Here is a 57,671-nt window from a genome sequence, read left to right as displayed (position 1 = left end):
TATTGCCATCACCCAGACGCTGGTGGAAAAAGGTCATGCCTATGTGGCGCCAAGCGGTGATGTACTGTTTGATGTCAGTACCTTTAAGGAATATGGCAAACTCAGTCGTCAGGATCTGGAACAGCTTCAGGCTGGCGCCAGGGTTGAAGTCAACGAAGACAAAGACGACCCACTGGACTTTGTGTTGTGGAAGTCAGCCAAGCCGGGTGAGGTGAGCTGGCAGAGTCCCTGGGGCGCTGGCCGTCCAGGCTGGCATATTGAATGCTCGGCCATGAGCGAAAAACACCTGGGCAGCCACTTTGATATTCATGGTGGCGGTTCGGATCTGATTTTCCCTCACCATGAAAACGAAATTGCACAGTCCTGCTGTGCCTCCAGCCAGCCATTTGCCAACTATTGGGTTCACTCCGGCATGGTGCAGGTGAATCAGGAGAAAATGAGTAAGTCTCTGGGCAATTTCTTTACCCTGCGCGATGTTCTTAAAGAATATGATGCCCAAACCCTGCGTTATTTCCTGTTAAGTGCCCATTACCGCAGTCAGCTTAATTACTCAGAGGACAATATTAAGCAAGCCAGGGCGGCCTTGGAGCGTTTGTATACGGCGCTTAGAGATGTTGAGGCAGACCAAAGTGTTGATATTGCCTATGGCGGTTATATGGCGCGCTTTAACGCGGCTATGGACGATGACTTTAATACCCCGGAGGCGTTCTCCGTGCTGTTTGAGTTAGCCCGTGATATCAACAAACATAAAGGCGAGCCTGTGGAAGCTGCAAAACTGGCCGGTGTGCTGCTGAAGCTGGCTGGCGTATTAGGTTTGCTGCAGGGCGATGCCAATGCTTTCCTGCAATCCGGCATGGAAGAAGGTGTTGATGTGGCTGAGATTGAGCGTTTGATCCAGGCTCGCACCGACGCCAGAGCGGCCAAAGACTGGGCGGCGGCGGATGTGGCACGTAATGCTTTGACCGACATGGGCGTAGTGCTCGAAGATGGCCCGCAAGGTACCACTTGGCGTAAGGCTTAATCACCAATGCTTATGTAGAAGGCCCGCTTTATGCGGGCCTTCTATTTATGTAACAGGAGCCATCTAAGGACTAAACGACCTGAAGTGTTTAGATGCCGCTGTCAGCCATCAGAGCCCAAAACTGAATTTGAGCATGATTAATACGATGCTCGAATAGAGTATCGAGATGGGCAAACCAAATTTGGCAAAGTGGCTGAATTTATAATTAGCGGCACTAAATACTAACAAGTTGGTTTGATAGCCCCAGGGCGAGATAAAGCTGGCACTGGCGGCAAAGGCGACCGCCAGGGCAAAAGGCAATACCGGTGCATCCAACAGTTGCACCAGGCCCCAGGCAAATGGAAACATCAGTGCCGCCGCGGCATTATTCGTAACCAGCTCGGTCAGGAGCAGGGTGAGCAGATAGATCACCACCAGCGCCACAAAGGGGCTACTGCCCTGCAGATAGGGCAGTAACCATTGGTTTAGGCTGTCAATGACGCCAGATTGTTGTAAGGCGGTAGCCATGGCCAGTGACCCAACAATCACCATCATCAGATTCAGCGGTATATTACGTTTAATCTCATTGCCTGAACTTATCCCAGAGAAAACCAGCAGCGCCAGGAAGAACACTAGCCCCACCGCCAGTGGCAGGACCGAGGTGGCACTGAGCAAGACGGTTAGCAGGAAGCCGCCTAATGTGAGCTTTTCCTGCAGCGGCGTGAGCTTACGGGCCAGCGTATGTTCGGTAAGGATAAAGAAGTTTTTGGACAGGTTATTACGACTGGCGAAATCTGGTCCTGTGGCCAGCAGCAGGTTATCACCGGCTTGTAATTTAATTTCCCCTAACTTGCCCGACAGGTTTTCACCGTCACGACGTATGGCCACCACGGCCGCATCAAACATGGCGCGAAAACCAATTTGTTTAAGGGTTTTATCGATCAGCTGGGCACGGTTGGAGATCACCACTTCGGTGAGGTTTTCGCGCAGCAAACCGTTAGACTCAGCAAACAAGTTTAAGCCATCAATATGACTAAGGCTGTCTACCCGTTTTACATTACCTGAGAAGATCAACTTATCGTTAGCTTCAATCAGCATTTCCGGTGTAACCGGGCTTATCAGATGGCCGCTTCTGACGATTTCCACCAAAAACAGCTCGGGTAGGTTACGCAGGTGGTTTTCTTCAACGGTTTTCCCTACCAATGAGGAGCTGGCATCTACCTTGGCTTCGATAAAGTACTGTTTGTAATCGGCTTCTGTTACTGCAATGGCCGGCAGTAAGGGCGATATAAAAAACATCAATAAACCACAGGCAAGCCCGGCCGTCAGGCCATATAAGGTGAAGTCCAAAAAGGCAAAACCGCTGTGGCCTTGCTCAATCAGAAAACTGTCCACTATCAGGTTGGTGGAGGTGCCAATTAAGGTCACCGTACCGCCTAAAATAGCGGCGTAGGACAGGGGAATTAACAAACGCGACGGTGGATGAAACTGGTTTTGTTTTACCGGGCCAATCAGGCTGGCGACAATGGCCGTGTTGTTCAGCAAGGCTGATGACGCAAAGGTAACGCCAAATAGCCGCCAGTAGCTTTGCGCATAGCGGCTGGTGACCAGTTTTCTCCCCAGCCGTTTAATCAACGAGGTTTTGTCGATGGCATTACTGACCAAAAGCAGCAGCACTAAGGTCAGTAGCCCCTGGTTAGTCAGGCCATGGCTGACCTGCGCCAGGCTAAGCTGGCCGGTTGCCAGCAAGACCAGCACCGCCATGGCGAAGATGGCCGACGGGCGTTTGTCGGTCAGGGCCAAAGCGGCGATGGTGGCAAAAAATGTTCCGCCAACCAGTAGCTGGTTTATGTCCATCTTTGTCTACTCAGAGTTTGCTGATGTCCAGCGCCTGCCAGTGGGGGAAGTGTTTGCGTACCAGGGCATTGAACTCCAGTTCAAATTCCGAGTATGTGTTCGACTCCTGAGCTTTACCCTGCAAGGCCTCGATAATCATACCAGCCCCCACTGTACCATTGGTCAGGCGGTCGATAATGATAAAGGCCCCGGTTTTACGGTTTTGCTGATAGGGGTCGCACGCAACCGGTTGAGTCAGCTTAATCTCACCGACGGCAATTTCATTCAGATGCAAATGCACCGCATCTTTGTGGGCCATGCTGTTTACATCAATCTGATAATCCAGCTCTTTAACCGAGCCACTGACAGATTTAGTCGCAAACTTAAACTCGTATTGCTTGTTGGGCATCAACGGCTCTTCCGCCATCCATACCAAATGAGTACGAAATGCCGTGGATTGCAGTGGCAGATTGTCGGACTTGACGATCATATCGCCACGAGAGATGTCGATTTCGTCTTCCAGTGTCAGAGTCACGGCCAACGGGGCATAGGCCTCGGCTAAGTTACCTTCAAAGGTCACTATGTCTTTAACCCTGGAGGTTTTGCCCGAGGGCAGGGCAGTGATCTCATCACCGGGTTTGATCTGGCCTGATACCACTGTGCCGGCAAAACCGCGGAAATTCAGATCCGGACGGTTAACGTATTGCACGGGGAAACGGAAATCGGTCTGGTTAACATCCTTGGCAATCTCAATGTTTTCCAGCAATTGCATCAGGGTTTGGCCCTGATACCAGGGCATTTTGTCCGAGCGGTTGACCACGTTGTCGCCTTTTAAAGCGGACATAGGCACAAAGTGAATATCCGGAATGGCTAACTGTTTGGCCAGTTGCAGATAGTCTTCACGAATCTTGTTGAACACATCCTGGTCAAAGTCCATCAGATCCATTTTGTTGATGGCCACCACCACATGCTTGATGCCAAGCAATGACACCAAAAAGGAGTGACGACGGGTCTGGGTTTTAACCCCACCACGGGCATCGATAAGGATAATCGCCAGGTCACAAGTAGACGCGCCGGTTACCATGTTACGGGTGTATTGTTCATGCCCGGGGGTATCGGCAATGATGAACTTACGCTTATCGGTGGAGAAATACCGGTACGCCACATCAATAGTAATGCCTTGCTCACGCTCGGATTGCAGACCATCAACCAATAAGGCCAGGTCCACTTCGTCACCTGTGGTGCCGACTTTTTTGCTGTCTTTGCTGATGGCGGCCAGTTGATCTTCATAGATCATTTTGGAGTCATGCAGTAAACGACCAATCAGGGTGCTTTTACCGTCATCCACACTGCCACAGGTTAAAAAACGTAATAGGTCCTTACGCTCGTGTTGTTCCAGATACTGAAGAATATCCTGCTGAAGAAGTTCGTTTTGATTGTTCATGGCTGACTGTACTCATTGACCAGACGCGTGTGCGCTGACCAGAAAAAACGGGTTTAACAAGGATTCTTTTTGGTTGTAGACCAGCGGCTGAGTTGCCTCATCAATGCGCTGGCCTGCGGCCAATTCGGTAACATTGCCACCGGCGGCCAGCACCACAGCATGGGCCGCGGCGGTATCCCACTCGCTGGTAGGCCCAAGCCTTGGATATAAATGGGCAAGGCCCTCTGCGACCAGACACAGCTTAAGTGAACTGCCCATGGCCACCAGCTCTTTATCGCCTTCCAGTTTTGCCAGAAAGGCTTCAATCTCAGGGCTTTGGTGCGAGCGACTGCCAACAATTTTCCATATGTCACCTGGCTGGTGCAAAGCCGGCTTGAGTGCTGTACGCTGTCCTTGGTTCTCTTTATAGGCCCGCTCGCCGACGACACCCACATATAAGCTATCTAGCACCGGCGCGAATACCACGCCCAGCACCGGATGGCCGTTTTCAATCAGCGCGATATTGACGGTGAATTCGCCATTTTTTTTGATAAATTCCTTGGTGCCATCCAGCGGATCAACCAGCCAGTAGCGTTTCCAACTGCGGCGTTCATCCCAGCTAATAGCGGCTGACTCTTCCGACAAAATGGGTAAATCACTTATCTCTTGAAGACCCGCCACTATGATGTGGTGAGCAGCGAGATCGGCTTCGGTCAACGGACTTTTATCTGCTTTATCGTAGATAGCAAAATCCTGCTGGTAGATAGTTAGGATGGCGTTACCGGCAGCGCGGGCAATGCGACTGACCTGTTCAGTAAGCGCTAAGGTGTCACTCATGCCAGGTATCCTTTCGCCTTAAGGGCGGCAATCAGTTGTTCAGCGGATTGCTCGGCAGTCTGCCCGTCCTGATATTCCAGATGGATCTCAGGGGCCTGCGGCGCCTCGTAGGCAGAGTCTATACCGGTAAAATCTTTAATATCACCGGCTCTGGCTTTCTGATACAGGCCTTTAGGATCGCGCTGTTCACAGACACTAAGCGGCGTGTCGATATAGACTTCAACAAATTCCTGCTCATCTAATAAATGACGGCAAAAGTCGCGGTCGGCACGAAAAGGGGAAATAAAGGCGGTGATAACAATCAGCCCGGCATCCACAAACAACTTCGCTACTTCGCTGATACGACGAATATTTTCCACCCGATCTTTGTCGGAAAAGCCCAAGTCACCACAGAGGCCGTGACGGATATTATCGCCATCCAGCAGGTAAGTGTGCTTTCCCGCTGCGCCCAGTTTTTGCTCAAGCAGATTGGCAATGGTGGATTTGCCAGAGCCAGACAGACCGGTTAACCAGATCACCAGCGGCTTTTGCTGTTTTTGCTCGCTACGCTCGGCTTTACCCACCTTATGTTGGTGCCAGACAATATTGCTTGCCATCAGAAGTAACCCTCCATCTTTTTCTTTTCCATGGAGCCAGCACTGTCATGGTCAATGACCCGACCCTGACGTTCAGAGGTTTTGGTTAACAGCATTTCCTGAATCACATCCGGCAGGCTGGCAGCTTGCGAGCGCACTGCGCCTGTTAGGGGGTAGCAGCCCAATGTACGAAAACGCACCCATTCCTGCTGCGGGACTTCGCCTTCTTTAAGGGGCATACGCTCATCGTCCACCATGATCAGCACGCCATCGCGCTCTACCACAGGGCGCTGCTTGGCCAGATAGAGTTCGGGGATTTGAATGTTTTCCAGATAGATATATTGCCAGATATCCAATTCGGTCCAGTTGGACAGCGGGAATACCCGGATGCTTTCACCCTTATTGACCTTGGAGTTATAGATGTTCCACAGCTCGGGGCGCTGGTTTTTTGGATCCCAGCGGTGATTCTGGTCACGGAAAGAGTAAACCCGTTCCTTGGCGCGTGATTTTTCCTCATCGCGACGAGCACCGCCAAAAGCGGCATCAAACTGGTACTTGTCCAGGGCCTTTTTCAGCGCCTGGGTTTTCATAATGTCGGTATGTTTGGCGCTGCCATGTACAAAGGGACTGATATTCATATCCAGCCCTTCCTGATTCTTATACACGATAAGATCCAGTTTGTGCTCGGCAGCCATACGATCGCGAAACTCAATCATTTCACGAAACTTCCAGGTGGTATCCACATGCAATAAAGGAAAGGGAATACGACCGGGGGCAAAGGCCTTACGGGCCAGGTGTAACAGCACGGAGGAATCTTTACCTATGCTGTATAGCATCACCGGGTTTTCAAACTCGGCGGCAACTTCACGGAAAATATGGATGCTCTCGGCTTCCAGCTGCTTTAAATGGGTAATGTTGGGAATGGCGACCATGTCGTGTCCAGTATAATTTGGCAAAGATAAGTATCTGCTTAGAACATTATCATAAAGAAATGCCAGCAGCCTATGCGAGATAGCTATAAGTAATGCTGATTGAGCAGAGCTAATTACGCAGATATCAGGTTAATAATACAAATTAGAGGTGGTATGTTCGTTAAGTCTGACTTAGCTGTCAAATTTGCTTGGTATTATCCCATATTCTCTCTGACGGTTGCCCAGCGTACCGAATCCACATATAGGCGGGTGACCTTATCTATGCCCATATCCAATTGCTTGCCCAGGCTTTGGGCGCGTCCCCAGTCTGCAGCTTCAAAAGCTTTGGCCATTTCCAGATATTCTGCCAGTCTGCCTTCACCCGCTATCAATGCCGCTTTGATTGATAGGCTAAGGGGGAGTTTTTCCAGTAACTCAGGCAAGGATGCATCCAGCAGACCGTCTAATAACGACAGCATGCCGGTTAAAAATGCACCGGCCTCACTGCTGTTTTGGCCGGGTTGGGCGGACAGATGTTCACAAAATCTGGCACGTACCAGAGACATCACGGTCAGGGCCGCTGGTTTACGATCTGAGAATTGGGCAGTAAAGAGCAGCGAGACAAAGCGTCTTAATTCCTGCAATCCCAGGGTAATAATGGCCTGTTTGATATTAACGATATCGTTTCGCCGTTTGAACAGCGGCGATTGGGCGTAGCGCAGCAGTTTAAATGACAGATTGACGTCGGTTTCAAACACCTTACTGATGGCTTCCATATCGGGTTCATCGCTGGAAAGCTCTGTCATTAACCGTGCAATAGTGAGCTGCGAAGGATCCAATGTGCGGCTACGCATGACTTCAGGTTTGCTGAAAAAATAGCCCTGAAAGTAGCTAAAGCCCATTTCGATAGCCTGGTGAAACTCTTCGTGGGTTTCAACTTTTTCGGCCAAGAGTTTAATGTTCGGGAAGGCGGCGGCAGCCTTTCTTATCTGGTCAATTTGCACCACTGTGCTGTCGCGCAAGTCAACTTTGATAATATCGACGTAAGGGAAAAAGTGCAGCCAGACATTTTTATGCACGTAATCATCCAGCGCTATTTTATACCCTTTTGCTTTGAACTCTTTGCAGGCTTCCAACAGTTGGCGGGTTGGGGGGACGGACTCGAGAATTTCCACCACCAACTGCTCTTTTGGCAGCATCAAGGGGTAACGCTGCAACAGGGTTTCCTGGGTGAAGTTGATAAAGGCTAATTTATTCTCGGTAAGGGTATCCAAACCCAGGTTAAATTGCAGACCTTCGATGATCTTCGATGTGGCAATATCTTCGCCGATATCTGGAAACACATTTTTCAGACTTTCCCTGAACAACAACTCATAAGCAATCAGCTTTTTTTCTTTATCCAGAATGGGTTGCCGTGCCGCAAAAAACGCCATGTTAGCTTTACTGTCCTGTTAAACCTATCTGCATTAAGTTACCACATAAGATGTTAATTGTGAGTAATAAAAAATTAACCCGGCAGTCGCCGGGTCAATTGTCAGGCTTGTTCCGCCTGGAGTTTATTTTCCATCCTGGTAAAGGTGTCCTGCATGGCCTGGCTGGGGGGGCGAGTAAAGAGGCTGACTAGCACCACGGCAACCGTGCAAAGAATAAAGCCCGGTACGATTTCATACATCCAGCTACTTAGTGACTGACCGTCTATCGTGACCGGCGAGTATATCCAGAACAACACGGTACCGGCACCTACCAGCATGCCGGCAAGGGCGCCCGCCCGAGTCATGCGTTTCCAGAACAAACTGATGATAATCACAGGTCCGAAGGCAGCGCCAAAACCTGCCCAGGCGTTACTGACCAGATTCAAAATGGTATTTTGCGGATCCCAGGCCAGGGCAATGGCTACAATGGAAACCACTAATACCGAAATGCGACCAACCAGTACCAGCTCACTCTGGCTGGCATCCTTACGCAAGAAGGCTTGGTAGAAGTCGCCGGTAAGGGAGCTGGATGTCACCAACAATTGCGAGGAGATGGTGCTCATGATGGCAGCCAAAATGGCCGCTAGCAGGAAACCGCCGATTAATGGATGAAACAGAAATTGTGAAAACACCACAAAAATGGTTTCCGGATCGTCCAGTGTCATCTTGGTTTGGGCCACATAAGCCACGCCGACAAACCCGGTGGCCAGTGCGCCAATAATGGATACTATCATCCAGCTCATACCAATGCGCCGTGCGGTGGGAATGGCTTTCACCGAGCTAATAGCCATAAAGCGCACAATAATATGTGGCTGACCAAAGTAACCCAATCCCCAGGCTAATAGTGAAATCACCCCCAAGGCACTTAATGCTTCGCCGGTTTTGGCATTAGTAAAGAGATCCAGCATGGCACTGTTAATCTGGCTTACATCGGTACTGACTTGTTCAATGCCGCCTAAATGGGTGAAGGCCACCACAGGTACTAACACCAGTGACAGAAACATAATGCAGCCTTGCACGAAGTCGGTCATGCTGACCGCCAGAAAACCACCAAACAGGGTGTAGGCTGCGACTACTCCGGCGGTAACAAACAATCCGGTGCTGTAATCCATGCCAAAGGAACTATCGAATAATTTACCGCCTGCCACCAGGCTGGCCGAGGTATAGAGGGTAAAAAATACAATGATCACTAATGACGACAGGATACGGAGAACCTTAGATTTGTCTTCAAAACGATTGGCAAAATAATCGGGAATGGTAATGGAGTCATTGGCTACTTCGGTGTAAACCCGCAAGCGAGGTGCCAGAATCAGATAATTTAAAAAGGCGCCAATCACTAAGCCTACGGCAATCCAAATTTGCGAAATACCCGCCACATACATGGCGCCAGGCAAACCCATCAGCATCCAACCGCTCATATCTGAAGCGCCTGCCGACAGGGCGGTAATGCCTGGCCCTAAGCGCCTGCCTCCCAACATATAACCTGATACGTCGTCGGTTGATGTGCGAAAGGCGTAAAGGCCAATGCCAAGCATGGCAATAAAATAAAGGGCGAGTGATATTAAGGTGCCGGTTTCCACTAAGGTCTCCTGTGTTGTTTTTCTCACTGCAAGCAAACGAATTGCTGATAGCAATTCCAGTCGCCGGTTCTAAACCAGCTATCCGCTAAACCTCCTTTTTAATGGAGGAGCGAGCAAAAAATAGTCCGACTAAAGCCGGACGAGAAAATGAGATAATTCAGTTAATTGCATTATCATGCTAACAAGTCGTTAATCTTTTCTCCAGAGGAGCGTATGAAAGTTGAATGGCGCTGGTGTAAATTCCAGCAATTACAGTTGTTGGAGTTACAAGCGGTGTTTGCCCTGCGCCAACAGGTTTTTATTGTTGAGCAGCAGAGTATTTATACCGACATTGATGGCCTTGATGCGGAGAGTTGGCATTTGCTCGGTGAAAGTGAAAACGGAGAATTACTGGCTTATGCGCGGCTAAGAGGGGATAAAAAGCAGGGGTGCTACAAGTTTGAGCGTATTGTGCTAGCTCCTCCAGCCAGAGGCTGTGGGGCCGGGGCCACGCTGATGCAACAGTTGCTGGATAAGGCCGCTGAGCTTGCCGAATTTCCGCAGCTTAAGCTCAGTGCGCAAAGCCATTTACAGAGTTTCTATTCTAAGTGGCAATTTGTTGGCGAAGGTGCCGAGTACGATGATGGCGGTATACTGCATAGGGACATGCAAAGGCCATTGTTCTCTTCTTAAACGAAGAAAAACGCCACCCTAAGGTGGCGTTTGGTTTTAGTTCAGCAGTTTAAAACGAATTGAGCTTGGGTACTCTTTGCTGTGATAGAGCTTGTGCTCGGCTTTAACAAAGTCGGATTCTGTGGCCTCAAAGATATTCTCCACGTATTTTTGCGGGTTCATATCAATAAAGGGGAACATGCTGCTTTGCACCTGAATTTGCAGCTTATGACCACGTTTAATGGTGTGTAAAACATCTTCCAGTTTGAACGCGACCTGAGTGGGTTTGCCGGCTTCAAACGGCTTTGGCTCGCTCATGCTGTCGCGAAAACGGCCGCGTATCACGCCCCAGCGTACCAGTTCATGGCGATTACCTGTGGCGCTGTCGACCTTATCATCATCCGCCAATTTAGCGGGAAATACATCAACCAGTTTCACCACAAAATCAGCATCGCCCTGGGAGGTGGATACCCATAAGTTCAGGTCAATGGGGCCGGCCAGGGTCATATCCTGCTCGGCGATCTCGGTTTCAAACACCAGTACATCGGTACGCCGCGCAGCAAAACGCTGGTCTTCTGTCATATAGGGACGATCCCAGCCGCGACTAATTTTGGCTGAATGAGGGACGGGCTTCTTCGGGTCACTGATGTAATCCGCATAGCCGCCTTGGGCTTCTGGTTGGGTCAGCAAACGCTGGTTGGCGCCAAAGTACAAGGTGGTGTCTTGGCCTTCTTTGGGGGGCCACTGAGCAAACTCACGCCAGCGGTTTGCGCCGGTTTCAAACATGGTGGCGCGGGCTAAGCCTGCTGATTTTCCATCTTTAAGATGCTGTTTGAAAAACGGCAGCAATACCTGCTGCTGAAACCACAAGCTGGTATCAAAGCCAAACTGGGCTTCACCCATGCTGTCGCCCTTGCCGCGGTTCCATTGGCCATGAAACCAGGGGCCCATAATCAGTTTCACATTGTCCTTGGCGTTGCCCTTTGACATGGTTTGATAAGTGGCCAGAGGACCATAAAGGTCTTCGGTGTCATACCAGCCGCCAACCACTAAAGTGGCAGGTTTGACCTTATTTAAATGTTGCAGCACATCACGGGCCTGCCAGTATTCATCGTAGTTCGGGTGCTGAATGACTTCATTCCAGAACGGCCGCTCACCTTTGAAATAGTCTTTGTTTACATTACTCAATGGGCCGAGCTTTAAGAAGAAATCATAACCATCTGGGGTTTGTTCTTTCATTTTTTCGGGCCAGGCGTAGTGCAGGCCGTCACGGGGTTTATCAAAGCTGTCGAAGAACAAAAACGCCATGGGCGTGACAAAGGCACCATTGCGATGAAAATCATCAAAGAACCAGTCTGCAATTGGCGCCTGAGGGGAAATGGCTTTCAATGCCTTGTGGCTGTTTATCGCGCTTACTGACGTATAGTAGCCGGGGTAGGATACGCCCCACATACCGACATTGCCGTTGTTGTTTGGCACATTCTTCACCAGCCAGTCTACGGTATCGTAGGTGTCGGTGGCATCGTCGGTGGCTTTACTGCCGCGCTTATAGGCATCTTGCGGGCGCATGTTAACGTAGTCGCCCTCGGACATAAATTTGCCGCGCACATCCTGAAAAACGAAGATAAAGCCTTCTTTTTCAAAAATTTCACTGGGGCCCAGGGCCTTTTTGTAATTGCTGGCACCATAAGGTGCGACCCGATACGGGGTGCGCTGCATCAAAATGGGGTACTTTTGTGATTTGTCGTAAGGCACATAGACGGAAGTAAACAATTTCGTGCCGTCGCGCATGGGGATCTGATATTCATATTTGGCATAGTGTGAGCGAATATAATCCGCCCGTGCTTGTTCGGCCTTTTTGTCATCGGCATAGACGCTACTGCTAATACTCGTCCATACCACCAGGCCAACCAGCCATAGGAGTGAGATTTTTTTCATTTTTTTGTTCCATTGGATTGGGAAGAATGTTGCCTTTTTGACCATACACCTGCGCGTCGCTAAATCGTACCATCGAGGCGAACCGTTAGGGTTAATGGGGGATATTTGGCGACCAATGACGTTTGTCTGTTGTCATAAAAAAGCCCTGAATATCAGGGCTTTCTGGTTTATACCGTCTGAGTTTTCCATTGTCCGCGGCGGAAATACCAGATGCCGACAACGGCCAGTAAGGACTCCGCAATAGTGATAGCCATAAAGACACCGTTGGTGCCAAGACCAGCGTATTTTGCCAGGCCATAGGCCAGGGGAATTTGCAGCATCCAATAACACAGGAAGTTAATCCGGGTTGGGGTCATGGTATCTCCTGCGCCATTGAAAGCCTGTACCACTATCATACCTATACCGTAAAAGCCGTAACCGTAAGCCACAAAGCGTAAACAGTTAACCCCGTCGCTGATCACGGCCGGATCGCTGGTAAACAGCCCGATAATAAACTCGGCAAACAGGATAAAGATCACTGCCACGCTTAGCATAAAGTACAGGTTGTACCGGGCGATACGCCAAACTGACTGCTCGGCACGATCAGGTTTTCCCGCTCCCAGATTTTGTCCTACCAGAGTGGCCACTGCGTTACTTAACCCCCAGGCAGGCAGGATAGTAAAGATCACCACCCGAATGGCAATGGTGTAGCCCGCCACCGCAGCACTGCCATAGGTGGAGACGATACGCACCAAGGCAATCCAACTGGCGGTAGCAATCAAGAATTGCAGGATGCCTCCGACACTGACCTTTACCAGCCCTAACATGACATCAAGCTGGGGTTTGAGCTCAGCCAGTCCCACTTTAATACGGCTGGCATGGCCGCGTAGGTGGTAAAGCTGATACAGCACGCCAACGCCCCGGCCTATGGTGGTCGCGACCGCCGCACCTGTTACGCCCATTTCCGGGAAGGGGCCGATACCGTAGATTAGCAAAGGGTCCAGAACGATATTCAAGCCGTTTGCCAGCCACAGGGAACGCATGGCCACGGATGCGTCACCGGCACCACGGAAAATGGCGTTAATTAAAAATAAATACAGTATGGTTATCGAGCCACATAACATCACTAGTGTGTAGTCTGCCCCCACTGCCAGTACCTTTTCGTCAGCGCCCATTAATCTCAGGATATCCTGGGAATAGACCAGGCCGATAAAGGCTACCAGCATAGAGACCAGCATACCCACCCACAGAGCTTGGCCTGCGACCTGATTGGCTTTGTGTGGATTACCTTCGCCGATGCGCCTTGCGACCAGGGCGGTGATTCCCATACTTAGGCCAATGGCCACGGCATACAGAAGTGTTAGTACTGCCTCGGTCAGTCCAACGGCGGCGACCGCTTCAAACCCCAGAGAAGCAACAAAGAAAATGTCGACAATAGCGAAAATGGATTCCATCGCCATTTCCAACACCATAGGTACGGCCAGTAAGAACGCCGCGATACCAATAGAGCCCTTGGTAAAATCATGCTGTACATCGCCACGCAGGGCTTGTTTAAACAGCTGATAGAGTGATGGACGTTGAGTGTGTTCCGTCATAACTGTTCCAAATAATAAAAAGCGAGAAGCGCCGGGCCGGCCAGGATCTTGTGAGTGCACAAGTACCAAGGTCGACAGGCGGATCAATGCCTGAGCAAGAAAAAGGTTGGGCAAAAAGCCCGGATTTAGTTAAGGATTGCTAAGTAATTTAGCGGGGCTCCCGCGCAAATTTGTTATCGAATAAATCGGCAAATTCGAGCAATGGAACAAATCACCGGGAGCCTGGACGCAATATCAGCAACGCAGAGGATCATCTGCTTAGAGGACGCTGACTTGTTCATTGGCCTTCTCCGGTGCGGGGGTTAAGGGGGTACTTTGCCAACAGCATAAAAATCTGTCAACTGCCAAACTTAAATTATTTGTTAACGGGTCTTCAAAGCGAGTAAGAAGGGGCCGCAAGGGCCCCACTTAATACCTTGTCAGGCCGAAAAGCGAAGTTTGGCTTTCAGGCTTTCTTCCAGTGACGACAATTTTTGCTGCTTATTGCCGACCAGAATCAAACTGGCCCGCTGCATATTGAGCGTCTTGCCCTGGTATTCATGGTTGCTGAAGCGTTCAGACAGCTTCTGCTTTTCATTGTGTGGCACAATAAAAACCGTGATTTTACCCTCAGGACTGTCCAGCACCATATGCAGGCTCTTGGTGTTTTTGAAGTCGCAAAAATTGGCGTAATAGACTTTACCTATATCGGCCACAAACTCGCCACCAAAGCTGGCCAGTTTGGCATTGACCTGAGCAAGGCTGAGGTTCTCATCTACCTCCAGGGCCTTATGTTCATGGTAAATATGCGCCAATGCATTTTCTGCCACATCCACCTGGCCGGGTTGCCAGAAGGTAAAGGTTAACCCCACCATCAACAGCAATGAGGCGGCAAGCCCCATATACCAGTGTCGTTGCTGTTTTTGCTGACGATAAGCTTGCATGGATTGGCGCAGCAACAAACGCTGAGCTAGCCCATCAGGTACGGCCACTTGGGCCGCTTTTTGCACTTTTTCATCCAACCATTTGGCTTCCTGCCAAGCCTGGGCTTTGGCGGGATCCTGTGCAGCCGCCTGTTTGAGCCTTTCGTCATGTTGATGAGGATCGGCATAAATGGCGCGGCGAAATTCTAAATCATCCATTTTTACGTCCTCGGCGTGCAGATGCCTGTTCAAGGGCATCTTTGATTTGGTTTCTGGCTCTGAACAAGCGGGTCATCACGGTGTTCTTGTTAAGGGCCAGTTGCTCGGCTATTTCCTCTCCGCTGTAGCCAAATATCACCTGTAACATCAAAGGTTCACGATATTCTTCCGCCAATGATGCGATAAGTTGATGAATTTCCCGTTGTTGTAGCTGGGCATCCTGATCCGGGCCGTCATCCGCCAGGCTATAGTCATCCATATCAACCAAATCAAATTGTTTACGCTCGAAACGACGGGCGTTTTCACGGCGAAGAATAGTGATCAACCAGGACTTGGCGGCCTTTTCATCCAATAAGGAATCCAATGACTTCCAGGCGCGCAGAAAGGTTTCCTGCACTATGTCCTCGGCGACGGCTTTATTTCCCACCAACCAGTATGCATATCTGTATATATCGCCATGAAGGGCCTGCACTAGCGCTTCATAACGTTGCTGTTTTGTTGCCATGTCTGCATTGACCGAGGCAGGCGGACTTTGCTTTCGAAAAAACATTGCTAAGAAGATTCCTTTGCAATCAAGGCAAATAATAAGTGTATAAGAGCGGCAAAATTAGAAAAGTCCGGTATGACCGGACTTTTCTGTGCTTATCAGACCTTTTGTTTTGCTACCCAGGTCTTGACGTTAGCTTCCAGTAAATTCAGTGGCAGGGGGCCGTTTTTCAGCACTTCATCATGGAAACCGCGAAAATCAAACTTATCGCCCAGTTCGTCCATGGCCTCTTGTCGCAATTGCATGATCTTCAACTTACCTACCATATAGGCGGTGGCTTGCCCTGGCATGGCAATATAACGTTCAATGGCTTTTACCACATCTCCTTTGGGGTTGGGGGTATTGTCCAACAGATACTGAATGGCCTGTTCGCGACTCCACTTCTTGCTGTGCATACCGGTGTCGACCACCAGGCGACAGGCGCGCCACAGTTCCATGGCTAAACGACCAAAGTCGGAATAAGGATCCTGATAGAAGCCCATGTCTTTGGCCAGCTCTTCGGTATACAGTCCCCAACCTTCGGTGTAGGCCGTGAACGAGGCATACTTTTGAAAGTCAGGTATGCCTTGCAGCTCCTGGGTAATGGCACGTTGCATATGGTGGCCTGGGATCCCTTCGTGATAGGCCAAGGCTTCCATCTGATAGATGGGCATATTATTCATATCGTACAGATTGGCGTAATAAATTCCCGGACGACTGCCATCTTGTGCCGGGCTTTGATAAAAGGCTTTGCCGGCGGATTTCTCTCTGAATGCTTCTACCCGTTTGACGATCATGTCGGATTGTGGAATCAGACCAAAGTAATCCGGTAGCTGCTCGCCCATGATATCTATCAGTTTTTTTGCTTCACTCAGATACTGTGCCCGGCCTTCATCCGTGTTGGGATAATAGAATTGCGGGTCGGTGCGCATAAATTCAAAGAAGGCCGGCAGGTCGCCCTCAAAATTTACCTTCTTCATGATCTGGCGCATTTGTTGGTGAATGCGCTGCACATTCTCAAGGCCTAACTGATGCACTTGTTCGGCGTTTAAATCTGTGGTGGTAAACCAGTTCAGTCGATTGTCATACCAACTATCGCCATCCGGCAGGCGCCATACACCGTCACCAGCAGGGGAGAGTGCTTGCTGATGTTTAAGTTCGGCAATCATCAGTTCATAGGCCGGTTTAACTTTTTCCAATAAGGCCCGCTTGGCGGCATCCAATAAGGACTGTTTGTCTGCTTCAGGCAGATTCAAGGCGTCCAGCTTGGTGCTGAAGTCGTTCCAAATGGTGGAGTTAGCCTCGGTGTCATCAAACGGCGCACCACTGATTACGTTTTGTGAAGCCACAACCATTTGATCATAAGACCACTTAGGCGGGAAAACGCCGAGCTTTTCACGGATCTTTAATTGCTCAATCACTTGCTCAAATAAGGGTTTAACCGCATCTAAACGGGCAACGTAAGCGTTGGCATCACTGCTGTCAGTAATACGATGAATATTGATCAGAAAGCTGGGTACCAGGGTATGCCAGGCGCTGAACTGATCCATAATATAGCTATGATGACGGAACTTATCATTGGCCAGCTTGCGCTCCAGATCCAGACGATACAAGGTCAGGCTCAACTTTTCCTGTTCGCTCAGCTGGCTCATGTCAAACTGCGCAACCTGACTCAGGCGCTGGGTATACAAGGCGGCTTCACGCTCTGCTGCCTGTTCTGAAACGTCATCCCATTTACCGTAGTCCCATTTCAATCCGCGATAGCTTTGTGTCATCGGAGAACGCTGTAAGTCCTCCTTGTAGCTTTGTGCAAAAAATGCCGCCAGGCGCTCGGACTCAGACTGACTGGCCATGGCCGAGGTGCCGGCTGGTTCTGCATGTTGTTTGGGTGGCTCTGCTGGGCTGCAAGCGCTGATCGCCAGTGCAATCAGACTGGCTTGGAAAAAACGTTGAGGTTGCATAGGGGGCTCCTAAGGTTGTTATCGTTGTTATCAGGCGATATGCAAAGTGGCCAGGCCCTCGCCCGGGCGCTGTTTTCGCCGCTTATGCTCCTTGCGCAGTGCGGTTAATGCTGCCTTGAGTCCATCGGCATCCCAGCCGCTGCCATGCTCTGCATAGCGGCTGGCGAGTAATTGTTCAATGGCGGTATTAAGCTTGGTGTCTTTTATGTGCTCCCGGCATTGGGCTAAGCTGCCGCGCGTCCCCAGATGCAGGTTAAGCCAACGTGTCAGAGATTGCACAGTTTGCTGACTGTCTTTGTTCTTCAGAGCCTGTATCAGACGTTGCCAGGCTTGATCTTCTATATCATTTTTTGTTGGCACAACAGCGCGCTTAGGTTGTGCTCGGTTCTGCCACCACCAAAGTGCCAGCGTCAACAGCCACAAAATCAGCAGCACCGTGCTACTGACCGACCACCAACTATTATTGTTTGGCAATACCACTCCAGGATGGCCATCTTCAGGCATCACTTGATCGTCACCTGGGCTTGGCTGGCTGGGGGCGATAGGTGCCGGCGCCAGGGTTTGGGTGCCAGCTGCTGCCGGTTCTATTTGAATGGTTTTCGCAGGCAGTGTGGCGAACTCGGTTTGACGTGTAACGATATTAAACCAGGGGATACGCACTTCAGGTAACCTCAATTCACCTGCACTGGATGGAATAATGGCCACCGATTCAGTGCGCTGAGCAACCAAGGTATCATCTTTTTCTACCGTGGTGTTGTTGGCTTGATCCGGATAGGTTTTCACCGAATCAGGGTATTGGGTGTTAATGGCTGGCAGTTGTTCTTCTACTACCCCCAAGGCCGTCAATGTGATCGTGCGGGTTATAGGCTCACCCACCCGGTACGCTTTGCCGCTGCCTTGCCATTCTTCATGCAGTTCCACGTATTCACTGGGCAGCCAGGGATGCGGATAAGCCGCAGGAATCGGCAGCACCTCTACCTCAATAGCCGGACCTACTCTGGTAATGGTTTTAGTCTGATTGAAAAAGCCAAAAGACTGACTGTTGCGCTCTACCACCTCACCGTCAAACAATGGGCCTTCAATGGTAAACTTGCCACTGGTTTGCGGGATAATGGCAAAACGACGCTCGATGACCCGGTAGCGCTGGCCATTGTCAATTTCGCTGTATTCTTTGTCTTTACCTATCTGACGAATATCTGCCCCTTCTAACTTGGGTGCGGACAGACTGCCGCGTTGCAGATCCCTGGCCAGATAGAGTTTAACTGTGTAGTGGATTTGCTGTTGCAGATACACCTGGTTGAGGTCGGCTTTAGTATCAATATAGATATCCCGCGCTTGCCCGCGGGTTGCGGAACTGGCCGGTAGCACCATCAGATTAATCGGCTGGCTGCGCACACCGTCAATCTCAAACGCTGGGATCTGGAAACGTCCCGCATCACGGGGGATCAAATGGGTGGTCCACTTAGTGGTGCGGGTCATATCAAAGTTAACGATCTGGGTTTGAGTGCTGACCGAAGTTCTTCCCACTACAAAGTCTTTAAGTAAGGGCGAGGGGTCAAACTTATTGTTGTCCACCGAGTCGTTGGCGGTTACTTCAAGGACGATACCTTCATCCACCATGGCGGGGTTTTTATCCACTGTGGCATGCACTTCGGTAACATCGGCAATGGCTGTTTGGCTCAGCATCAGGCTGGCCAATACAACTAAGAAAACGGAAAACGTGGTTTTAACGAATACTGATTGCATCACCAATTCCTTTGAACTCGGTTAGGCAGGCTATGACGACGGCGCTGCTGATTTTCCAGCAGCATCTTTCTTTTTAACAGGTAAGCGGGATCATCCGGCACCTTACGCAGCAGATTTTGCAGGCGCTGCTGCTCCTCACGTTCTTCCTGTGTCGATGGCGTGTCTTGGGCCTCGGCTTGTGATTGCTGTTGTTCGCCATCCTGCTGTTCGTCGGACTGCTGCTCTGATTGTTGTTCTTGCTGGTCTTGTTGATCCTGCTGTTGCTGATCGCCTTGCTGCGGGTCGTCCTGCTGTTGATTTTGCTCAGACTCCTGCTGTTGACCGTCTTGCTCACCTTGTTGCTGCTGATCTTGCTGTTGTTGATCCTGCTTTTCGTTTTGCTGATCCTGCGGCTGACTGTTAGATGATTGCTGTTGTTGCTGCTCCTGCTGCTTTTTCATCTGCTCCAGCAAGGCTTTATTGGCTTTGGCATCTTCGTTGTTAGGATCGACCTTAAGTGCCTTTGCATAGGCGTCTATGGCTTGGTCTAACTCGCCCATGTGAGCCAAAGCATTGCCTTGGTTATACAGAGCTTGAGGCGTGTCCATTTTGGAAAAGGCATCAAGGGCGCCCTGGAAGTCGCCGTTTTTATATAAGCTGCTGCCTTTCCACATAGGGTCACTGAATTGCTTGGCGGCCTGTTCGTAGTCTTTATTAGCAAAAGACCTGGCGCCTTGCTGGTCGCCGCGTTGCCATAAATCGTCCCATACACCGGCATAAGCAGGCTTACTTATCATTGGGCTGACCAGTAACATCACTGTTGCCAGGCTCAAAATACCCCGTCTGAAGCCGTAAGCGGCCAGTGGTAATAATAGCAACGCAAGATAGGGACCGGCTTCTTGCCATTGGTCGCCGGCTTGCTGCTGTTGTTCCTCATCGGTGTCTCTTGAGAGTAGCTCCTGACTGGTGAGGTATTCGATATCTCTGTCATTGGACTGCAGTCGCACGTATCGTCCGTGACCTTTGTCGGCCAGAAGCTGTAAATTGCTTTCGTCCAAACGCGGGATCACTATACTGCCATCGCTTTGTTTAAGCAGTTCACCGTTGGTGAGTTTAATCGGTGCGCCTTCGTCGCTACCTACCGCCAGAATGGATAAGCGAAATGGGGTCTCACCAATCAAATGGGTTATGGGCGCTACCTGGCTGGGCTCAACACCATCTGTGATCCAAAATATTTCGCCTTGCTGGTAACCAGCATTACTCAATAGCTCAATGGCCTGACGCAGCCCTTCGGTGGGCTCACTACCTGGCACCGGCATAATCTCCGGGGCCAGGCTCGGAATTAGGGTATTCAGGGTTTGCGCATCGGAGCTTAACGGGCTGATGGTAAAGGCCTCTCCGGCATAGGCAACCAAACCGGTTTCGCCCTCGCCAATGGCATTGACTAAATCCATGGCCTTGTAGCGGGCGCGGGTCAATCGGTCTGGGCTGACGTCGGTGGCGCGCATAGACAACGACATATCCATCACTACCACTTTACCTGTGTGCAACTGAAAAACCGGCTGAGGCAGCTTTTCCCAGGTAGGGCCCGCCAGAGCCACTACTGCCAATAACCAGCCCAATGCTAATAAACTGAGCGGTGGTCGTTGCTTGCTGGTAGCCGCATCGGTGACCAGATGCCGGTATAAATGCCCGGCGAGCACCCCTTGCCAACCGGATTGGTGACGACCCAGATAGCGCAGCGACAACAATAGTGCCAGCAGCGGCAGTAGCGCCAGTAACCAGCCTGGGCGCAGAAAATGAAACTGACTGAAGTCCATTATGCGCTCCTCCTGGATAAATTCATCAACCAGCGTCCTATTGGACTCAGGCTCAACAAGACGGTCAACGCCAGTGCCAATGCCAGAGGGTAATAGAACAGGGCGGTTTGCGGTCGCATTTGACGGCTTTCCCGGGCCACGGGTTCCAGCTCATCCAATCTGGCATAAATGGCTTCCAACCCCTGGGTATCGCGGGCGCGGAAATACTGCCCGCCGGTACTTTGCGCCAGTTCGGTCAGCATGTTCTCGTCCAATTCCTGCGAGGGATTAACCTGGCGGGTGCCAAAGAAGCTTTGTACCAGCATGCTGTCAGCACCCACGCCAATGGTATACACAGTGATATTGTGCTGAATGGCCAGGTCATTTGCCTGCCTGGGGGTAATGTTACCGGCGGTATTCTGGCCGTCGGTTAACAGTATCAGCACCCGGTTGGACTCTTTGCGCGCCTCAAAACGTTTCACCGCCAGGCCTACCGCATCGCCAATGGCGGTTTGTTCACCCACCAGGCCGATGACGGCTTCATCCAGCAGTTGATGCACGGTTTCCCGGTCATAGGTCAAAGGCGCTTGCAAATAGGCGGTATCGGCAAACAGAATCAGCCCCAAACGGTCACCCACCCGGCGCTGAATAAATTCACCCAATACATGTTTAATCATCACCAAACGGTCAACGGTGCGGCCATTGACCTGCATATCTTCCACTTTCATGGAGCCGGACAAGTCCACCGCAATCATCAGATCGCGCCCCTCGGCAGGTACATTGACCGGCTCACCCAGCCACTGCGGACGGGCGGCCGCCAGCACCAGACATAACCAGGCAAGCGTAGCCATCACCAAACGACCGCGGCTACTGCCGGTTTTGCGCGTGGAGCCGACAAAGCTGGCGTCCAGATGCGGTACCCGTAGGGCGGCGCTTTGGCCCTTGTGCCGCTCTGGTAATAAACGAAATAAAAACGGCAGTGGCAGCGCCAACAGCGCCCAAAGCCAGGCAAACTCAAACATGGCCTGCCTCCCGTAAGCGTTTTTTCGACGGTGGCAATGCCTGGTTTATCCACTGCTTGGCCAGGTCCCGGTAGTGCTCGGCATTGTCCAGTTTGGCATCGGCCCGATAGAGATTATCCAACAGCGGCTGATAGTCGCGGATAAATGCCTCCCGGCGTTTTTGCGGAAGCAAACTGGCCAGTAGGTCTAACCAGGCTTGCTGGTGCAAGCTGGCACTGGCTTCACGGGGTAAATAGGTCAAGGTTAAACGTTTAAGCAGACTGTTAAGGCTATCCGGCCAGTGGGGTTGAGTCAGATCCAGGCTGGCCAGTTCGGCCTGCGCCTGTCTAATTGCCAGCTTTTTGCGCCGGGCAGCCACAAGGGTTCTGACTGTGAAGATCAACAGCGCTAAAATCACGGCTGCCAGCAGCCACCACCCATAAGCAGGTGGCCAGGCACTGACCGGGTCGGGTAGATGAATGTCTTTGAGCGCTGCGAGGGGATTGGCGTTCATGCTTTGGTCCCCAATTGCAGCTCCAGCGGCAATGCGCAGGATACCGGCAGTACCTGACAACGGCATTGTTTAAGCAAACGAATCATGGCATCGGTTTGTTGCTGATGAGTTTGAAAATACTGCTCGGCAGCCTGTTTTTCCCCAAGCAGCAAAGTACGCTGCTCGCTACCGTCTGTGACACTGACCAGCTGTGGCACTTTGACCGACGGCAAGGCATGTTCAAATGGATCGCTGATGGGGTAGGCCACCAGTTCGCAGTGACGGCCCAAACGATGCAAATGTTGCTTGGCCGTATCGTTTAACTGGCTAAAATCACTGATCAGAAAGATCAAACTGCCGGGGCGGGCCAGGCGGCGTAGTCTCGCACAGGCGTCACTGAAGCTTAGTTGCTGCGGTTTGTTCTGATGTGGCTGATGCAACTGCATTAAGCCACTCATTAGCGACATTACGGCTTTTTGCCGGGTTAGCGGTTTGTATTCCAGATGCTGGTCCTGGTTGTACAGCAAGCCACCGATACGGTCGCCACGCTTGCGCGCCGACCAGGCGATGAGCGCCGTCAGGTGAGCGGCCTGCACCGACTTAAACAAAAAGCGGGTACCAAAATGCATGCTGGCAGACAGATCGGTGAGGATAAAAATCGGCCGCTCTTTTTCTTCCCGATACAGCTTAGTATGGGTTTTCCCCGTGCGGGCCGTAACGCGCCAGTCAATGGCACGAATATCATCACCGGGCTGATAATGCCTGGCTTCATCAAATTCCATCCCCCGGCCTTTGGTTTTGGCCAGGTAAGTCCCGGCCAGCTTGGCCTGAATGGTCTTTCTGGGGGTTAAGTCCAGCAAGCTGGTTTTACTTTGGTAATACAGCAACTCACGAATCGACAAATTAATGCCGTCGCTGTGATGTTGCTGTAACCAATGCAGTGCGTCTTGCGGGGACGAGGTGTCGACCACGTGCTGCTCCCTCATCACCATCAGGGTACCGGAACCAGTTCCAGAATTCTGTCCAGCACCTGATTGGTGGTGATGCCCTCGGCTTCGGCATCATAGGACAGCAATAAACGGTGACGTAATACATTGTGGAACACCGCCTGAATATCGTCCGGACCAACAAAGTCCCGGCCTTGCAACCAGGCGTGGGCACGGGCGCAGCGATCCAGGGCAATAGTGGCACGAGGGCTGGCACCAAATTCAATCCAGCCAGCCAGGGCGCTATCCAGGGCGTCTGGGGTGCGGGTGGCCATAATCAGTTGCACCAGGTATTTTTCCAGTGACTCGGCCAGGTGGATTTTCAGCACCGCTTCACGGGCGGCAAAGATATCCTGCTGGGTTAAGTTTGGCGCATTAACCTTGGCCTGGTGCAGGGCCTCATTACGGGTCAGACGCAAAATTTCCAGCTCAGTGTCGGCGCCGGGATAATCGATTTCCAGATGCATCAGAAAGCGGTCTAACTGGGCTTCTGGGAGGGGATAAGTACCTTCCTGCTCAATGGGGTTTTGGGTGGCCATAACCAAAAACAACTCGGGCAACTGGTAGGTTTTATTGCCCACGGTAATCTGCCGCTCCGCCATGGCTTCCAGCAGTGCCGATTGCACTTTGGCCGGGGCCCGGTTGATTTCATCGGCCAGTACCAAATTATGGAACAGCGGACCACGCTGGAAGACAAAGCTGCCGTCTTCCGGACGGTAAATATCCGTACCGGTTAAATCGGCGGGGAGTAGGTCCGGGGTAAACTGCACACGGTGAAAATCCCCTTCAATGCCCTTAGCCAGGGCATTGACTGCACGGGTTTTGGCAAGCCCAGGAGGGCCTTCCACCAATAAGTGACCATCTGCCAGCAGGGCAATCAGAATATTTCGGGTTAAGGTGGACTGCCCGATAACCTGGGAGTCGAGGTAGGCTTGCAGTTGTTTGAATTGTTCGGCTGCCATGGTACTTCCGTAGTTTTTTCCTGCCCCTGTCGGGCTTCGGATTCAAATTGTCTAATTCTATTCACTTGTGCCTGCCGCATTGCGGCCGCATCTGTTGCCTGAAGGCGAAAACGCAACAGGATGCTGGTCTTTGAGGCTCAAGTCTATATAGGGTTCCAAACCAGAAATACAATGTTACAGAATTAGATTCCTTTTGTTGCCGTGTTTAAAAGCGCTTAAAGCGGCATAAATGGAGGCATGCAGAGGCATTTTGCAGGTTTTATCATCCTCATGTTGTGCGAAATAAATTTTTTATTTTCAGATGGTTAGCGGGATTTTTGCGATTAATTTGGGAGGCGTGAGTGATTAGTATGCGGTTTCTAAAAACTTTCTCTAGTCTAGAGCATAGGTGAGGAGGCAACTCCCATTATTCTGAAGACAAGCGAAGGAGTCTGATCATGAGCAAACTAGACAGTCTGAAAACTAAGGTAAATGACGCCGAAGATTTTGCCCGCAAGATCTGGTTGGCCGGGTTGGGCGCATACGGCAAGAGCCTGGATGAAGTACAAGGTCGCTACGAGAAATTAAATGCCGATGCGGCCAAGGTGTTTGACGAGCTGGTGGAAAAAGGCAGCAAGATTGAAGCCGACACCAAAGACAAGCTCAAAGAAAAAACCAATGTTGAAGCCAGGGTGGCTGAAGTGCGTAAGAAGTTAGGCTTGGACAAGCCGGATATGGAGCAAAAAGTGGATGAGCTTTCTGCCAAGATTGACGCACTGGCAGCAGCGGTTGCCAAATTAGCTGAGAAGCAAGCTAAGTCCTGACTATAAAAACCGCGCAGCAGCGCGGTTTTTTATGTGGGATTAGTGGGCAGGGTTCAACATCGTTTTGCCCCCAAGCTATTCCGAACTTAGATGACGGAATGCCGTTTTGGGAGCTGGGCGTTAAAAGGACAGGCAAATGAAACAGCAAACCAAGGGTAAAGACAGCTATCGTAATCTGTGGTTAGCCGGGCTTGGTGCATTTGAGCAAGGCCGCCAGTTGGCCGATGCGCAGTTGGATAAATTGCAGGCCAGTAGCAAAGCACAATTTGCACAACTGGTAGAACGCGGTGAAGCAGAGCAGGCCAAATTGGGTGAAAACAACCTGGTCGCGCGCTGGTTCAGAAAACCGGCGCAGCAGGTTAAGGCGCAATTGGCCCCCGGTCAGCAGCGTTTGGCTGACAGCATCGAGCGGCTGGATCAGGTGATGACTCAGTTACAGAGCGTGCTGGATAGCGAGTTGGCACAAGTTGAGTCTCAGGCTGAAAAGGTGGCAGAAGCGAAAACTCGCAATACTGCGCAAGATGCCAGTCAGGCAAAACAGCCATCCGCTGATGCGGGTAAAAACAGTCAAGCAGCACAACAAACCCAAGTGGTGGTGACATCCTCTGCGGACTCAGGGACGGCGGAAAAAAGTACGGAAAAATCAGCAGCGGCCAACAAGCCAACGGCAAGTAAAGCTGCAGCGGCTGCGCGCCCAAGCCGCGCCACTAAAAGTGCACCAAGGGCCGCTAAAGGTACAGAAAGCTGAGGGCGGGTCAGTTTCATGCCCTCAGCGTTACTGAATTGAGATTTCAGCCTCTGTCAGCTTAAACTGGCAGTTCGCGGATAGGGCGAATTTCTATGCTGCCAAGACGGGCCGGCGGAATACCGCTGGCCAGTTTAATGGCTTCGTCCAGATCGGCGGCTTCCATCAGGTAAAAGCCGGCCAGTTGCTCTTTGGTTTCGGCAAAGGGGCCGTCGGTTAGCTGCAGCTTGCCGTCACGAATTCTGACCGTGCTGGCGGTATCCGTCATTTGCAGGGCGTTGCCACCGATACAATGCCCAGAGCCGCGCACGCCGTCACCAAAGCTCTTACATTCTTTATTCAGATCCAGCCACTGCTGCTCTGTCATGTCTTTGATAATCTGCTCATCGTAGTAAACCAGGCATACATATTTCATCTGTTGCTCCTTGTTGGTCATGCTTACAGCATAAAAGAACGCCGAAACGGGCGTGGTTGCGATGTGTTGTTTTCCTTAGGCGTTGGTTTTTTAGTATCTCGCTTGGTGTTGTCTGACATGGCTAAGGCTCCTGTATTTTTTGTTTATTCTCCAGCTTGTCGTTTCGCCTTAGCCCATTTCGACAAAAGTCTTTAATCCAATTAGACAAGCGCCCCTAACCCAATTTGAAAAGAGTCCTTAACCAAATTTGACGAGAGTCTTTAACCCTCTTTGACAAAAGCCGAATTATTTTTCCAGTTCAACCAGGCATTTTTGCAAAAAACGCATTTCCGGGCCCTGTTTGGTTAAGCTCAGCGCCTGCGCATATGCTTGTCGTGCTTCGCTCAGTTGCCCTAAGCGTCGGTACATATCAGCCCGTGCGGCATGAAACAGATGATACTGGGCAAGCTTGTTTTCCAGCCCCTGCATTTCCTGTATACCTGCTTGTGGTCCATCCCGCATGGCAATGGCCGCGGCCCGGTTAAGCTCTACTACGGGCGTTGGGGAAGCCTGTCTAAGCAAATCATACAACTGCACAATGCGCTGCCAGTCCGTATCGGCAAAGCGAATGGCCAGGGCATGTTGAGCGGCTATGGCCGCCTGCAGGGCAAAACTGCCGATTTCTCCCGCCAGCATGGCTTCCTGAACCAGCATTAAGCCCTGGCGGATTTGTGCGTGATCCCACTGGCGCCTGTCTTGAAATTCCAGTTGGATCAGATCGCCCTCAGCGTTGTGCCGGGTCATGCGTCTGGCATCTTGCAACAGCATCAGTGCCAGCAAGCCGCTGACTTCGCCATCCGGCAACAGCTGCCTGAGCAGATGGCCGAGACGTATGGCCTCACTGCAAAGATCCTGACGAATCAGATCGTCGCCTGTGGTGGCTGAATATCCCTCATTGAACACCAGATAAATCACATGCAGCACGGACTCCAGTCGTTCGGGAAGATCCTGCTCGCCAGGCACCACATAGGGAATCTTGGCATCGCGAATCTTGTTTTTGGCCCGCACAATACGCTGCGCCAGGGTAACCGATGAGGTTAGAAACGCACGGGCAATTTCATCTGTGCTTAGATCGCAGATTTCCCTTAAGGTCAGGGCCAGCTGCGCTTCAATGGACAGGGCTGGATGGCAACAGGTAAAAATCAGGCGTAAGCGATCATCTTCAATATCTGGCTGCTCGGTATAGTCTTCTTCATAGTCAGGTTCGCTGCTAGGAGCAAACTCCTGCATCAGATGAGCAAAACGCTGATTACGGCGAATTTGATCTATGGCTTTAAAGCGACCGGCAGACACCAGCCAGGCCCGGGGGTTATCGGGAATACCGTCATTTGGCCACTGCTTTAAGGCGGCGCTGAAGGCTTCCTGCAAGGCTTCTTCTGCCAGCTCAAAATCACCCAGCAAGCGGATCAGCGTGGCCAGCACCCGGCGTGATTCATGCTGATAAATCCGCTGGATCTGCGCAGCGATAAGCGCTCCTGAATCAGATTCTGCCTTCCACATTTATCATTCCCTGCCTGATATAGAGTAAAGCAGGGTAGCAGCACTTCGCCGCGCTGGAAATGCCTGAAAAACCACGCCTTAGGGTCTTTCCATATAACCGCTTCTCCCTGCAGAATATATAAGTGCATTACATACCGCGTATGCATAGACGGATAGTGACTTTGTCATCACTAAGACCTGCCTCTGATTTTTCTGGCAAACCATTGGATACTGAAATAAAGTCTATAAATCAATAAATTGGACCGGGTTATCGGCTTTAGACACTAGCTACCTATCAGCCTTAACTGCCTAAAGAAGTTTAGGTGTTGCTTCTAACTGTTTGACAAATTAACATTGTAATACTCTTTAGCGTTTAGGCTGTTGAAATTTTAAGCCTTGTCCGGCGATTCGCCAGACACAAACTTATTGAGCACATCTGGGCTGCGTTAGATATTTATCTACCGATCCTTCGTGCCTCAGGAGCGGTAGATAAATATCTAACGCTTCCTCTGAGTAAAGAGTTAAATAATGGGGCTTTTAAGCCCCATTATTCATATAAGGAAGTAAATTGAGCTCTAAGTTTGAAGATACTTTAATAGAAGCTTTTGAGGATCTAAGTACTCAAAAGTTTAAAGTGAATTTGGAGACTCACCACTTATTTGTCTGTGGTGGCGAAGTAGATGCTAAAGCAGACTATCCACTGAGTTTTCGCGACCATTTAATTAGTTATTCTGCTTCAAAATTTTCTGACATACATGATTCTATAGTTCAAGCTGAAACCTTCAAAGATTATTTTAAAGAAAATGCTTACCCTGACCTTCTTGTCTTTGAAGAAGAAATAGCAAATTTAGCATCTCTGGTTATTATATTTTTAGAAAGTCCTGGCTCTTTAGTTGAACTTGGTATGTTTTGCACGAAGCCTGACTTTTTTAATAAATTAATCATAATAGCTCCTCAAGAAGAGGTTGAGGGTGAAGATTCATTTATATATCTAGGGCCTCTTGAAAATATTAAGAAAAAGGAACCTACAGCGGTAGCTGTTTATCCTTGGCCAGTTAAGGGAGAAAAATACGAAAATTCTCACCTTGAAGATTTATGTAAAAGTATTGAAGAAAAGCTTTCATCTTTACCTAAAAATGTCGAATTTAGAAAATCAAATTCAGGTCATGTAGCTTTATTAATCGCAGAGATAATTAGAATTGGCTACCCTATGATTTTGAGTGAGATTGAGTTTGTTTTGATGGCGTTAGAACTTGACATAAAGCAATCTGAAATTACTCGTCATATATACCTTTTAAATAAGCTGAAAATAATCGACTCGATCTTTTATAGTCGCTACAGATATTATTACTCGAAACAGCCTCAAACCCGTATTCTAAACTTTGGGAAGCTTTCTACAGGGAAAGGTTTCGACGAACAAAGTGTGAGAATGAAGATCCAGCAATCATTTTTAATTAGTGGTGATGATCTATCTCGAAAGAGAAAAAATGCGATGAAGCAAATATTAGCTAAAGCAAAAGAGGGTGTAAAATGATTATCGAACACTTGTCTGAGACTTTATTTTTAGCTGAACACGATATTGTTAGGTTCTCTCTATCCTCACCTCATCGTTATAAAGTTTATGAAATCCCAAAACGAAACTCTAGTAAAACTCGGACAATTGCACATCCATCAAAAGAACTCAAATTTATTCAAAGAGCATTAGTAGAGTTTCTTTCCAAAATACTTCCAATTCATGAAGCTGCTTTTGCATATAAAAAAGGGATGGGAATTAAAGATAATGCGAAGCAACACTCTAAATCTAAATATCTGTTAAAAATGGATTTTAAAGATTTTTTTCCTAGTATAACCCCTGATTTGTTTTTTAGGGTGGCTGAAGATTATGGAATTGAATTTAATGAAAATGACCGAATAGTACTTACAGGTTTATTGTTTTGGAAGCCTAAAAGAAGTGATGGTTTAGTCTTAAGTATTGGAGCTCCTACATCACCATTGATTTCTAATTTCGTAATGTTTGAATTTGATAAAAAAGTAAGCTCGGATTGCTTAAATAAGAAAATTACTTATACAAGGTATGCTGATGATATAACTTTTTCTACTCGTGTTAAAGATGCTTTATTCGAAATACCTCCTTTTATATCTTCTGTTCTAAATGAAACAGTAAAAGGTATAGAGCTCAACCCAGAGAAAACTATATTTACGTCTCGAGCTCATAATAGACACGTTACAGGAGTTACTCTGACTAATGATGGAGAGATCTCGGTTGGGCGAGAGAAGAAAAGGTTAATCTCTTCAATGATCCATAAGTCAAAATATAGTAAGTTAAGCAGTGAAGCTGCAGCTAATTTGTTGGGGTTGATATCCTATGCAACACATATTGAGCCTGAATTTATGGATAGAATGATCAAAAAATATGGAGCTGAGGTGATACAAGCAATTAAAGCCCGTGCTATCGGCAGTTAACAAAGTACTTGATTTAGTTCCGGCAAACAAACAACGTGGTCTCCGCGTTACTGCTTGCGCTACGCCAGCCCACTAGTAAAGCATTGCAACATCAACTTCTTGCTCATAATAATTAGTTGCCCTACTATTTGTACGTTATCTTGTACTTTAAAGGTTCCTTATGAGTCGCATTCGTCTTGATCAAGATATTCAGCCATTGTCTGAGTTTCGCGCAGGTGTCGCTTCTTACATCAAACAAATCAATGAGACTCGTCGCCCATTGGTTGTTACGCAACGTGGTAAGGGGGTTGCCGTTGTTCTTGATGTTGCAGAGTACGAAGCAATGCAAGAGAAAATCGAATTACTGGAAGAAATGCGCACAGCGGAAGCTCAGCTGGCTTCAGGACTTGGTGTTTCTAATGAAGATGCACGTGCCCAAGTTTTGGGGCGCATTAGCAAGTGAAAGTAGTTTGGTCTCCATTAGCGCTTCAGAAGCTAGGCGATGCTGCTGAGTTTATTTCTTTGGATAATCCATCTGCTGCAAAAAAGTGGGTAAACGACGTTTTCGATAAAACGGCCTTCTAAAAGCATTTTAGAATGATCCCCATACCTTAATGCCACATTAGCCCAAGGCTTGCTTGGGCTTGCTGGTAGGGCCTGGCAGATTGGTTAGGATCTGCGCTTCACGCTGTTTAAGTTGTTGCAGATAGTAGCGGAACTGCTTGCTGATCTGGGTGCTGCGGCGGATCAAATCCAGTTGCGGCCAGGTGGCCCGCTCGCCACTTTTTATCAGCTCGCTGATGCTCTGCTCTGTGGGATTGGCCAACAGGTACTTTAAGCTGCCAAGCCCCTGTTGCGGCAATATGTTGATATCCCCCACATACTGCTGATCAATGATGGAACGTAGTTTATGAATGCCAAGCTTAGCGGCCTTACCTGGCACCAAGTTTTCCATAATATCAAAGGCATAGATGCTGTTGCTTTTGGCAAGGCCGACCAAATGGCGTTTGGTCAGGGCCAGTACACCGCGGCTATGCTGTTTACGCCTGGATAAAAACGGCACGGCCAAAGGGTTGGTCTGGCTGACAATACTGTGGTTAACCCCATACAAACGTGCTAGCCGGTTAAAAGGCAGATCAGCCATCAGCGAGCCGTCGGCAAAGCGGCGGCTGGGAATATAAGGCACAATGTCACCGGCTTGATTACGCGCTTTAAGTTGCACGGGGTCAAACACCAGGGGAATGGCGCAGGAGGCCCGTACCGCCTGGGTAATAATGGCATTAGGGCTGGTCTTGGCATTAAGTAAACGTGAGTACTGGTGCAGATCGGATGGGGACACCGTAATAGTCACCTGTCTGCCGGTGAGCTGGTAGGCATCTTCGAAGGTCAGTAAATCAAACAACTCAATAAGGGCATTTTCCAGATTGGTGCTGTCCAGCCAACTGCCTTTTCCTGGCCCTTGCCAGATACTCCATTTGTGAAAACGGGCATAGATAGCCTCTGGGCTGAGTAGGTCCATCAACTGGGCATCGCGCCGGGTAGCCAGCAGCGCCGCTACAATAGAGCCTGCGCTGGCACCGGAAATCACCGGCGGCAAGAGATCATGTTCCAATAAGGATCGCACCACACCACAGTGGAAAAAGCCCAGGCCCGCACCGCCACTTAGCATCAGGCAGCTTTGCCCGTAGGCATGGGTGGTTTCTTCAAAAAATGACAGCTTTTCATGAAAGTCGATATCGCGTTCATCGGCATTAAAGATAAATTCCAGTGCCGAGCACACTTCATCCAGAAAGGTTTGGATAAGTACTTTTGTGCCTACCTTGGCATAGTTACCCAGTTCCGGGTTGGCAATATTGGCCAGATTGCCGTGGATCCCTTCGTGCAGGATAAACATTAAACCGGCGGCGTCATTGTTGGCTTTGGCCGCCTGCATGCGTTCCACTCGCTTACGAATCAGGCGAAAGTCATAATCGTTGGATTTATCCTGTTGCTTCCAGTCATCGGCACCGGATAGCTGGTCGTGCTCCAGGCTGGCTTGCAGGAACTCGTTATAACTGGCCGCATTGTCGATAGCCAGTTGTACTTTGTTCAGCGCTGTTTTGTTTGTCATATACCACCCCGACCAACATCAACATTTATACTCTGATCAAATGCAAAAAAATTGGAAACGGCAACCTAATTTTTTGTATGGGTAAGAAGGATGGCAGGGGAAAATAGCAACGTTTTGTCCAGAAAGAACATTTTGTAGCGCCACTAAAATGTAACCACATTGTTAAATCACATGGTTGACTTTGTGTTTTTCGTGGAATAGGTTATTCCTTCTCGTGAATGTAAAAAGGAATAAAAATGTCAAGGATTGCTCAATCGCTAATATTAGTTTCCCTCGCTGTGGCGGGCAACGAAGCCATTGCAGCGCCAAATGATACCGAAGCCTATTATTTGTGTGCTAACAAAATAACAGACAACACCAGTTGGACCTTTGGTACCGCGCCTGCCTACTGTGATATTGAACCCTTTGGCGATCCCGAGTTTGTGCGCACTTATTTATCCGAAATTGCCTTTAATACCGCTGAGCCAACCGCCGATGAACGGGCGCGATACATGAATGCGCTTAATGCCACCATCCGCGATGGGGCGGCCTATTATTTGTCGGTGAGAAAACCGGATGCCTCAACTGCCGAACAAGAAGCCTGGGTAGAAGCCATCAAAGCAGTCGCTAACCAGGAAACTTTTTGGAGTCATTACCGTGACGCCGTTGTCGATGGCAGAATGAAAATGATGCGGGGCGACTCGGGACATGGGCATGGCATGATGCAAGTGGACGATCGCTGGCACTTCGCAAGTATCAATGAAGGTAAGGGCTGGCAGATCTTTGAAAACATGCTGTACGCCATGGAGATTTTCTATAGCGAATGGCAAAACGCGGAGCAAGCTAGCTGTTTATCAGCGCCAGATAACTGGTTTGAGCGCACGCGGGCTGCCTATGCCGCCTATAATGGTGGTCCCAGCCGAATTTGTCGTTGGCATGACAATCCAGTGTGGCAAGATGAAGGCTTTCTGGGCAAATTTGAGGCTAAAAGCTGGTTAAACTACATAGCCGCCCCTGATGCTATTGCGCCAGTGGATGTCGCTTGTATGTTGGAGGGCGTTGAATTTTGTGTCCCTGAATATGTGCCGCCAGCCCATTCTATTGAGAACCCCGAAACGCCCTGGCAATACAATTATCTGGAGCTAACCAGCGGTGAGATTTGCTTGCTTGAAAATGGCGGCTTTCATTGTGTGCTGCAGCAACAAGACGCCCCTTGCCTGAACGCTATGTTCGACCGGGTATCCATTGCCAAAGCCATTAAACTGGATCAGGCAGAAACTGATGCCTACCCCAAAACCCTGTATGAAAAACACCAATGCCTTGCGAATCTGGAAAACAGTTTTGCTGTTGGGCAAAGCGTGATTGCCGAGAAGGCAACCAATATCCGTCATACTGCGGCGGGGACAGACACGCAGCATGATGCGGTCAAGGGTAAGGTTTATCAAATACTGGATGTGGTGGCCGGCACCCCGGCAGATCAATCACGGTACTATCGCATTCGCTATAATGCCGACAGTGAAGGCTATATCTATGCAGGTGGGGTACGAGACTTTAGTAGTTGGGCATCAGCCGCAACCCATGAAAGTTTGCCGGATAGCGACAAGTTGATAGCCATGACTGGCGATACCCTTTATGTGGTTAATGCACAAGGCATTCCGGTCAAGGATGCGCCGGGAGAGCCGGGAACCGAGATAGGCAAGTTCGAAAAAGGCGATGCCCTTGAGGTACACAGCACCCAAAGTATGGGGGAGCATAATGAAATTTATTATGAAGTCAGTACCAATGCGCTAAGAGGCTTTATTTACAGCGGAAGTTTGCTGCCCAGTTCAGACTTGGCTAGCTGGACATCATTTGAAGCGCCAGAGCCTGAAACACCTCCAACACCCGAGCCACCTGTTACTGAGCCTCCTGCACAGCAAGACTCTGGTGGTGGTTCATTGAGCTATGCATTGCTGCTGTTGTTATATGTTATTAGAAAGAGGCGCTTATGAAAGGTTTTATACAAGCAGGAGCGCTTATTGGTATTGCGGGACTGTTGCTCTGGAAGCCATGGTCTTCAACAGAACCGGCATCGCCTGATGTTGAGGTAAGTCAGGACTCTCATAGCACTGAGTCAGTGCCAAGGGGGGAGAACCCTGGCGTTCAGGCAGAAAAGCAGGTCGAGAAGCCTAACGCTTCTGCCAAACCGGATAGCGAATTTTACGCCAAGCGTGAGCAACTCTTGACTCATCTTGATGCGGCAAAGCATTGTCAGACCAGCGGTGATTGTGTGTCTCCCGAGGACGATCCTAGAGCCGGTATGTTTGAGCAGGAGAAGCGTTTAGTTGAGGCGCTGCAGTCACTACAAGACTTATATACCTCTGAGCAATTTGAGGATGATGAGCTTGCCGCGATTACAGGAGAATACTTAACCAGCCCATTGGGACGGGTGCAACATCAGGCTGTTGAGATGATGCAGCAGCAGGCGCCTAACAGACAAAATGCGCAAACCTTGATTCGCAAACTGGATGACAGTTACGACAGTAAAGTGATGGAGCTCGCTCTGGATGAATTGGCACGTTATCCCGAGCTTAGCGAGCCCATTGATGACCTGTTCTTAAAGAACCTGAGGACGGGGAGTTTTTATGTATCCAGAACTATCGCTGAGGGTATTTCACCTTATCTTAATCAAGGCAATCTTGGTCTTTATGAGTCAGCGTTGGCGGAGCTACCGCCTCAATCCGCCAAGGCGCGATTGCTAAACGCGGCCATTGAACGATATAAAAAGAGTTCGCAGTAAATACACAAACGCCCAAGGTTAATAGCCTTGGGCGTTTTTTGTGACAGAATAAGTGCGACAAACCGAGTCCAAACATTAAAGGCAAGAAAACGATGGTTAGAGGTTTATGTCTAGCCATAGCATCTACCTAGTTGATATTACTTTCTCACCAGACTCATGCTTGACGGGGTTAACTTGCCGTCTTTACTGTAGCTCTCATTTCTTAATATTCTATCTTTATCTACAAACTCAAAAAGCAGTGAGTGCTGGTGACTATCCGCCAGGCTTTTTAGGTTTGTCGCGTCTTGAAATACAAAGGAAATACTATTCGGGTTAGCCGATTTATCAAGTTTCAATCTCGGCTGATTACCTTGCGGGCAATAGTGCGTAGCAAGCAAGTTTTCGCCATCTAAATGATACAGAGTGAGGGAATGCGACGCGCCCTTATAAATCCAGTTTTCTATCAGCACACTGCCTTTAGCGCTAGTATCAAATGAAATATAGAAATCACTGTTGTCACTATCTACTCTTTTCCACTCTCCAACAAGCGACTTGAGTTTTTCGAAATCATGACTGGGATCCGCGCTGGCAGAGAGTGAGGTCACAAATATCAGTAAGGCCCAGATCATTTTCATAGTATCAATTCCGTTTAAGTCATTTGTTCTGCAGCGCTAGGTTAGTGCATCAGTGTAAAAAGCCACCGCCGCTTTGGCCACCTAGCTGTCAGTAGGTTGAATGGACAATGCAATTGTATTACTCAATATTTTTTATTTACTCATTGTATTTTATGTAAATTTTGCATTTAGAAGGAGGCGTCAATTGATGATGAACATCTGTCACGGTGTAATCAGAGTAATCATTGGCTTCTAAATAACGATCCATTTTAGGTTTTGCATAAATTAATAAATGTCCTCCACATCCCCCATATCCACCAATATAGACATCGTATCTATGTAGCTTCGCTTCTGGGTCGTAGAAAACACTATTTCCATAGTCACTAAATGTGGATACATCATAGTTGCTCAGTAATCCGATATCCGACCGTTTAACGTTTAGGGTTTCAACGTTTGTGCAGGCAGATATGGAAATTAGTAGCGATAAAAGTATGCCAAACCTCATTCTTTCTCCTTAATCCTAGCGAATGATATGGACTCACCCTTTTCCGGGATTATGCGACGCTTATAAGGCAAGTATTGGGGAGAACTGTCCATGTCTCATTTCAACTATTTTTATGGCATTTATTTGGCCAAGCTGAGTTTCAGTATCCATGGCGAAGACCGCCGTGGCAAGCCACTGGTCCATAAAACACTTAGCCACTTAAAGTTGTTGAAGGAAATGGCAAAACTGCCTGTTGGCCTTCGACATAGCTAATTCACGTGTTTAACTAATACACTAACCAATAGTAATGCCTGGTGAAATGGGGGTAGTAACTGTTGCATGTACAAATTCCCCACCTTTTGCAGTAAAGCAGGACTTAATGGTCGATTTGTATTGAGATACCAAGTCCGTATCTGCTTTACATACAATAGAACACTGGAGCATCCATTTCTGTTCAAGTGGAGAATTGCTAATTTGTGTAATTAGGTCAACGTACTTTTTAACTTCATTTGCGCAAGCCTCAGAAGAGGCTTTTGTATCAAATGAGGCTAGCCATGCAAATTCATACTCTTTAGTTGGGTCAAGAGAGACCTTCTTCTCTTTGCGGTGAATCCGACTTGCTCGAATTTTCGAATAGACCAAAACAGCAATAGTCACAATTATTAGTAGAATGGTTAATTTCAAACAACCTCCGCAGGGCTAACGCCCAACTCTGCGGACAATTGAAGCGCAGCGAAAATTGATCCGCTGCAGTTGTTTGTTATATTGCTTTCTCAACATTGATGAACGCCTCTCCAACTTCTTTAACGTAATTATCAATTACCTTCATAAAAAGTAGCGAATCTCGGTAATCCAATTCTTTGGATTCGTCTTCTATATATGCAGTGAGAAATATTGAAGTTATTTGAGCTAAGCTAATTGCTGTAAAATGTGCTGGTTCGGTTAGGCCTGAATTTGACTGCCCAACAAGTAGCATGTCACTTTTAGCTTCCGACATCGCATACAAACAACGCATTTCAAAATAATCAGAATGAACATTTCGACTAGCCAGCTTGTAGTTATGCGACCATTTATCAAGGCCCACATGCTCTCTAAGCTTTTCCAGTTTAGACACGCTAGCATATTTTCTATCCCAATGCCAGCTAGGATTTCTTTCTGTGATCTCTTGCTTTTGGGCATTTGCAAAATCAACTTCTTCTTGAGAAAAAGTTTCTACACCCATTTCATTTGCTGTTCTGTGATGTTCATTTATGCCTTCGGCGTTCTTCACAATCCCATACTTAATAAAATCAATGGCAGCGTCTCGACCATACATTTTTATTAATAAACAGGTGATAACCATCTCATACAGGGTGCGCCAACGCGCGACCGCTGCATCAGGATATCCACCTTCTAAAAGGTGGATTATTTCGCCACTTATACGACATGCATGTGCATGCTGACGCATTAGAACACCAAGCAACTCATCAGTTTGATACTGATCATATTCTAAAAATTGCTTCTGGAAATTCATCCCAGCTTGAAGTGACGTTTCCCTCAGAGCATGCAATTTTTGAAAGCCAAGAGACCACCTCTCTCGATTTCTTTTTGTGAAGGCATCATTCTCTGAGATAACTTTACGGACTGTCTCTTTTTCATGTGAGAGCGTATCTTCAATAAGCACTTTCGAGGCAAGATCAATGATGGCTTCATAATCAGTGTTGCTACCGCTCTCCTTGAGTTTGTTCTCCACTATTTCTAATAGTTCTTCAAACACAGTACACTCCGATGCTCACTGCAATATAACGCCCCAAGCAGGGGATTTTATGAGCGTTTTTCAGCGAGTAAAATTCCCGCTGGCTTGGCTTGTTATGTTTTAAAACACTCAATTTAATATCCCAGTATTTATCATTTCCAGGTAGCCGCTTATTAATGTGTTGTAGGCAGCAAACAAGCAAATACCAATAACCAAAATAGTTTTACTCCATGAACTAAAACCCTTTGATTCTAGTTTGTGTTCCTTAACGCCCATCACAAACAAGAAGATGGCGGCAACGACAAATAGAACTCCAAAAAAGAATGTAGCGATGGCGGTTATTTTTTCCAATGTCCGATTTCTACCTTAAAACATAACAGTTTAATAGACGGAACTTATCCGTGTTTAAACACGGATAAGTTCCGTACTTCAGCATGGTTATTTTTTAGCATGCTTATAACTCTTTGCCTAGCATGAGTTTTTTGGGTTGCACCACTCTGGTGCCGAGGAAAGGTGGAACTGTTCCGTACTATTGCTGTTATACGGATGTGGGGCGGCTTCAATGTAGATATTCAGTCTGCTGCGAAGGGAAAATGGCCTTTGTTTGCTGTCTGGTAGATAACAAGGGTAAACGAACTCGGCGAGTAAAGCCTATTTGGCGAAGAGCGGCGAGCTTATCCACCGCTCTGACTGTTTGCGACTGCCGATAGCGGTATCAGGATGAAAGTGCGCCGCCTTTAAGAGGCGCACTTCGCCAATAAGCATAACCATTATTCTTTGGGTCTTAGGGCTTCAATAATTTGTGCATCAATCCAGAACAGGTCGGATTGGGAGCCGGACTTGCCATTGCCATATGGCACCATTCTGTTGAACAGCAGGTATTTGCCGTCAGGGGTAACTTGTGGGCCACCTTCTCTGGCTTCGGTGTTGACCTTCTCGCCCAGATTAATGGCTTCACCCCAGGCGCCATCTTTCTGTTGGAAACTGATATAGATGTCAGAGGCGCCATATCCGCTCTGTCTTTCCCCATCCCACATTATGTAAGATTCGTCTGGCGCGATAAACGGATGGGCGTTCCACTTGCCAGTGTTGATAGTTTTGGGCAGTGGCTTGGGCTCTTCGCGTTTGCCCTTAATAACGCGCGAGTAGCGAAGAATGCCGTATCCCCCTTTGCTGCTGGCATTTTCATCAAGTACCAAAGTTCCCTTGGCGGACGCTGTAAGCCCCATGATACGAATGGCCTCGAAAGCAGGGCCAAGGCTTTTCAGTTCTGACCAGCCATCAGCCGTGCGCTCCTGATATTCGCCTCTGAAATAGCGGGTTTTACCATCCGGTGAGAACGAGGGCTTACGTGTGCCGGTTGGCATCAGGGTTTTATGCCAACGATTACCTACCTTGTTAAACCTAAGCGACTCAGGCTCTTTTGCATCAGCAGTATGTTTCCATCTGGCCACATAAAAGGTCTGCATATCGGGGGAAAAGCTGCCAACGTCTCCCCATTCTTGTGTATTTACAATACCCGGCGCGAAGGGCAGGGCAGTAAGGCCCGGTGGTGTTTGGCCAAGATAAGGCCCTTCGAGCCGCGGATGGTCGGCCTGAGCATAAGTGTTAAAGACTATTAGAATAGGTAACGTCAGGATTAATGATGTACCAATGCGCACTATAACTTCCCCTTTAAAATCAATTAACTATTTACGTTTTGATAAAGTAGGGGATTAATCTAATCAATGCCTTGAGCAAAGGCCTGACGTCCTTATGACTTCTGGCTGACTTTGCGCTGATGGCCATTATAGGTATCGATATAGAGGCCATTCGCATAGCCCAGCGGAGCTGGCGGTATTGATATCGTCATTTTTACAAAGCGGTTATGGCTAACCTTGCCTTTGCAGAGTGTTGATCAGGTTAAGTGTGCACAGGCGCCTTAATTGCTTTTAGATTGACCATTCTAATTTCTATGGTTAGCCTGATTTTAAGCTGCTACTTATAACAACAGGCGCTACCTTTTCGCTTATGGAATGGACACTTGAAACCTTGCTGCTGTTGCTGATCCCGCTTACCAGTGCCCTGGTGGGGTGGTTTACTAACTACCTGGCGGTGAAAATGATGTTTTACCCGGTGGAGTTTGTCGGTATCCGGCCCATCTTTGGCTGGCAGGGGCTGATCCCGGCTAAGCGGCGCAAAATGGCCGAGATTGAAGTAGAGCTGGTGCTGGGTAAGCTATTAAGCGTGGAAGAGATAGTCAATCGACTGGATGCCCAGCAGATGACGCTGGCTATTGAGCGGCGGCTTAAGCAAGTACTCAGGCGCATCGTTAATGATGTGATGCAGGCGTCGGCACCAACCTTATGGGCAGCTTTGCCAGTACAAGGTAAGAATCTGGTTTACGCCCGGGTTGAGCTGGATATTCCCAATGTGGTCAGCAAGATGGTGCGGGATTTTCAGCAGAATGTAACGGAAATCTTTGATATCCGCGAAATGGTGGTGGAGCAACTGGCCAAAGACCCCGAGCTGATTAACGAAATCTTTCTAAAAGCCGGTGCCAAGGAGTTTCCTTTTATTGAACGTTCCGGGCTGTATTTTGGTTTTCTGTTTGGCCTGCCCAGTATGTTTATCTGGTCGTATTACCAACTGTGGTGGATTCTGCCGCTCGGTGGTCTGCTGGTGGGCTATGCCACCAACTGGATTGCCATCAAAATCATTTTCGAGCCTAAGCGGCCACGCAAAGTGGGCTTTTTTACCCTGCAAGGTATGTTCTTAAAACGTCAGAAAGAAGTGTCCAGGGTATATGCCGAGATTATCGAGAAGAAGCTGCTTAACTCACAAAATATTACCCATGCAGTGTTAAAAGGTGCTGGCTCCGGGCAACTGCTGGAGCTGATTGAGTTACATGTTAATGACGCCATAGAACGTTATGTGGCGGTGGCTCAGCCTTATTTTGCCTTAGCGGTGGGCAGCGAAGACTACTTCCGTATGAAGGAGATGGCAGTGAAACGTATCTTCGAAGACTCTGATAAATTTCTTCACTACGCCCATGAATACGCCAACAGCGCGTTAAATATCGGCGATGATTTACGGGTAAAAATGGAAGCCCTCAGCCCCGAGGAATTTGAGGGGGTACTGCGCCCGGCGTATAAGCAGGACGAATGGAAGCTGATAGTGGTTGGCGCCATATTGGGAATGCTGGCTGGTACGGGGCAGCTTTATTTGATGTTGCTCTAAAGCCACCTAATGTTTGGGGCCATAGATATACATATGGACTATGTCCACAATCAGTAGCCTGGAAGCATACAGCCAGGGGGAAGGCGCTGCTCAACAGCCAGATTGGCTCTCTGTGGTGGTTAGTAAACGCGTAATACACCAGGTTGGTCGGGCAAAGCACAGAGCGGTATTGTCACTGAGAGGCATTGCACGCAATATTGCCCACCGATGTAGATATTTCAGGTGCAGTTATGACATGGGAAAGTGCTATCTCATTTTTCTTGGCCGTGCTGGTTTTTGGGATCACACCCGGGCCGGGGGTCTTTGCTATTCTTGCCAGGGCGCTTACATCAGGTGCGGGTTCCTGCTTTTATTTGGCCTTGGGTATGGTAGTCAGTGACATTCTATATCTGATAGCTGCCTGTATTGGTTTGGCCGCGTTGGCAACGCACTGGAGTGAGGTATTTACGGTAGTGCGAATAGTTGGCGCTGTTTACCTTGTTTATCTGGGCTGGAAGATGTGGAATGCGCCGCTGGATCTCAGCGCCACTGAAGAAAAGCCAGCCACTTTCGGCGGAGCCTTAAGTTTTCTGCAAGGTGCGCTTATTTCCGCGTCCAATCCCAAGGTTATTCTGTTCTATATTGCTTTTTTACCTACCTTTATGGATCTGAGCGTGATGACGGCAACCGACATTGGGCTGGCGGCATTTTTAACTTTAGTTGCCTTAATGATCGGCTTGATGTGCATAGCCCTGTTTGCTGCGAAAGCACGTAAGTTGTTCAAATCTGAGCGGGCGGTAAAACGCTTAAATAAAAGTGCAGGCTCTATTATGGTTGCGGCCGGTGCGTTTCTTGTTTCGCGCAACTGATGCGTCAGCGGCGTATCGTTTGGCAGTCTGAATAGGTTTAAAGCATAGATAGCCCGCCGATTGTACTGCGACAAAGCGCCAGTAAGACGGCGGGTTCGGAAGGATGAGGCATAAGGCAAGAGACGTGCCTGAATACCAAAAACTGCTGACGCGGGAGACTGGACTGTCGAAGTGGCCCTTGGTTAAGGGACTAGAGTCTCTTAAGTTGAATATCAATCTTGTCGTAGTACAAGGTGGTTTTACCCTCGTAACCTGAATCGGTGCCCACAAACAACCAGATAGAGCCGTCACTGTTGGTGGTAAATTGCAATTGGGTCTGCGCTGTACTGGCAAGGCGTTTTTCCACATACTGGCTACCTTCACAATTGGCACCGCTGGCGGCTACATTGCCAATGATATTGGCGTTTTTGCCGCTGTTGCCCTGGTTACCTTTGTCCTGATTAAGATAATAGTCCACCTGCTTGGGTTCAGTTTCAGCAAAACCGAACTTCACCCATACGGACTCACCAGGGGCACCGCCAGCCCCGGCACATCCTTCTCCTGCACTGGTCAGCAAGGTCAATTGAATATTAGCCTGGTAACGGCTGCTGGCCGCCAGACCTGTGAATTGGCCTTTGAGATACATAAACAAGTCATCGCTGCGATTATGCCCAGATAACATAAAGCCTTGCTTTTGCACATCGCTGGGTAAGGCTTTACGTCCAGATGCCAGCTCATAAATATCTGCATTGTCTTTAGGATAATCAGAAAACCCAGCCTGCCAGCCGTGATCGGACTGCTCAAAATCAAAGGCGTAGTGCGGATCGTCTTGGTCATTACTGTTGCCAACACTGAGTTCGCAGCCCGTTAATAGCCATAGGCCGCCGAATAGACAAATAGCGTTCTTGTGCATGGGAATTCTCCTCGCTCTGGTTACCTCTATGCTAGATAAACCAAGCAAGGCGAACTGTATCAGTTGTTAATTGGCTTTCGGCAATTTGTAAACACTTGCTGGCAACCCCCTCACAATGTGTTTCGCTTGTTACCCGCATTTACGGTACAGTCCGGCTTTTACTTTGCAAAGGAACTCAAAGTGAAGCGCTACCTGCTTTTATTGTTTTTCTGGTCGGGACTGAGCCTGGCCGACAGTGCCGTTTGGCGTCTTTCCCATGGCGATAATCTGCTTTATCTAGGCGGCACTTTGCATATTTTGAGCGCGCAGGACTACCCGCTGCCAGCGGAATTTGAACAGGGGTATGCTGCGGCAGACAAGCTGGTGCTGGAAGCCGATATTCGCCAGATGCAGGAGCCTGCATTTATTCAGGAAATGACAGCGCTACTGACATTACCGCAGGGGCAAAGTCTGGCGGACAAGCTGTCTGAATCTACGGTGACCCGCTTAAGTGAGTATTTATCCGGCAAGGGCATGCAACTGGAACCTCTGCTTCACTATAAAGTGGCCATGTTGGCATTGATGCTGACTAAAATGGAAATGCAGCAACAGGGGGTAGATCAGCAAGGGGTGGATATGCACTTTCTTGCTCGCGCCGAAGCTGACCAAAAAACACTGGGCTTTTTGGAAAGTGCCATGCAACAGATGCGTTATCTGGCTGAGATGGGCGTGGGGCAAGAGGATGAATTTATTGCTTATACCTTGGACGATATGCAAAGCCTGCCGCAAATGCTAGAGGATCTGCGGGGTGCTTGGCGACGCGGCGATCTTAAGGCATTGGAAGCTGACGGCATAACTCCTATGCAGGAGAGCCACCCAAAGCTGTATCAAAGTTTACTTAAGGCGCGCAACGATTTGTGGGTGCCTCAGCTACTGAACATGCTTGAGGATCAGCCGGTTGAACTGGTACTGGTGGGGGCGCTGCACCTGGCTGGCGAGGATGGTTTGCTTGCCCAACTTAGCCGCCGGGGTGTCAAGGTTGAGAAACTTGGCAGTGGCCGCGCCGAGGAATAGCAGTCCTTCAGGCTGATGACAATTTTATGATTCTTGCGGGATTGGCGCGGCAAGTGCTTTCACCTTGAGCAAAATACCGTTAGTCTGGTCGTACAATATTTGTCCAGGTGGCGGCAATGGCAAGCAAGACAGCAGAGCGGATCCTGTTTACCAGTCTTGAGTTATTTAATATTCATGGTGAAGCGGCAGTCACTAGCGTCGATATCGCCATGGAACTGGATATCAGCCCGGGTAACCTCTATTACCATTTCAAGGGCAAAGAAGTGCTGGTAACGGCGCTGTTCGACCTATTTAGTGAACAGATGAAGCCGCTGCTAGCCCGTCCTTTGCAGCCTTTAAACCTGGATGAATTTCTCTATGCGCTGCACCTACAATTAGAGGCGGCAGCGACATTCCGTTTTCTGTTCCGTAATCCCGTTGATTTGCTGGAAAAATATCCCTCACTGACAAGGGCTTTTCGGCAGTTGCTAGATAGCCAGCAAACCCGTTGGCGAGAAGCCTTGGAATATGCAATCTCCCAAGGCCAATTGAGTCTCAGTGCCCAGGCTGTGCCGTCTATGCTGCACCAGCTAGGTTTGGTATTCAGTCAGGCTGCCAACTATGCTCTGTTAAAGGGCGAAGATATCGACAATGAAGAGTTTGCTCAGCATTGTCTGCGCAGTATCGTGTTTTTGCTGCATCCCTATGACCGAACCGGACAATATGATTAGCCATCGTTCTTATCAGCTTTAAGACCGATAGAGATAAACAGGGAGCAGGATAGGTGACACGTAAAATCAGTTTTCTTGACCGTGCTTTTTGGATCACCGAGTCAGACCATAATCCCAAACACGTGGCCTGTTTGCAGTTACTTGAGTTGCCTGAGAATGCCGAGGTTGATTACCTGCCAAAGCTACTGGCGCACTTGCGCTGCTTTGATAAGCCATCCAGCCCCTTTAATACCATTGTGGAAGATATGTTGGGCTTCCCGCTGCGGCTGGTGAAGGTGCGGGAACTGGATATGCAATACCATGTTCAGCTGCATGAACTGGATAATGTGGAAGACAAGGCGGCGCTTAACCGTTTTGTCGCTCGCTTGCATGAGCCGCGACTGGATCGCAATAAACCGCTGTGGCAATACCATTTGATTGCCAGTCGCCAGGGACGGTGTTTTGCCATTTATGTGAAGATTCATCATATGTATGGTGACGGCGCGGTGTTGATGCGCTGGTTTCAGGCCGGTTATCGCGAGAAACCCGATGTAGCGCATTTCACGCCAGTGTGGGCTGTTAAGCAACCATTTCGGGAAAAACGTCGCAAAAATTGGTTTACCGGTTTAATGGCGTCGGCATGGCATCTGCTGCGAACGGTCACGGACCTGGTATGGATCTTATTTCGTTTGCTGATCAAGTTAGTACGTATCAACAGTCACTACATGCCGATCCCTTTTTCCGGCACGCGCACTGTGCTGACCGGGCAGGTCAAGCAAGGCCGGGTGGTGGCGATTGCGGATCTGGATTTTCAGCGCGTCCAGGCTTTGTCTAAAAGAATGCGCGCTTCAGCCAATGAAATTCTGTTGTGCTGCTTTGATATTGGTGTGCATCGTTTTTTGAAAGACCATGGGCATAGTTTCAATAAAGCCTTGTATACCAATATGCCAATTAACTTGCGCAAGCCCGGTGAAAACACCGCCGGCAATAAAATTGCCATAGTGCCGGTGAAACTGGCCCACGGTGAAGTGGACCCTTATTTGAGATTACGGCAAATTATTGAGAACCATCGTATTGTTAAACATGCCGCAAAACACTCAGAACCGGGGGCCTTTAGTTACTACACCATTTTAATTCAGGCTGTCGCGCTGCTTTTTGAGGTTGTGCATCTGTCGGACTGGTTTAAACCTATTGCCAATATTCTGATTTCCAATGTGCCAGGCCCTAAACAGACCCGCTATTTACGCGATGCGAAGTTACTGGCGGCATACCCCATCTCTACTATTACACCTGGGGGAGGGGTGAACATTACCTTGCTGACCTATGGTCAAACCGCCAATATCGGTCTGGTTTGCTGCAATACCCATATCAGCTCACTGGATAATATGGCGCATTACTTTGTTGAAGCCTTTGAATTGCTGGATAAATGCGCTGATGATCCAAGCCTGAGTATTGAAGACATTGGCGAACAGGTAGAAGATGAGAGTAAGTCTATTGTTGATGACGAACTGGGCCACGCTCAGGATGTTTTGCATTCACATCATTAGGAAAACGATGAAAGCTATTTTGCCACTGATTGTAAGTGTCACTTTGCTGGGGTGTGCCAACCTAACTCCAGCGCCAGGTTCCGATGCCGTCAGATTGATTGACGCCGCGCAAGCCGATGGGTGTCGCCGTATCGGATCGGCCAATGCACAGGTTGCCGATAGAATCGCTTTTGTTGAGCGAAATGAAGAGACAGTGGCGGAAGAGTTGTTGGTGCTGGCCAAAAATGAGGCCGTACGGTTAGGCGGAGACAGCCTGGTGATTGACGGCGCCATTAAATTCGGCAGCCGCCGTTTTCTGGTTTATCGCTGTCAGGAATGAAATAAAAACAGTAACTTACCCTCTTCTACTTTGACATTCTGACCCAGGCGAGCGAACAGACGTTCGTCGGGCAGATTGTGATCCAATTGGTAGTCCAAGCCGCCCTGATTTACCTGCTCGATTAGTTGGCGTTCTATTTGCGGCTTATGAAAGTCCAGTACCTTCTGTTTGTTGCCACTGAGGTATAAATCCAGATAGCTTTTTGTCTCTTTGTAGAGAGATCCGGCAAAAACATCCAGGGACGCGTTCAGCCAGCCGCCTATTGCCTCTGGCATCAGACGGTTTAACAGTGTTGCACTGCTGCGAAAGATAAGATGATCATCCTGAATAAGCCTTAAATCTGTCAGGCTCACTTGGGTAGCACGAATGCTGCTTTGCGTGCGCATATAGCTGGGTTTGCCGTGTAATGTGGCTAAAACATGGGCCTGATACAACCTGACGCCACCAATATCTACCTTTAAGTCACAGAACAGTTCCAGCCTGAACTGATTGTCGGGCAAGCGCACCGAAGCGCTCATCACCTGCAATGTGCCTTTGCCTGCCGGTAAAATCAAAGGGATAGGCCAGGGCAAATTGGCGCTGAGCATGTTGTTTAATTCATCGGGAGAAAGACTGAAGTGTTTTAATCTGCCAAGACGGATAAGCAGCGTAATCCACCAGTATTTGATGCGTGTCAAAAGATTGTGTGCCGGCAAGGCGTAGGCTCCCGTTTGCATAGGTGGTTTTTCAAGCCACTGTTATTCAAGTAGAAATAATACAGCTAGGGTGGATTTTGTGCAGTTTATCAACAATAGTTGTTAGCAAAAAGATAGGTTCGTTTGCCTCGGGCTTATCAGGATGGCGAATAATAATAACTGGAGCAAGCGCAGATGTTTATTCCTAGTATTCTTCTCAAGCAACTGTACAACCGGGGCAGCCTGACGCTGCATGGCAGCGGCGTGCGTTTTTCACTGAAAAACCGCCTGAAAGACGCGCTGGTGCATGAGGTGCTGGATATACGTATTGATGATAAGCCCATCGCCTCGGGTAAGATTCGTTTACAACTAGCAGACGGACAATGCCTGCCGTTAAGTGAGTTTAATAGCATGGGGACGCATGATTTCCCATTGCGGGCCAGCTTGTCAGTGTTTGTTGATGACTTCACCCCTGTTGCTCAGCAAAAGCACAGGATCCATGTCAGCTTCCGCGCCCTGCCTTTTGGTGTGTTGACCTTCGAGGTGGATGATGTAGCCACCGAAGAGGAAGCAAACCCCAATAAAATTCCGCGTTCTGATAGCGATGATTACGGCGAGGACATTATCAAGCAGCGCCAGCGTTTTTATGCAGAATTTAGCGGCGCGGGTATTGAGCATATCGCCAAGTTCAGTATCGACCCTCAGAGTTTGCGCGGTAATATCGAGAACTTTATTGGTGTCGCCCAGGTACCAATTGGTATAGCGGGGCCTTTCCATATTCAGGGAGAGCATGCCCACGGCGAATTTATGATCCCGCTGGCTACCACAGAGGGCACCTTGGTGGCGTCCTACAATCGCGGGATGAAGCTGCTAAATATGAGTGGTGGGGTAAAAAGTACGGTGGTGGATGATGCCATGCAGCGGGCGCCGGTATTTGTGTTTGAAGATGCCCGGGGCGCCAGGGACTTTGTGCAGTGGGTAAAAGAGCATATGGACAGCATTCGTCACGAAGCGGAAGCCACTTCGTCGGTGGCTAAGTTGACTTACATTGACCATTTTTTGTCGAACAAATTTGCCTTCCTGCGCTTTAACTTCAGAACTGGCGATGCCGCTGGACAAAATATGGTGGGAAGAGCGACGTTTGCGGCCTGCGGCTGGATATTAGATCATTATCCCGGCATCCAGAATTTTTATCTGGAGTCTAACTTTGCCACAGATAAAAAAGCCTCCCATATCAATATTATGCGCACCCGTGGCAAGCGGGTAACCAGTGAGGTCACCATTAAGCGCGAGCACTTACTGGAAGTGATGCGGGTGGATCCTAAGCAAATTGACTACCACGGCCGGGTCGCTGGCGTAGGCTCATTTCTATCGGGGGTGAATAACACCGGTTTGCATTCACCCAATGGTATTACTGCCATGTTTATTGCCACAGGGCAGGATGTGGCTAACGTGTCTGAGTCGTCGGCGGGCATTTTATACAGTGAGCTGACCGATGACGGCGATCTGTATTTGTCCTTGACCATCCCGTCTTTGATTGTCGCCACTCATGGTGGCGGCACGGGCATTGGTACTCAGCGTGAATGCCTGGAATTACTGGGCTGTTATGGGCGCGACCGGGTGTACAAGTTGGCAGAAATTATTGGTGCGGTGGCCCTGGCCGGCGAGATCTCGCTGGCCTCAGCGATATCGTCCTCTGATTGGGTGTCCTCCCACGAACAATATGGGCGTAACCGTTAGTTTAGGTAACGCTTGGTGGGTGTCATGGTCTGGCCGCTTGGCGGTCATCTTGCTGTCTTGTTATGGATACATAATCGACGGGTTGTTGACTAAATGTCCAATCTTCGGGTGCGGTTGGCAGAACTTCTTTGATAGACTCACTGGTACGATGTGTAGTAGTGCAAAGATGAGCGAATCAGGCCATGACACAAGCAAATCAATTTGACTTTATTGTCGTTGGCGCGGGGTCGGCAGGGGCCGCACTGGCCGCCCGGTTGTCGGAAAACCCGGCCTGGCAGGTGTGCTTGCTTGAGGCGGGTAAACCCGACAGCAACCCCCTTATTCATATTCCCTTTGGTTTGGCACTATTATGCCGATTTCGCGGCATCAACTGGAACTACTACACCCAACCCCAGGTCGAACTAAACAATCGCGCTTTGTATTGGCCCAGAGGCAAAACATTAGGTGGCTCAAGCTCGGTAAATGCCATGTGCTATATCCGCGGTGCCCAAGAGGATTATGACCAGTGGCAGGCGCTTGGCGCTGAAGGCTGGGATTGGCAGTCGGTTTTACCCTACTTTAAAAAGGCAGAAGATCAGCAGCGCGGCGAAGATGTCTGGCATGGCGTGGGGGGCCCGCTGACGGTCAGTGATTTACGCCATATTAGCCAACTTAGCCAGGACTTTGTTCGGGCTGGCGTAGAGGCTGGGTTGAGCGAGCTGAGCGACTTTAACCGTGATATGCGCGAGGGGGTAGGGGCCTATCAGGTAACGCAACAACAAGGGCAGCGCTGCTCTAGTGCTAAAGCTTATCTAAGTCAGGCTAAGCAACGGTCAAATCTGACAATTATGACTTCTGGCTTGGTTAGGCGAGTCTTGCTTAAGGATGGCCGGGCAGTGGGGGTGGAGTTTACGCAGCATGGCCAATGCCGTCAGATCTATGCGAACAAAGAAGTACTGTTAAGCGCAGGGGCGATTAATTCCCCCCAGTTATTGATGTTGTCTGGGGTCGGCCCGGCCGCGCATTTAGACAGCGTTGGTATCAAGGTCGAGGTAGATAGTCCAGGGGTGGGGGAAAATTTGCAGGATCACCTGGATGCTATTGTGCAATGCCGTACTAATAAAATGGCCGGTTATGGGGTAGCGCCTGGGGCAGTGCCCGAGTATTTGCAGGGACTGTGGCAGTATTTGCGTGGCCACCGTGGTTTGATGTCCAGTAACATTGCTGAAGCTGGCGGTTTTGCCAGCAGCACGTTGGCAAGCGGACTGCCGGATTTACAGATGCATTTTTTGCCTGCTATTTTGCAGGATCATGGTCGGCATTTAGCCTGGGGATATGGGTATGGTTTGCATATTTGTTACTTGTACCCGAAAAGTCGCGGTACGGTGCGTTTGAAAACTACCGATCCTGCAGTGTCGCCGTTATTGGATCCGCGCTACTTAAGCCACCAAGATGACAGGCAGGCTATGTTGGATGGTGTCAAGCTGGCCAGACGGATTCTGAGTCAGCCGGTATTTGATCAATATCAGCCTCAGGAGTGGTTGCCGGGAACGGCCGTGCAGTCTGATGAAGCCTTGCTGGATTTTATCAAAGACAAAGCAGAAACCATTTATCACCCTGTAGGTACCTGTCGGATGGGTAACCCACAATCGCCGCTGACTGTTGTCTGTCCTGAGCTGAAAGTAAGAGGCGTGCAAGGATTAAGGGTGGTGGACGCATCGGTTATGCCTACCCTGATCGGTGGCAATACCAATGCCCCAACTATTATGATCGCAGAAAAAGCGGCTGCGCTAATAAAGCAAAACTATCTATAAATTCAATATTTTAGCTTTGGCATCAAGAGTGTCACATTGCTGTCTATGGGCTAGAATTTGAAATTTGCTCGGCAAAGAGTACAATCCAGCCAAACAGGTCTGACCACTAAAAGGAAACAGAATGCCAGGTAACACTTCTTCCGTCACTCGCAATGTGACGACGCGTAGCGGAGATCGTATCGCCATTGTGGCCGGTCTTCGCACTCCATTTGCCAAAATGGCCACCTACTTCCATGGCGTGCCTGCCGTGGATTTAGGAAAAATGGTGGTAAATGAGATGCTGGTTCGCAATAACCTGGATCCCCGTGAAGTGGAGCAAATGGTGTATGGCCAGGTTGTGCAGATGCCAGAAGCGCCAAATATTGCCCGTGAAATTGTACTGGGCACTGGCATGAATGTGCATACCGATGCCTACAGTGTGTCCCGAGCCTGCGCGACCAGTTTCCAAGCTACAGTGAACATTGCTGAGTCTATGATGGCGGGCAATATTCAGGTTGGTGTGGCTGGCGGCGCGGACTCCACCTCGGTATCACCTATCGGGGTGTCTAAAAACCTGGCGCGAGCGCTGGTTGACTTACAGAAGACCAAAACCTTTGGCCAAAAATGGAACGTGATTAAACGTCTGGGCTTAAAAGACTTGCTGCCGGTACCTCCCGCTGTGGCCGAATATTCCACCGGACTGTCCATGGGCGATACTGCTGAGCAAATGGCTAAGACGCACCAAATTCGCCGTGAAGATCAGGATGCATTGGCCCATCGCTCACATGTGAATGCCGCGAAGAGCTGGGAAGACGGCAAACTGAGCGCTGAAGTGATGACGGCCTATGCCGAGCCTTACAAAGGCGCCTTGGAAAAAGATAACAATATTCGTTTTGACTCCAGCCTGGAAGGCTACGCCAAGTTGCGCCCGGTATTTGACCGCAAATATGGCACGGTAACGGCCGCCAACGCGACGCCGTTAACCGATGGTGCATCGGCTGTGTTAATGATGACGGAAAGCCGCGCCAAGGCCATGGGCTATAAGCCGCTGGGCTATATTCGCAGCTATGCGTTCGCCGCTATTGATGTCTGGGAGGATATGCTGATGGGGCCGTCCTATGCCACGCCAATTGCCCTGAGTCGAGCAGGTATGAACCTTAGTGACCTGACCTTGATTGAAATGCATGAAGCCTTTGCCGCACAAACCTTGGCTAACCTGAAAATGTTTGCCAGTGATACCTTCGCTAAGGAGAAGCTGGGCCGGGATAAAGCTATCGGCGAGATGGACATGGATAAATTTAATGTGATGGGGAGTTCCATTGCTTATGGTCACCCCTTTGCCGCAACTGGTACTCGTATGATCACCCAGATGCTCAATGAGCTGAATCGTCGTGGTGGCGGTACCGGTCTGGTCACTGCTTGTGCGGCGGGTGGTCTGGGCGCAGCCATGATCCTGGAAACGGAATAAGGAGAAGAATATGACAGACGTAACCAGCGCATTTTCCCTCAACCGCCGGGACGACGGTATTGCGATTCTGACTATGGATGTACCGGGCGAGAGCATGAACACGCTGAAAGCCGAGTTTGCTGAGCAGATCGCGGTACAGCTTGATGAGATTGAAAAAGACAGCAGTATCAAAGGTCTGGTGCTGGCCAGCGGTAAAGCCAGCTCCTTTGTCGCCGGTGCTGATATCAGTATGCTGGCAGCCTGCCAGAGTGCCGAAGATGCGGTTGCCTTGTCCAGGTCTGGACAACAGATGTTTGCGCGCATCGAAAATATGAAGATCCCTGTGGTGGCGGCCATTCATGGCCCGGCGCTGGGGGGCGGACTGGAACTAGCGCTATGCTGTCATTATCGTATTTGTAGTCTGGACGACAAAACCGTAATGGGCCTGCCGGAAGTGCAGCTTGGTTTACTGCCCGGTAGCGGCGGCACACAACGTTTGCCCAAGCTGGTGGGTATCCAAAAAGCCATGACCATGATGCTGACCGGCAAGCAATTACGTGCCAAGCAAGCGAAGAAGGACGGCCTGGTGGATGATGCTGTACCGCTTTCTATTTTGATGGATGTGGCCATCCAGTTTGCTAAAAAAGCTAAGCCAAAGCGTCAGCCACCTAAGCTGAACCTGGTGGGGCAGGCGCTGGAGCGTACCCCCTTTGGGCGCAATTTCCTGTTCAGCCAGGCACGCAAACAAACCCGCAGTAAGACCCGTGGAAATTATCCGGCTCCCGAGCGTATTATCGATTGTATCGAGGCGGGGGTCAGTGGTAGCCGAGGCTACGAGATGGAAGCCCGCCATTTTGGCGACTTGGTGATGACGCCAGAGTCAAAGCAATTGCGCAATATCTTCTTTGCCACCACAGAGATGAAAAAAGAAACGGGTGTAGAAGGCGTGGCGCCGGCTAAAGTGAAGAAAACCGCTGTACTGGGCGGAGGCTTGATGGGCGGTGGTATTGCCTATGTCACTTCAAGCAAAGCAGGACTGCCAGTGCGCATCAAAGACATTCGCAGTGAAGGCATTGCCAATGCCATGAAGTACAGCTACGACCTGCTGATCAAGAAGGTTAAGCGTCGTTTTATGCGCAAATCTGAGATGCAGAAGCAGTTGGCACTTTTGACCGGCAGTACGGACTATTCGGGCTTTGCGGATGCGGATATTGTGGTTGAAGCGGTATTTGAGGACTTATCACTGAAACAGCAAATGGTGGCAGATATTGAAGCCAATGCCGGTGCGCAGACGATTTTTGCCACGAATACCTCGTCTATTCCTATTGGCCAGATTGCGGCTAAGGCGGCTAAGCCAGAGCAGGTGATTGGTCTGCATTATTTCTCGCCGGTGGATAAAATGCCTTTGGCAGAGGTGATTCCCCATGCCGGTACCTCGGATGCGACTATCTCAACCACCGTCGACTTTGCCCGTAAGCAGGGGAAAACCCCTATTGTGGTAAAAGATGGCGCAGGATTCTATGTGAACCGTATTCTGGCACCATACATGAACGAAGCGGCTTGTGTGTTGCTGGCGGGTGAGCCTATTGAGCAGATTGACCAAGCGCTACTGAACTTCGGTTTCCCGGTGGGACCGATGAAGCTGCTAGATGAAGTAGGTATTGATATTGGCGCCAAGATTTCCCCAATTCTGGTGGCAGAGCTTGGCGAGCGTTTCCGTGCTCCGGAAGCGTTTGACAAGTTACTGGCCGACGATCGAAAGGGCAAAAAGAATAAGCGTGGCTTGTATCAATATAGTGGCAAGAAGCCGGGTAAAGAGGTGGATGAGAGTGTCTACAGCTTGCTTGGCATCAGCCCGTCACAAAAGTTCAGTCATGATCAGATCTCAGAGCGCTGCGTGCTACTGATGCTCAATGAAGCAGCCATGTGTTTGGCTGAAGGTGTGATTCGCAACGCCAGAGACGGTGATATCGGTGCCATTTTTGGTATAGGTTTCCCTCCCTTCCTGGGCGGCCCCTTCCGTTATATGGATAGCTTGGGGATTAACCATGTGGTGGCACGTTTAGAACATTACCAGGGTTTATATGGAGATAAATTTACCCCCGCACCATTATTAAAAGAAATGATGGAACAGAATCGTAGTTTTTATTCTTAATTAAAAAAGCCCGCTATTCGCGGGCTTTTTTAATTCTATCGACAATTTAAATTAAATTTCTATATATTTATTGGGTTGTAATTATTCTGAAATATTGAATAATTATTGTATCCGGTCTGCTAATTCAAGCTCCGTTTTTTTATGTTTTAAACGTTAACCTTTTTGCATCCCGGTTAACTTGTTGTTAATCGCCTTTCCTGCTTTGTATCTAATTGTATTCCTGTGCTTGTTCTTTGAGCAAGCGGTCTGTTCATCGGTTGACCTGATTGAACCCAGCTGCGTATTATCCGCGCCCCCGTTTAGGGGCACGACAGATTACATAAAACTGCAACTACAGTGAAAATATATTCACTCAAGTGGTAAAGTGGGAAACAATTAAATGCATTCAAATTCTAGAATCTCCCGTGCTGTGCATTATGCATTAGCGACGACAGCCGTATTTGGATTTTCGGTACAAAGTTTCGCCCAGGATATAAATGAATCAGCGGTTACCGTAGAAAAAATTCAGGTAACAGGCTCAAGGATTTTACGTGAAGGTGCAATTGCACCTTCTCCAGTAACCGTTATTTCAGGCCAGGAATTGGTTGAAACCGGTGCCATGAATATTGGTGAAGTGCTAAATGAATTGCCTTCACTTGCTGCCACGTTCTCTTTGGCAAACTCAGGTCGTTCCATCGGTACTGCTGGTCTGAGTATTCTCGATCTGCGTGGCATGGGAACAGCGCGTACGTTAGTGCTGGTTGATGGTCGCCGTCATGTGGCCAGCAGCGCCGGCAGTTCAGCCGTTGATACCAACACTATCCCTACTGCCTGGTTAGACTCCGTTGAGATCATCACAGGTGGTGCCTCTGCGGTATACGGTGCTGACGCGGTAACTGGTGTGGTGAACTTCCGTCTGAAGAAGAACATCACAGGTGTTGATTTCTCTGCCACTAAAGGTCTGGCCGAAGAAGGTCCTTATAAGAACGACAAGATCTCATTGTCTTTTGGCCAAGATTTCGCCGATGGTCGTGGTAATATCGCCTTTGCTGCTGAATATGCCAGCCAAGATGGCATGAATGCCAATGATCGCGATCAAACCCGCACTCCATACATGTCTGTGCGTAACCCAGACAGCAAAGACTATCGTGATGAAAATGGTGTGTTTATTCACGATGGTATTGCCGATAACGTTACTCGTTACAACACCGGTTGGGTAGACAATCTGCCCGGCGGAAACACTTATGTAAATGGTGCTTGGTATGCCTTCGATCCTGATGGCTCTGTGCGCCTGCAGGATGTCAGTAACCCCGATACATCCGGCTACAAGTGTACCGACTGTGAGTTCCTGAATCTGACTAACTATGTGGAACTGCAACCTACTTTTGACCGTTTGAACCTGAACACCAAAGGTAGCTTTGAGGTATCTGAAGCGCTGAACTTGTTTGCTGAAGGCAAATTTGTGCGTACTCGTGGTCAGGCGATTGGTCAGCCTGCATTTTATGACGGTACCAATGCGCCGGTGCTGATTCAGCGTGATAACGCCTTTATCCATGAGAGCCTGGCTGCACTGATGGACGCCAATAATCTGGATACGCTGGAACTGAACCGCTTCCTGGAAGATGCAGGACGCCGTGTAGAGGACAATACTCGCGAAACCAAGCGCTTCGTACTAGGTGCCGAAGGGGTATTTGGCAGTGACTGGGGTTATGAAACCTATGCGTTGTTTGGTGAAACCCGCCTGAAGCAGTGGAACCGTAACAACCTGGTACGTGACAACTTTGCCAATGCCACCGATGCAATTCGTTTGGCCAATGGCGATATCGTTTGTCGCGATGAAGCGGCCCGTGCGGCTGGTTGTGTGCCGGTAAACCTGTTCGGCGAAAACAGCATCAGCGAAGAAAGCCGTGACTACATTAACACGACGTCTTATAGCAACAGCACCATTCGCCAGACCGTATTTAACGCCAGCATAAATAACAGTGCGCTGTTTGAGCTGCCTGCTGGCTTTGTGGGTTTCTCGGCGGGTGTTGAATACCGCAAGGAAGAAAGTGAATCTGTTCCTGATGCATTTGCATCGACTGGTGCCACCTTCTTCAACGCTTTCCAGTATGAGAAAGGCGACTTTAACGTCAAGGAAGTGTTCGCGGAGATTTCTGCGCCGCTTTTGACTGACTTGCCATTTGTTGACGAGTTGTTGTTTGATGCTGCTGTACGTTACGCAGACTACAGCACTATTGGCTCTGCAACCAGCTGGAAGGCTGGCCTGGATTGGACGATCAATTCTGAGCTGAGAATGCGTGCTACATACTCAGAGGCATTGCGTGCACCCAATATCGGTGAATTATATGGCCCGCAGAACCAGACGTTCTTCAGAAGCATTAAGGATCCATGTTCGCTGGACAACAAACAGTCTGCTGCGCGTGTTGAGAACTGTAAGGCACTGGGTATAGCCGAGGACTTCGTTCTGAACGATCCAGGCGCCAGCGTAGAAGGGCTGCTGGGTGGTAACCCTGATCTGGAAGCCGAAGAGTCGCAAAGCTATACCGTGGGTCTGGTTTATCAGCCCGAATTTGTAGATGGCTTAAGCCTGACCTTGGACTACTGGTCAATTGATATCGACGATGCCATTGATAGCGTTGCAGCTCAGGATATTCTGAATAAATGTGTGGACTCTAGCAGTGGTCTGAACATGCAGTTCTGTAACTTGGTTGAGCGTGACGCCGTGACCAAGCAACTGAAGCTGATCACGACCATCGCGCAAAACGTAGCAGCGCAGACCGCCAAAGGCGTTGACTTTGAGGTTGGCTACGATTTTGATCTGGCTGGTGGCCGGATGAGTTCCAAGTTGGTGGGAACCTATCTGGAGTCTCGTCGTACTTACTCATTCCAGGACCAACCTGGTGAGTTCGAAGAAGAAGCTGGTACAGCAGGTGATGCACAGTGGCAAGCTAACTTCAGTTTGAGGTACAGCTACGGTGAGTGGTCTGCAACTTGGCGCACTTTGTATGTTGATGCCGTATCGCTGTACAGCGAGCAAGATTTGGCTATCAACCCAGATCCCAGTGACAATATGGGCTATGGCAGCTATTTCCTGACTAACACACAGGCAGCCTACCAGTTCGACAATGGTATCAAGGTGGCTGTAGGTATCGACAACCTGTTTGATCGCGACCTGCCTACCTTTACCCGTGGTACTACAGAAACAACAGGCCTTTATAACAACATTGGTCGTCTGTTCTACACCACTGCTTCTTATAAGTTCTGATAGCAACCTAAGCGAAAAGCCGGCTCATATGCCTAATGCCGATCAGTTAAGAAATATTCGAGCGATCGGTTGACCGATCCTTCGAGGCGTTCAGA

General features: G+C 49.3%; 50 protein-coding genes (1 of these 50 running past the window's edge). 21 read left to right on the top strand and 29 right to left on the bottom strand.

The features are described 5' to 3' along the window. On the top strand, positions 1-1,021 hold the 3' portion of the coding sequence (gene cysS / locus IEX02_RS17270) for a cysteine--tRNA ligase (RefSeq protein ID WP_188698083.1). 362 nt of this gene lie to the left of the window's left edge; 1,021 of the gene's 1,383 nt are visible here — the last part of the coding sequence; its start codon lies off the left edge, out of view; the stop codon is at positions 1,019-1,021. A 108-nt stretch (positions 1,022-1,129) separates the two neighbouring features. Here the strand turns inward: cysS and IEX02_RS17265 are convergent, their stop codons facing one another. From IEX02_RS17265 to putP, 7 genes are all read right to left on the bottom strand, one after another. Beyond that, a complete protein-coding gene (locus tag IEX02_RS17265) occupies positions 1,130-2,857 on the bottom strand; it encodes an SLC13 family permease (RefSeq protein WP_188698080.1) in 1,728 nt (575 codons plus the stop codon). Between the two features lie 10 nt (positions 2,858-2,867). Further along, positions 2,868-4,280 carry a sulfate adenylyltransferase subunit CysN gene (gene cysN / locus IEX02_RS17260; RefSeq protein ID WP_188698078.1) on the bottom strand — a complete coding sequence of 471 codons (1,413 nt, stop codon included), beginning with the start codon at positions 4,278-4,280 and terminating at the stop codon, positions 2,868-2,870. A gap of 12 nt (positions 4,281-4,292) precedes the next feature. After that, positions 4,293-5,096 carry a 3'(2'),5'-bisphosphate nucleotidase CysQ gene (cysQ, locus tag IEX02_RS17255; protein ID WP_188698076.1) on the bottom strand — a complete coding sequence of 268 codons (804 nt, stop codon included), beginning with the start codon at positions 5,094-5,096 and terminating at the stop codon, positions 4,293-4,295. Next, positions 5,093-5,692 carry an adenylyl-sulfate kinase gene (gene cysC / locus IEX02_RS17250; RefSeq protein ID WP_188698074.1) on the bottom strand — a complete coding sequence of 200 codons (600 nt, stop codon included), beginning with the start codon at positions 5,690-5,692 and terminating at the stop codon, positions 5,093-5,095. The genes cysQ and cysC overlap by 4 nt, the downstream gene beginning before the upstream one ends. Next, positions 5,692-6,603 carry a sulfate adenylyltransferase subunit CysD gene (gene cysD / locus IEX02_RS17245; protein ID WP_188698071.1) on the bottom strand — a complete coding sequence of 304 codons (912 nt, stop codon included), beginning with the start codon at positions 6,601-6,603 and terminating at the stop codon, positions 5,692-5,694. Before cysD ends, cysC begins: the two co-directional genes overlap by 1 nt. 194 nt (positions 6,604-6,797) lie before the next feature. Then, positions 6,798-8,015: an EAL and HDOD domain-containing protein gene (locus IEX02_RS17240; protein ID WP_188698068.1), complete on the bottom strand. Its 1,218-nt coding sequence runs from the start codon at positions 8,013-8,015 to the stop codon at positions 6,798-6,800. 101 nt (positions 8,016-8,116) lie between these two features. Beyond that, on the bottom strand, positions 8,117-9,634 hold the full coding sequence (putP, locus tag IEX02_RS17235; protein ID WP_188698063.1) for a sodium/proline symporter PutP: 1,518 nt from the start codon (positions 9,632-9,634) through the stop codon (positions 8,117-8,119). A 213-nt stretch (positions 9,635-9,847) separates the two neighbouring features. Between putP and IEX02_RS17230 the strand changes: the two genes are divergently transcribed. Then, positions 9,848-10,306 carry a GNAT family N-acetyltransferase gene (locus IEX02_RS17230; RefSeq protein WP_188698060.1) on the top strand — a complete coding sequence of 153 codons (459 nt, stop codon included), beginning with the start codon at positions 9,848-9,850 and terminating at the stop codon, positions 10,304-10,306. 36 nt (positions 10,307-10,342) lie between these two features. Here the strand turns inward: IEX02_RS17230 and IEX02_RS17225 are convergent, their stop codons facing one another. From IEX02_RS17225 to IEX02_RS17175, 11 genes are all read right to left on the bottom strand, one after another. Next, positions 10,343-12,223 carry a CocE/NonD family hydrolase gene (locus IEX02_RS17225; RefSeq protein ID WP_188698059.1) on the bottom strand — a complete coding sequence of 627 codons (1,881 nt, stop codon included), beginning with the start codon at positions 12,221-12,223 and terminating at the stop codon, positions 10,343-10,345. Between the two features lie 167 nt (positions 12,224-12,390). Next, positions 12,391-13,797 carry an MATE family efflux transporter gene (locus IEX02_RS17220; RefSeq protein WP_188698057.1) on the bottom strand — a complete coding sequence of 469 codons (1,407 nt, stop codon included), beginning with the start codon at positions 13,795-13,797 and terminating at the stop codon, positions 12,391-12,393. A gap of 419 nt (positions 13,798-14,216) precedes the next feature. Further along, positions 14,217-14,918, bottom strand: coding sequence for a DUF3379 family protein (locus IEX02_RS17215; protein WP_188698055.1), 702 nt, complete (start codon positions 14,916-14,918; stop codon positions 14,217-14,219). After that, complete coding sequence (locus IEX02_RS17210) at positions 14,911-15,468, bottom strand: sigma-70 family RNA polymerase sigma factor (RefSeq protein WP_188698053.1); 558 nt, start codon at positions 15,466-15,468, stop codon at positions 14,911-14,913. Before IEX02_RS17210 ends, IEX02_RS17215 begins: the two co-directional genes overlap by 8 nt. A gap of 95 nt (positions 15,469-15,563) precedes the next feature. Further along, a complete protein-coding gene (locus IEX02_RS17205) occupies positions 15,564-17,405 on the bottom strand; it encodes a DUF885 domain-containing protein (protein ID WP_188698051.1) in 1,842 nt (613 codons plus the stop codon). A 30-nt stretch (positions 17,406-17,435) separates the two neighbouring features. Further along, positions 17,436-19,151, bottom strand: a complete 1,716-nt coding sequence (locus tag IEX02_RS17200; RefSeq protein ID WP_188698049.1) for a BatD family protein — start codon at positions 19,149-19,151, stop codon at positions 17,436-17,438. Beyond that, the gene (locus tag IEX02_RS17195) at positions 19,151-20,950 is read right to left on the bottom strand and encodes a vWA domain-containing protein (RefSeq protein ID WP_188698047.1); all 1,800 of its coding nucleotides are present in this window, start codon (positions 20,948-20,950) and stop codon (positions 19,151-19,153) included. Before IEX02_RS17195 ends, IEX02_RS17200 begins: the two co-directional genes overlap by 1 nt. Then, complete coding sequence (locus IEX02_RS17190; protein ID WP_188698045.1) at positions 20,950-21,951, bottom strand: vWA domain-containing protein; 1,002 nt, start codon at positions 21,949-21,951, stop codon at positions 20,950-20,952. The genes IEX02_RS17195 and IEX02_RS17190 overlap by 1 nt, the downstream gene beginning before the upstream one ends. After that, a complete protein-coding gene (locus tag IEX02_RS17185) occupies positions 21,944-22,444 on the bottom strand; it encodes a DUF4381 domain-containing protein (RefSeq protein WP_188698044.1) in 501 nt (166 codons plus the stop codon). The genes IEX02_RS17190 and IEX02_RS17185 overlap by 8 nt, the downstream gene beginning before the upstream one ends. Further along, positions 22,441-23,394: a DUF58 domain-containing protein gene (locus tag IEX02_RS17180; RefSeq protein WP_229702276.1), complete on the bottom strand. Its 954-nt coding sequence runs from the start codon at positions 23,392-23,394 to the stop codon at positions 22,441-22,443. Before IEX02_RS17180 ends, IEX02_RS17185 begins: the two co-directional genes overlap by 4 nt. A gap of 20 nt (positions 23,395-23,414) precedes the next feature. Continuing rightward, positions 23,415-24,371, bottom strand: a complete 957-nt coding sequence (locus IEX02_RS17175) for an AAA family ATPase (RefSeq protein WP_188698041.1) — start codon at positions 24,369-24,371, stop codon at positions 23,415-23,417. 437 nt (positions 24,372-24,808) lie between these two features. Between IEX02_RS17175 and IEX02_RS17170 the strand changes: the two genes are divergently transcribed. Together IEX02_RS17170 and IEX02_RS17165 are read left to right on the top strand one after the other, a co-directional pair. Then, complete coding sequence (locus IEX02_RS17170; protein ID WP_188698038.1) at positions 24,809-25,174, top strand: phasin family protein; 366 nt, start codon at positions 24,809-24,811, stop codon at positions 25,172-25,174. 136 nt (positions 25,175-25,310) lie between these two features. Beyond that, complete coding sequence (locus IEX02_RS17165; RefSeq protein ID WP_188698036.1) at positions 25,311-25,922, top strand: hypothetical protein; 612 nt, start codon at positions 25,311-25,313, stop codon at positions 25,920-25,922. Positions 25,923-25,980: 58 nt separating this feature from the next. Here the strand turns inward: IEX02_RS17165 and IEX02_RS17160 are convergent, their stop codons facing one another. Together IEX02_RS17160 and IEX02_RS17155 are read right to left on the bottom strand one after the other, a co-directional pair. Continuing rightward, positions 25,981-26,334 carry a YciI family protein gene (locus IEX02_RS17160; protein ID WP_188698034.1) on the bottom strand — a complete coding sequence of 118 codons (354 nt, stop codon included), beginning with the start codon at positions 26,332-26,334 and terminating at the stop codon, positions 25,981-25,983. 285 nt (positions 26,335-26,619) lie between these two features. After that, positions 26,620-27,873 (bottom strand): RNA polymerase sigma factor, encoded by a 1,254-nt coding sequence (locus IEX02_RS17155; RefSeq protein ID WP_188698033.1) that lies wholly within the window; start codon positions 27,871-27,873, stop codon positions 26,620-26,622. Positions 27,874-28,420: 547 nt separating this feature from the next. Here IEX02_RS17155 and IEX02_RS17150 point away from each other — a divergent pair. From IEX02_RS17150 to IEX02_RS17140, 3 genes are all read left to right on the top strand, one after another. Next, on the top strand, positions 28,421-29,386 hold the full coding sequence (locus IEX02_RS17150) for a retron St85 family effector protein (protein ID WP_188698031.1): 966 nt from the start codon (positions 28,421-28,423) through the stop codon (positions 29,384-29,386). Continuing rightward, a complete protein-coding gene (locus IEX02_RS17145) occupies positions 29,383-30,315 on the top strand; it encodes a retron St85 family RNA-directed DNA polymerase (protein ID WP_188698029.1) in 933 nt (310 codons plus the stop codon). Before IEX02_RS17150 ends, IEX02_RS17145 begins: the two co-directional genes overlap by 4 nt. A 160-nt stretch (positions 30,316-30,475) precedes the next feature. Next, entirely contained in the window at positions 30,476-30,757 is a 282-nt protein-coding gene (locus IEX02_RS17140; protein WP_188698027.1) for a type II toxin-antitoxin system Phd/YefM family antitoxin, read from the top strand. Positions 30,758-30,916: 159 nt separating this feature from the next. On the opposite strand, the gene IEX02_RS17130 is transcribed toward IEX02_RS17140, so the two are convergent. Continuing rightward, positions 30,917-32,404 (bottom strand): DUF3336 domain-containing protein, encoded by a 1,488-nt coding sequence (locus IEX02_RS17130; protein WP_188698025.1) that lies wholly within the window; start codon positions 32,402-32,404, stop codon positions 30,917-30,919. Positions 32,405-32,640: 236 nt separating this feature from the next. Between IEX02_RS17130 and IEX02_RS17125 the strand changes: the two genes are divergently transcribed. Then, a complete protein-coding gene (locus IEX02_RS17125; protein WP_188698022.1) occupies positions 32,641-34,374 on the top strand; it encodes a lysozyme family protein in 1,734 nt (577 codons plus the stop codon). Continuing rightward, a complete protein-coding gene (locus IEX02_RS17120) occupies positions 34,371-35,162 on the top strand; it encodes a hypothetical protein (protein ID WP_188698019.1) in 792 nt (263 codons plus the stop codon). The genes IEX02_RS17125 and IEX02_RS17120 overlap by 4 nt, the downstream gene beginning before the upstream one ends. Before the next feature lie 137 nt (positions 35,163-35,299). Here IEX02_RS17120 and IEX02_RS17115 read toward each other — a convergent pair whose 3' ends face one another. Together IEX02_RS17115 and IEX02_RS17110 are read right to left on the bottom strand one after the other, a co-directional pair. After that, on the bottom strand, positions 35,300-35,776 hold the full coding sequence (locus IEX02_RS17115) for a hypothetical protein (protein ID WP_188698016.1): 477 nt from the start codon (positions 35,774-35,776) through the stop codon (positions 35,300-35,302). A gap of 136 nt (positions 35,777-35,912) precedes the next feature. Then, complete coding sequence (locus IEX02_RS17110) at positions 35,913-36,260, bottom strand: hypothetical protein (RefSeq protein WP_188698013.1); 348 nt, start codon at positions 36,258-36,260, stop codon at positions 35,913-35,915. 90 nt (positions 36,261-36,350) lie between these two features. Between IEX02_RS17110 and IEX02_RS17105 the strand changes: the two genes are divergently transcribed. After that, the gene (locus IEX02_RS17105; protein ID WP_188698011.1) at positions 36,351-36,512 is read left to right on the top strand and encodes a hypothetical protein; all 162 of its coding nucleotides are present in this window, start codon (positions 36,351-36,353) and stop codon (positions 36,510-36,512) included. Positions 36,513-36,533: 21 nt separating this feature from the next. Here IEX02_RS17105 and IEX02_RS17100 read toward each other — a convergent pair whose 3' ends face one another. From IEX02_RS17100 to IEX02_RS17085, 4 genes are all read right to left on the bottom strand, one after another. Next, complete coding sequence (locus tag IEX02_RS17100; RefSeq protein WP_188698007.1) at positions 36,534-36,923, bottom strand: hypothetical protein; 390 nt, start codon at positions 36,921-36,923, stop codon at positions 36,534-36,536. 76 nt (positions 36,924-36,999) lie between these two features. Then, positions 37,000-37,995 (bottom strand): DUF5677 domain-containing protein, encoded by a 996-nt coding sequence (locus IEX02_RS17095; RefSeq protein ID WP_188698005.1) that lies wholly within the window; start codon positions 37,993-37,995, stop codon positions 37,000-37,002. Between the two features lie 108 nt (positions 37,996-38,103). Next, positions 38,104-38,325 carry a hypothetical protein gene (locus IEX02_RS17090; RefSeq protein ID WP_188698002.1) on the bottom strand — a complete coding sequence of 74 codons (222 nt, stop codon included), beginning with the start codon at positions 38,323-38,325 and terminating at the stop codon, positions 38,104-38,106. A 419-nt stretch (positions 38,326-38,744) separates the two neighbouring features. Further along, positions 38,745-39,635: a TolB-like translocation protein gene (locus IEX02_RS17085; RefSeq protein WP_229702275.1), complete on the bottom strand. Its 891-nt coding sequence runs from the start codon at positions 39,633-39,635 to the stop codon at positions 38,745-38,747. Between the two features lie 349 nt (positions 39,636-39,984). Between IEX02_RS17085 and IEX02_RS17080 the strand changes: the two genes are divergently transcribed. Then, positions 39,985-41,193, top strand: coding sequence for a DUF445 domain-containing protein (locus IEX02_RS17080; RefSeq protein ID WP_188697999.1), 1,209 nt, complete (start codon positions 39,985-39,987; stop codon positions 41,191-41,193). A 230-nt stretch (positions 41,194-41,423) separates the two neighbouring features. Further along, entirely contained in the window at positions 41,424-42,041 is a 618-nt protein-coding gene (locus tag IEX02_RS17075) for a LysE family translocator (RefSeq protein WP_188697996.1), read from the top strand. 190 nt (positions 42,042-42,231) lie between these two features. On the opposite strand, the gene IEX02_RS17070 is transcribed toward IEX02_RS17075, so the two are convergent. Next, entirely contained in the window at positions 42,232-42,933 is a 702-nt protein-coding gene (locus IEX02_RS17070; RefSeq protein WP_188697993.1) for a hypothetical protein, read from the bottom strand. A 180-nt stretch (positions 42,934-43,113) separates the two neighbouring features. On the opposite strand from IEX02_RS17070, the gene IEX02_RS17065 reads away from it, so the two are divergent. The 4 genes from IEX02_RS17065 to IEX02_RS17050 all read left to right on the top strand — a co-directional run bounded on the left by IEX02_RS17065 (position 43,114) and on the right by IEX02_RS17050 (position 46,541). Continuing rightward, positions 43,114-43,986, top strand: coding sequence for a TraB/GumN family protein (locus IEX02_RS17065; protein WP_188697991.1), 873 nt, complete (start codon positions 43,114-43,116; stop codon positions 43,984-43,986). A gap of 116 nt (positions 43,987-44,102) precedes the next feature. After that, on the top strand, positions 44,103-44,696 hold the full coding sequence (locus IEX02_RS17060; RefSeq protein WP_188697988.1) for a TetR/AcrR family transcriptional regulator: 594 nt from the start codon (positions 44,103-44,105) through the stop codon (positions 44,694-44,696). A 53-nt stretch (positions 44,697-44,749) separates the two neighbouring features. Beyond that, on the top strand, positions 44,750-46,222 hold the full coding sequence (locus IEX02_RS17055; RefSeq protein WP_188697985.1) for a wax ester/triacylglycerol synthase domain-containing protein: 1,473 nt from the start codon (positions 44,750-44,752) through the stop codon (positions 46,220-46,222). A gap of 7 nt (positions 46,223-46,229) precedes the next feature. Beyond that, positions 46,230-46,541, top strand: coding sequence for a DUF4156 domain-containing protein (locus tag IEX02_RS17050; protein WP_188697982.1), 312 nt, complete (start codon positions 46,230-46,232; stop codon positions 46,539-46,541). On the opposite strand, the gene IEX02_RS17045 is transcribed toward IEX02_RS17050, so the two are convergent. Continuing rightward, a complete protein-coding gene (locus IEX02_RS17045; protein WP_188697979.1) occupies positions 46,532-47,218 on the bottom strand; it encodes a hypothetical protein in 687 nt (228 codons plus the stop codon). The two genes, IEX02_RS17050 and IEX02_RS17045, sit on opposite strands and share 10 nt — an antisense overlap. 192 nt (positions 47,219-47,410) lie before the next feature. On the opposite strand from IEX02_RS17045, the gene IEX02_RS17040 reads away from it, so the two are divergent. From IEX02_RS17040 to IEX02_RS17020, 5 genes are all read left to right on the top strand, one after another. Next, positions 47,411-48,955: a hydroxymethylglutaryl-CoA reductase gene (locus tag IEX02_RS17040; protein WP_188697977.1), complete on the top strand. Its 1,545-nt coding sequence runs from the start codon at positions 47,411-47,413 to the stop codon at positions 48,953-48,955. A gap of 182 nt (positions 48,956-49,137) precedes the next feature. Next, a complete protein-coding gene (locus tag IEX02_RS17035; protein ID WP_188697975.1) occupies positions 49,138-50,748 on the top strand; it encodes a GMC family oxidoreductase in 1,611 nt (536 codons plus the stop codon). 121 nt (positions 50,749-50,869) lie between these two features. Next, positions 50,870-52,195, top strand: a complete 1,326-nt coding sequence (fadI, locus tag IEX02_RS17030; RefSeq protein ID WP_188697972.1) for an acetyl-CoA C-acyltransferase FadI — start codon at positions 50,870-50,872, stop codon at positions 52,193-52,195. A gap of 10 nt (positions 52,196-52,205) precedes the next feature. Then, positions 52,206-54,329 carry a fatty acid oxidation complex subunit alpha FadJ gene (fadJ, locus tag IEX02_RS17025; RefSeq protein WP_188697969.1) on the top strand — a complete coding sequence of 708 codons (2,124 nt, stop codon included), beginning with the start codon at positions 52,206-52,208 and terminating at the stop codon, positions 54,327-54,329. Between the two features lie 379 nt (positions 54,330-54,708). Beyond that, positions 54,709-57,576, top strand: coding sequence for a TonB-dependent receptor plug domain-containing protein (locus tag IEX02_RS17020; RefSeq protein WP_188697965.1), 2,868 nt, complete (start codon positions 54,709-54,711; stop codon positions 57,574-57,576). Positions 57,577-57,671: the final 95 nt, after the last annotated feature.

Source organism: Bowmanella pacifica (assembly GCF_014645355.1).
Classification (GTDB): Bacteria; Pseudomonadota; Gammaproteobacteria; order Enterobacterales; family Alteromonadaceae; genus Bowmanella; species Bowmanella pacifica.
The sequence above is the reverse complement of the archived record's forward strand: the minus strand, read 5'-3'. Positions and strand labels throughout refer to the sequence as shown.

Excerpts from the sequence above, each read along its gene's own strand:
- IEX02_RS17265 (WP_188698080.1), bottom strand. The coding sequence starts at position 2,857 with ATGGACATAAACCAGCTACTGGTTGGCGGAACATTTTTTGCCACCATC.
- cysN (WP_188698078.1), bottom strand. The coding sequence starts at position 4,280 with ATGAACAATCAAAACGAACTTCTTCAGCAGGATATTCTTCAGTATCTG.
- cysQ (WP_188698076.1), bottom strand. The coding sequence starts at position 5,096 with ATGAGTGACACCTTAGCGCTTACTGAACAGGTCAGTCGCATTGCCCGC.
- cysC (WP_188698074.1), bottom strand. The coding sequence starts at position 5,692 with ATGGCAAGCAATATTGTCTGGCACCAACATAAGGTGGGTAAAGCCGAG.
- cysD (WP_188698071.1), bottom strand. The coding sequence starts at position 6,603 with ATGGTCGCCATTCCCAACATTACCCATTTAAAGCAGCTGGAAGCCGAG.
- IEX02_RS17240 (WP_188698068.1), bottom strand. The coding sequence starts at position 8,015 with ATGGCGTTTTTTGCGGCACGGCAACCCATTCTGGATAAAGAAAAAAAG.
- IEX02_RS17230 (WP_188698060.1), top strand. The coding sequence starts at position 9,848 with ATGAAAGTTGAATGGCGCTGGTGTAAATTCCAGCAATTACAGTTGTTG.
- IEX02_RS17225 (WP_188698059.1), bottom strand. The coding sequence starts at position 12,223 with ATGAAAAAAATCTCACTCCTATGGCTGGTTGGCCTGGTGGTATGGACG.
- IEX02_RS17220 (WP_188698057.1), bottom strand. The coding sequence starts at position 13,797 with ATGACGGAACACACTCAACGTCCATCACTCTATCAGCTGTTTAAACAA.
- IEX02_RS17215 (WP_188698055.1), bottom strand. The coding sequence starts at position 14,918 with ATGGATGATTTAGAATTTCGCCGCGCCATTTATGCCGATCCTCATCAA.
- IEX02_RS17210 (WP_188698053.1), bottom strand. The coding sequence starts at position 15,468 with ATGTTTTTTCGAAAGCAAAGTCCGCCTGCCTCGGTCAATGCAGACATG.
- IEX02_RS17205 (WP_188698051.1), bottom strand. The coding sequence starts at position 17,405 with ATGCAACCTCAACGTTTTTTCCAAGCCAGTCTGATTGCACTGGCGATC.
- IEX02_RS17200 (WP_188698049.1), bottom strand. The coding sequence starts at position 19,151 with ATGCAATCAGTATTCGTTAAAACCACGTTTTCCGTTTTCTTAGTTGTA.
- IEX02_RS17195 (WP_188698047.1), bottom strand. The coding sequence starts at position 20,950 with ATGGACTTCAGTCAGTTTCATTTTCTGCGCCCAGGCTGGTTACTGGCG.
- IEX02_RS17190 (WP_188698045.1), bottom strand. The coding sequence starts at position 21,951 with ATGTTTGAGTTTGCCTGGCTTTGGGCGCTGTTGGCGCTGCCACTGCCG.
- IEX02_RS17185 (WP_188698044.1), bottom strand. The coding sequence starts at position 22,444 with ATGAACGCCAATCCCCTCGCAGCGCTCAAAGACATTCATCTACCCGAC.
- IEX02_RS17175 (WP_188698041.1), bottom strand. The coding sequence starts at position 24,371 with ATGGCAGCCGAACAATTCAAACAACTGCAAGCCTACCTCGACTCCCAG.
- IEX02_RS17170 (WP_188698038.1), top strand. The coding sequence starts at position 24,809 with ATGAGCAAACTAGACAGTCTGAAAACTAAGGTAAATGACGCCGAAGAT.
- IEX02_RS17165 (WP_188698036.1), top strand. The coding sequence starts at position 25,311 with ATGAAACAGCAAACCAAGGGTAAAGACAGCTATCGTAATCTGTGGTTA.
- IEX02_RS17160 (WP_188698034.1), bottom strand. The coding sequence starts at position 26,334 with ATGAAATATGTATGCCTGGTTTACTACGATGAGCAGATTATCAAAGAC.
- IEX02_RS17155 (WP_188698033.1), bottom strand. The coding sequence starts at position 27,873 with ATGTGGAAGGCAGAATCTGATTCAGGAGCGCTTATCGCTGCGCAGATC.
- IEX02_RS17145 (WP_188698029.1), top strand. The coding sequence starts at position 29,383 with ATGATTATCGAACACTTGTCTGAGACTTTATTTTTAGCTGAACACGAT.
- IEX02_RS17140 (WP_188698027.1), top strand. The coding sequence starts at position 30,476 with ATGAGTCGCATTCGTCTTGATCAAGATATTCAGCCATTGTCTGAGTTT.
- IEX02_RS17130 (WP_188698025.1), bottom strand. The coding sequence starts at position 32,404 with ATGACAAACAAAACAGCGCTGAACAAAGTACAACTGGCTATCGACAAT.
- IEX02_RS17125 (WP_188698022.1), top strand. The coding sequence starts at position 32,641 with ATGTCAAGGATTGCTCAATCGCTAATATTAGTTTCCCTCGCTGTGGCG.
- IEX02_RS17120 (WP_188698019.1), top strand. The coding sequence starts at position 34,371 with ATGAAAGGTTTTATACAAGCAGGAGCGCTTATTGGTATTGCGGGACTG.
- IEX02_RS17115 (WP_188698016.1), bottom strand. The coding sequence starts at position 35,776 with ATGAAAATGATCTGGGCCTTACTGATATTTGTGACCTCACTCTCTGCC.
- IEX02_RS17110 (WP_188698013.1), bottom strand. The coding sequence starts at position 36,260 with ATGAGGTTTGGCATACTTTTATCGCTACTAATTTCCATATCTGCCTGC.
- IEX02_RS17105 (WP_188698011.1), top strand. The coding sequence starts at position 36,351 with ATGTCTCATTTCAACTATTTTTATGGCATTTATTTGGCCAAGCTGAGT.
- IEX02_RS17080 (WP_188697999.1), top strand. The coding sequence starts at position 39,985 with ATGGAATGGACACTTGAAACCTTGCTGCTGTTGCTGATCCCGCTTACC.
- IEX02_RS17075 (WP_188697996.1), top strand. The coding sequence starts at position 41,424 with ATGACATGGGAAAGTGCTATCTCATTTTTCTTGGCCGTGCTGGTTTTT.
- IEX02_RS17070 (WP_188697993.1), bottom strand. The coding sequence starts at position 42,933 with ATGCACAAGAACGCTATTTGTCTATTCGGCGGCCTATGGCTATTAACG.
- IEX02_RS17060 (WP_188697988.1), top strand. The coding sequence starts at position 44,103 with ATGGCAAGCAAGACAGCAGAGCGGATCCTGTTTACCAGTCTTGAGTTA.
- IEX02_RS17050 (WP_188697982.1), top strand. The coding sequence starts at position 46,230 with ATGAAAGCTATTTTGCCACTGATTGTAAGTGTCACTTTGCTGGGGTGT.
- IEX02_RS17040 (WP_188697977.1), top strand. The coding sequence starts at position 47,411 with ATGTTTATTCCTAGTATTCTTCTCAAGCAACTGTACAACCGGGGCAGC.
- IEX02_RS17035 (WP_188697975.1), top strand. The coding sequence starts at position 49,138 with ATGACACAAGCAAATCAATTTGACTTTATTGTCGTTGGCGCGGGGTCG.
- fadI (WP_188697972.1), top strand. The coding sequence starts at position 50,870 with ATGCCAGGTAACACTTCTTCCGTCACTCGCAATGTGACGACGCGTAGC.
- fadJ (WP_188697969.1), top strand. The coding sequence starts at position 52,206 with ATGACAGACGTAACCAGCGCATTTTCCCTCAACCGCCGGGACGACGGT.
- IEX02_RS17020 (WP_188697965.1), top strand. The coding sequence starts at position 54,709 with ATGCATTCAAATTCTAGAATCTCCCGTGCTGTGCATTATGCATTAGCG.